The 57,671-nt window shown below is 37.2% G+C and carries 58 protein-coding genes, 2 tRNA genes and 1 rRNA gene (1 of these 61 running past the window's edge); 2 read left to right on the plus strand and 59 right to left on the minus strand.

The genetic code is table 11. The annotated features are described in order from the left end of the window. From T498_RS0108680 to T498_RS0108780, 20 genes are all read right to left on the minus strand, one after another. Nucleotides 1–74 (minus strand): 16S ribosomal RNA (locus T498_RS0108680); the annotation flags it as partial. Between the two features lie 485 nt (nucleotides 75–559). Further along, a tRNA-Ser gene (locus T498_RS0108685) sits at nucleotides 560–645 on the minus strand. A 123-nt stretch (nucleotides 646–768) separates the two neighbouring features. Beyond that, the gene (gene ispD / locus T498_RS0108690; protein WP_028235574.1) at nucleotides 769–1,458 is read right to left on the minus strand and encodes a 2-C-methyl-D-erythritol 4-phosphate cytidylyltransferase; all 690 of its coding nucleotides are present in this window, start codon (nucleotides 1,456–1,458) and stop codon (nucleotides 769–771) included. 1 nt (nucleotide 1,459) lies between these two features. Further along, entirely contained in the window at nucleotides 1,460–2,485 is a 1,026-nt protein-coding gene (gene tsaD, locus T498_RS0108695) for a tRNA (adenosine(37)-N6)-threonylcarbamoyltransferase complex transferase subunit TsaD (RefSeq protein ID WP_028235575.1), read from the minus strand. Beyond that, the gene (locus tag T498_RS0108700) at nucleotides 2,475–3,059 is read right to left on the minus strand and encodes a DUF6715 family protein (protein WP_028235576.1); all 585 of its coding nucleotides are present in this window, start codon (nucleotides 3,057–3,059) and stop codon (nucleotides 2,475–2,477) included. The genes tsaD and T498_RS0108700 overlap by 11 nt, the downstream gene beginning before the upstream one ends. Before the next feature lies 1 nt (nucleotide 3,060). Then, entirely contained in the window at nucleotides 3,061–3,972 is a 912-nt protein-coding gene (locus T498_RS0108705; protein WP_028235577.1) for a ribonuclease Z, read from the minus strand. 39 nt (nucleotides 3,973–4,011) lie between these two features. Then, on the minus strand, nucleotides 4,012–4,458 hold the full coding sequence (gene rimI / locus T498_RS0108710; RefSeq protein WP_028235578.1) for a ribosomal protein S18-alanine N-acetyltransferase: 447 nt from the start codon (nucleotides 4,456–4,458) through the stop codon (nucleotides 4,012–4,014). After that, nucleotides 4,458–5,168 (minus strand): tRNA (adenosine(37)-N6)-threonylcarbamoyltransferase complex dimerization subunit type 1 TsaB, encoded by a 711-nt coding sequence (gene tsaB, locus T498_RS0108715; RefSeq protein WP_028235579.1) that lies wholly within the window; start codon nucleotides 5,166–5,168, stop codon nucleotides 4,458–4,460. The genes rimI and tsaB overlap by 1 nt, the downstream gene beginning before the upstream one ends. Nucleotides 5,169–5,173: 5 nt before the next feature. After that, entirely contained in the window at nucleotides 5,174–5,605 is a 432-nt protein-coding gene (gene tsaE, locus T498_RS0108720; protein ID WP_028235580.1) for a tRNA (adenosine(37)-N6)-threonylcarbamoyltransferase complex ATPase subunit type 1 TsaE, read from the minus strand. Continuing rightward, nucleotides 5,602–6,108: a YcxB family protein gene (locus T498_RS0108725; RefSeq protein ID WP_028235581.1), complete on the minus strand. Its 507-nt coding sequence runs from the start codon at nucleotides 6,106–6,108 to the stop codon at nucleotides 5,602–5,604. Before T498_RS0108725 ends, tsaE begins: the two co-directional genes overlap by 4 nt. A 301-nt stretch (nucleotides 6,109–6,409) precedes the next feature. Next, on the minus strand, nucleotides 6,410–8,572 hold the full coding sequence (locus tag T498_RS0108730) for a Tex family protein (RefSeq protein WP_028235582.1): 2,163 nt from the start codon (nucleotides 8,570–8,572) through the stop codon (nucleotides 6,410–6,412). A 155-nt stretch (nucleotides 8,573–8,727) separates the two neighbouring features. Continuing rightward, nucleotides 8,728–9,093, minus strand: coding sequence for a DUF1667 domain-containing protein (locus tag T498_RS0108735; protein WP_028235583.1), 366 nt, complete (start codon nucleotides 9,091–9,093; stop codon nucleotides 8,728–8,730). A gap of 15 nt (nucleotides 9,094–9,108) precedes the next feature. Next, entirely contained in the window at nucleotides 9,109–10,374 is a 1,266-nt protein-coding gene (locus tag T498_RS0108740) for an NAD(P)/FAD-dependent oxidoreductase (RefSeq protein ID WP_028235584.1), read from the minus strand. After that, nucleotides 10,374–11,831, minus strand: a complete 1,458-nt coding sequence (locus T498_RS0108745; RefSeq protein WP_028235585.1) for an NAD(P)/FAD-dependent oxidoreductase — start codon at nucleotides 11,829–11,831, stop codon at nucleotides 10,374–10,376. Before T498_RS0108745 ends, T498_RS0108740 begins: the two co-directional genes overlap by 1 nt. Nucleotides 11,832–12,012: 181 nt before the next feature. Then, nucleotides 12,013–12,741: an MIP/aquaporin family protein gene (locus T498_RS0108750; RefSeq protein ID WP_028235586.1), complete on the minus strand. Its 729-nt coding sequence runs from the start codon at nucleotides 12,739–12,741 to the stop codon at nucleotides 12,013–12,015. 191 nt (nucleotides 12,742–12,932) lie between these two features. Further along, nucleotides 12,933–14,432 (minus strand): glycerol kinase GlpK, encoded by a 1,500-nt coding sequence (gene glpK, locus T498_RS0108760; protein ID WP_028235587.1) that lies wholly within the window; start codon nucleotides 14,430–14,432, stop codon nucleotides 12,933–12,935. A gap of 62 nt (nucleotides 14,433–14,494) precedes the next feature. Beyond that, nucleotides 14,495–15,073, minus strand: coding sequence for a glycerol-3-phosphate responsive antiterminator (locus T498_RS0108765; RefSeq protein ID WP_028235588.1), 579 nt, complete (start codon nucleotides 15,071–15,073; stop codon nucleotides 14,495–14,497). A gap of 352 nt (nucleotides 15,074–15,425) precedes the next feature. Beyond that, nucleotides 15,426–16,028: a bifunctional phosphoserine phosphatase/homoserine phosphotransferase ThrH gene (gene thrH / locus T498_RS0108770; RefSeq protein WP_028235589.1), complete on the minus strand. Its 603-nt coding sequence runs from the start codon at nucleotides 16,026–16,028 to the stop codon at nucleotides 15,426–15,428. Nucleotides 16,029–16,058: 30 nt separating this feature from the next. Further along, on the minus strand, nucleotides 16,059–17,255 hold the full coding sequence (locus tag T498_RS0108775; RefSeq protein WP_028235590.1) for a homoserine dehydrogenase: 1,197 nt from the start codon (nucleotides 17,253–17,255) through the stop codon (nucleotides 16,059–16,061). Between the two features lie 4 nt (nucleotides 17,256–17,259). Then, a complete protein-coding gene (locus tag T498_RS0108780; RefSeq protein WP_028235591.1) occupies nucleotides 17,260–17,703 on the minus strand; it encodes an ACT domain-containing protein in 444 nt (147 codons plus the stop codon). A 212-nt stretch (nucleotides 17,704–17,915) separates the two neighbouring features. On the opposite strand from T498_RS0108780, the gene T498_RS0108785 reads away from it, so the two are divergent. Further along, nucleotides 17,916–18,524, plus strand: coding sequence for a formate/nitrite transporter family protein (locus tag T498_RS0108785; protein WP_028235592.1), 609 nt, complete (start codon nucleotides 17,916–17,918; stop codon nucleotides 18,522–18,524). A 45-nt stretch (nucleotides 18,525–18,569) separates the two neighbouring features. On the opposite strand, the gene T498_RS0108790 is transcribed toward T498_RS0108785, so the two are convergent. From T498_RS0108790 to T498_RS0108860, 15 genes are all read right to left on the minus strand, one after another. After that, nucleotides 18,570–18,983 carry an acyl-CoA thioesterase gene (locus tag T498_RS0108790; RefSeq protein WP_028235593.1) on the minus strand — a complete coding sequence of 138 codons (414 nt, stop codon included), beginning with the start codon at nucleotides 18,981–18,983 and terminating at the stop codon, nucleotides 18,570–18,572. Between the two features lie 35 nt (nucleotides 18,984–19,018). Further along, on the minus strand, nucleotides 19,019–19,663 hold the full coding sequence (locus T498_RS0108795) for a potassium channel family protein (protein WP_028235594.1): 645 nt from the start codon (nucleotides 19,661–19,663) through the stop codon (nucleotides 19,019–19,021). Between the two features lie 8 nt (nucleotides 19,664–19,671). Beyond that, on the minus strand, nucleotides 19,672–20,955 hold the full coding sequence (locus T498_RS0108800) for a potassium transporter TrkG (protein WP_242839224.1): 1,284 nt from the start codon (nucleotides 20,953–20,955) through the stop codon (nucleotides 19,672–19,674). A 139-nt stretch (nucleotides 20,956–21,094) separates the two neighbouring features. Further along, nucleotides 21,095–22,232, minus strand: a protein-coding gene (prfB, locus tag T498_RS0108805) for a peptide chain release factor 2 (RefSeq protein ID WP_155951047.1) whose coding sequence is annotated in 2 segments (ribosomal slippage) — nucleotides 21,095–22,156 and nucleotides 22,158–22,232 — 1,137 coding nt in all. Because the reading frame shifts where the segments join, the coding sequence is not laid out codon by codon here. A 42-nt stretch (nucleotides 22,233–22,274) separates the two neighbouring features. After that, a complete protein-coding gene (locus T498_RS15400; protein ID WP_051524688.1) occupies nucleotides 22,275–23,558 on the minus strand; it encodes a S41 family peptidase in 1,284 nt (427 codons plus the stop codon). An 81-nt stretch (nucleotides 23,559–23,639) separates the two neighbouring features. Beyond that, complete coding sequence (gene ftsX, locus T498_RS0108815) at nucleotides 23,640–24,548, minus strand: permease-like cell division protein FtsX (RefSeq protein ID WP_028235597.1); 909 nt, start codon at nucleotides 24,546–24,548, stop codon at nucleotides 23,640–23,642. Further along, nucleotides 24,538–25,218 carry a cell division ATP-binding protein FtsE gene (gene ftsE, locus T498_RS0108820; protein WP_028235598.1) on the minus strand — a complete coding sequence of 227 codons (681 nt, stop codon included), beginning with the start codon at nucleotides 25,216–25,218 and terminating at the stop codon, nucleotides 24,538–24,540. The genes ftsX and ftsE overlap by 11 nt, the downstream gene beginning before the upstream one ends. Then, nucleotides 25,218–26,306, minus strand: a complete 1,089-nt coding sequence (locus T498_RS0108825) for a PucR family transcriptional regulator (RefSeq protein ID WP_028235599.1) — start codon at nucleotides 26,304–26,306, stop codon at nucleotides 25,218–25,220. The genes ftsE and T498_RS0108825 overlap by 1 nt, the downstream gene beginning before the upstream one ends. A 640-nt stretch (nucleotides 26,307–26,946) precedes the next feature. Further along, nucleotides 26,947–28,185: a C40 family peptidase gene (locus T498_RS0108830; RefSeq protein WP_028235600.1), complete on the minus strand. Its 1,239-nt coding sequence runs from the start codon at nucleotides 28,183–28,185 to the stop codon at nucleotides 26,947–26,949. 147 nt (nucleotides 28,186–28,332) lie between these two features. Next, complete coding sequence (gene trxB, locus T498_RS0108835; protein ID WP_155951048.1) at nucleotides 28,333–29,244, minus strand: thioredoxin-disulfide reductase; 912 nt, start codon at nucleotides 29,242–29,244, stop codon at nucleotides 28,333–28,335. A 20-nt stretch (nucleotides 29,245–29,264) separates the two neighbouring features. Beyond that, entirely contained in the window at nucleotides 29,265–29,639 is a 375-nt protein-coding gene (locus tag T498_RS0108840) for a RidA family protein (protein WP_028235602.1), read from the minus strand. A gap of 3 nt (nucleotides 29,640–29,642) precedes the next feature. After that, nucleotides 29,643–30,476, minus strand: a complete 834-nt coding sequence (locus T498_RS0108845) for a CvfB family protein (protein ID WP_028235603.1) — start codon at nucleotides 30,474–30,476, stop codon at nucleotides 29,643–29,645. Continuing rightward, nucleotides 30,476–31,174 (minus strand): acyl-[acyl-carrier-protein] thioesterase, encoded by a 699-nt coding sequence (locus tag T498_RS0108850; RefSeq protein ID WP_028235604.1) that lies wholly within the window; start codon nucleotides 31,172–31,174, stop codon nucleotides 30,476–30,478. Before T498_RS0108850 ends, T498_RS0108845 begins: the two co-directional genes overlap by 1 nt. Nucleotides 31,175–31,258: 84 nt before the next feature. Next, nucleotides 31,259–31,330 (minus strand) — tRNA-Gln (locus T498_RS0108855). Nucleotides 31,331–31,473: 143 nt separating this feature from the next. Continuing rightward, nucleotides 31,474–32,127 carry a YigZ family protein gene (locus T498_RS0108860; protein WP_028235605.1) on the minus strand — a complete coding sequence of 218 codons (654 nt, stop codon included), beginning with the start codon at nucleotides 32,125–32,127 and terminating at the stop codon, nucleotides 31,474–31,476. 54 nt (nucleotides 32,128–32,181) lie between these two features. Here T498_RS0108860 and T498_RS15405 point away from each other — a divergent pair, with 54 nt between their 5' ends. Then, on the plus strand, nucleotides 32,182–34,755 hold the full coding sequence (locus tag T498_RS15405; RefSeq protein WP_051524689.1) for a transglycosylase domain-containing protein: 2,574 nt from the start codon (nucleotides 32,182–32,184) through the stop codon (nucleotides 34,753–34,755). Nucleotides 34,756–35,019: 264 nt separating this feature from the next. Here the strand turns inward: T498_RS15405 and T498_RS0108875 are convergent, their stop codons facing one another. The 24 genes from T498_RS0108875 to murB form a co-directional block, all read right to left on the minus strand. Further along, nucleotides 35,020–35,565: a hypothetical protein gene (locus T498_RS0108875; RefSeq protein WP_028235606.1), complete on the minus strand. Its 546-nt coding sequence runs from the start codon at nucleotides 35,563–35,565 to the stop codon at nucleotides 35,020–35,022. Between the two features lie 108 nt (nucleotides 35,566–35,673). After that, nucleotides 35,674–36,150, minus strand: a complete 477-nt coding sequence (locus T498_RS0108880; RefSeq protein WP_036978251.1) for a hypothetical protein — start codon at nucleotides 36,148–36,150, stop codon at nucleotides 35,674–35,676. A gap of 31 nt (nucleotides 36,151–36,181) precedes the next feature. Further along, nucleotides 36,182–36,619, minus strand: a complete 438-nt coding sequence (locus tag T498_RS0108885; RefSeq protein WP_028235608.1) for a hypothetical protein — start codon at nucleotides 36,617–36,619, stop codon at nucleotides 36,182–36,184. Nucleotides 36,620–36,921: 302 nt separating this feature from the next. Next, nucleotides 36,922–37,506: a hypothetical protein gene (locus T498_RS0108890; RefSeq protein WP_028235609.1), complete on the minus strand. Its 585-nt coding sequence runs from the start codon at nucleotides 37,504–37,506 to the stop codon at nucleotides 36,922–36,924. A 105-nt stretch (nucleotides 37,507–37,611) separates the two neighbouring features. Continuing rightward, nucleotides 37,612–37,758 carry a hypothetical protein gene (locus T498_RS16770; protein WP_155951049.1) on the minus strand — a complete coding sequence of 49 codons (147 nt, stop codon included), beginning with the start codon at nucleotides 37,756–37,758 and terminating at the stop codon, nucleotides 37,612–37,614. Nucleotides 37,759–37,772: 14 nt separating this feature from the next. Further along, nucleotides 37,773–38,036 carry a hypothetical protein gene (locus T498_RS0108900; RefSeq protein WP_028235610.1) on the minus strand — a complete coding sequence of 88 codons (264 nt, stop codon included), beginning with the start codon at nucleotides 38,034–38,036 and terminating at the stop codon, nucleotides 37,773–37,775. Nucleotides 38,037–38,133: 97 nt separating this feature from the next. Next, nucleotides 38,134–38,751, minus strand: coding sequence for a hypothetical protein (locus T498_RS0108905; protein WP_028235611.1), 618 nt, complete (start codon nucleotides 38,749–38,751; stop codon nucleotides 38,134–38,136). Continuing rightward, nucleotides 38,741–39,298, minus strand: a complete 558-nt coding sequence (locus T498_RS0108910) for a hypothetical protein (RefSeq protein ID WP_028235612.1) — start codon at nucleotides 39,296–39,298, stop codon at nucleotides 38,741–38,743. Before T498_RS0108910 ends, T498_RS0108905 begins: the two co-directional genes overlap by 11 nt. A 231-nt stretch (nucleotides 39,299–39,529) precedes the next feature. Further along, a complete protein-coding gene (locus tag T498_RS0108915; RefSeq protein ID WP_028235613.1) occupies nucleotides 39,530–40,024 on the minus strand; it encodes a hypothetical protein in 495 nt (164 codons plus the stop codon). 161 nt (nucleotides 40,025–40,185) lie between these two features. Further along, a complete protein-coding gene (locus T498_RS0108920) occupies nucleotides 40,186–42,867 on the minus strand; it encodes a hypothetical protein (protein ID WP_028235614.1) in 2,682 nt (893 codons plus the stop codon). A gap of 66 nt (nucleotides 42,868–42,933) precedes the next feature. Beyond that, the gene (locus T498_RS0108925) at nucleotides 42,934–43,221 is read right to left on the minus strand and encodes a hypothetical protein (protein WP_028235615.1); all 288 of its coding nucleotides are present in this window, start codon (nucleotides 43,219–43,221) and stop codon (nucleotides 42,934–42,936) included. A gap of 39 nt (nucleotides 43,222–43,260) precedes the next feature. Then, nucleotides 43,261–44,310 carry a leucine-rich repeat protein gene (locus tag T498_RS0108930; protein WP_028235616.1) on the minus strand — a complete coding sequence of 350 codons (1,050 nt, stop codon included), beginning with the start codon at nucleotides 44,308–44,310 and terminating at the stop codon, nucleotides 43,261–43,263. Further along, nucleotides 44,303–45,310 carry a leucine-rich repeat domain-containing protein gene (locus T498_RS0108935; RefSeq protein WP_028235617.1) on the minus strand — a complete coding sequence of 336 codons (1,008 nt, stop codon included), beginning with the start codon at nucleotides 45,308–45,310 and terminating at the stop codon, nucleotides 44,303–44,305. Before T498_RS0108935 ends, T498_RS0108930 begins: the two co-directional genes overlap by 8 nt. A gap of 79 nt (nucleotides 45,311–45,389) precedes the next feature. Then, nucleotides 45,390–46,373, minus strand: a complete 984-nt coding sequence (locus tag T498_RS0108940) for a leucine-rich repeat domain-containing protein (protein WP_028235618.1) — start codon at nucleotides 46,371–46,373, stop codon at nucleotides 45,390–45,392. Between the two features lie 77 nt (nucleotides 46,374–46,450). After that, entirely contained in the window at nucleotides 46,451–47,440 is a 990-nt protein-coding gene (locus T498_RS0108945; RefSeq protein ID WP_028235619.1) for a leucine-rich repeat domain-containing protein, read from the minus strand. Continuing rightward, complete coding sequence (locus tag T498_RS0108950; protein ID WP_028235620.1) at nucleotides 47,440–50,280, minus strand: hypothetical protein; 2,841 nt, start codon at nucleotides 50,278–50,280, stop codon at nucleotides 47,440–47,442. The genes T498_RS0108945 and T498_RS0108950 overlap by 1 nt, the downstream gene beginning before the upstream one ends. Nucleotides 50,281–50,298: 18 nt before the next feature. Continuing rightward, nucleotides 50,299–50,631, minus strand: a complete 333-nt coding sequence (locus tag T498_RS0108955) for a hypothetical protein (protein WP_028235621.1) — start codon at nucleotides 50,629–50,631, stop codon at nucleotides 50,299–50,301. Between the two features lie 540 nt (nucleotides 50,632–51,171). Then, a complete protein-coding gene (locus T498_RS0108960) occupies nucleotides 51,172–53,292 on the minus strand; it encodes a glutamine synthetase III family protein (RefSeq protein ID WP_330372283.1) in 2,121 nt (706 codons plus the stop codon). Between the two features lie 105 nt (nucleotides 53,293–53,397). Then, nucleotides 53,398–54,261, minus strand: coding sequence for a class II fructose-1,6-bisphosphate aldolase (fba, locus tag T498_RS0108965; protein ID WP_028235623.1), 864 nt, complete (start codon nucleotides 54,259–54,261; stop codon nucleotides 53,398–53,400). Nucleotides 54,262–54,334: 73 nt separating this feature from the next. Then, nucleotides 54,335–55,228 (minus strand): diacylglycerol/lipid kinase family protein, encoded by an 894-nt coding sequence (locus T498_RS0108970; RefSeq protein WP_028235624.1) that lies wholly within the window; start codon nucleotides 55,226–55,228, stop codon nucleotides 54,335–54,337. Nucleotides 55,229–55,244: 16 nt separating this feature from the next. Continuing rightward, nucleotides 55,245–55,493 carry an HPr family phosphocarrier protein gene (locus T498_RS0108975; protein WP_028235625.1) on the minus strand — a complete coding sequence of 83 codons (249 nt, stop codon included), beginning with the start codon at nucleotides 55,491–55,493 and terminating at the stop codon, nucleotides 55,245–55,247. Nucleotides 55,494–55,530: 37 nt separating this feature from the next. Further along, entirely contained in the window at nucleotides 55,531–56,376 is an 846-nt protein-coding gene (whiA, locus tag T498_RS0108980; RefSeq protein WP_028235626.1) for a DNA-binding protein WhiA, read from the minus strand. Then, nucleotides 56,377–57,249 carry an RNase adapter RapZ gene (rapZ, locus tag T498_RS0108985; protein WP_028235627.1) on the minus strand — a complete coding sequence of 291 codons (873 nt, stop codon included), beginning with the start codon at nucleotides 57,247–57,249 and terminating at the stop codon, nucleotides 56,377–56,379. It abuts the gene before it with no gap. After that, a protein-coding gene (murB, locus tag T498_RS0108990) for a UDP-N-acetylmuramate dehydrogenase (RefSeq protein ID WP_036978242.1) crosses the window boundary here: on the minus strand, nucleotides 57,246–57,671 show its 3' portion. The gene runs 501 nt beyond the window's last position; the window shows 426 of its 927 coding nt (coding positions 502–927); the start codon falls outside the window, past its right edge; its stop codon occupies nucleotides 57,246–57,248. Before murB ends, rapZ begins: the two co-directional genes overlap by 4 nt.

Here is a 57,671-nt window from a genome sequence, read left to right on the forward strand (position 1 = left end):
TTGCTTCGTTCGACTTGCATGTGTTAAGCACGCCGCCAGCGTTCATCCTGAGCCAGGATCAAACTCTCATGTTAAAAAGTTTAATTCCGAATCAGTATAAAACTGACTTGTTTACTAATAAAGGTTTCGTTTCATTAAGAAACTTAAATGAATTTCAAGGATACATGTTTTAAAAACTTGTATTAATTCAAGGTTTGTTTCACTGTTCAGTTATCAATCTTCGCTTTGTTGTTGTCTTCAGCAGCAACTCGTTTATACTACCACGACGCCAGCTGTTTGTCAACAACTTTTTTTTGAATCTTCTTTCGAAAATTCATTGCTTTTCTCTTTCGAGTCAGCTTTAAAATAGTATCATCTAGAAGCTTGTTTGTCAAGCACTATTTACTATTTTTTATTGCTGTTTCAGTGAGCATCCCTCACGCGACAGCTTGTATATAATATCAAAAGCCACTGCTTCATGTCAACATCTTTTTCTTAATTTTTCCATCTATTTGCAATCACCTTTTATAGAGGCAATGTGGAAATAAAAAAGCCTTCAGGCTAAACCTGAAGGCTTTAACGGAGAGGGTGGGATTCGAACCCACGCGCCCTTGCGGACAAACGGTTTTCAAGACCGCCTCGTTATGACCACTTCGATACCTCTCCATGGAAGTTTAGTTCTCTCGAACACGAATAGTATAATATCATCTGAGCATTCGTATGTCAACAGAAATCCATAAGTTTTTTGTAAAAATCTAGAATTCAGAAAATTACGACGATAGCCTAATTTTAGCGACGACTTCTAAGGATAGCTTCGCCAAAAGCAGCGTCCTCTGGAGTGGTTACTTTTATGTTTGTATAAGAGCCTTGTATCATATGTACATCGTGATCTGTAGCAAGTTCCACAATCATTGCATCATCTGTAATTGTGGTATCAGCATTAGGAATCACTTTATCATATGCTCCACGAATAAGATTATATTCAAAGCATTGAGGAGTCTGCACAATCCACACATTGCTTCTATCAGGCGTATCCAACACTTTTCTATGGTCGTCAGTGAGCTTAACTGTATCTTTTGTAGGCATACCAACAACACAGGACTCATATAAAGCTACCGCAGACATGCATCTATGTATAATGTCTACAGAAACAAATGCTCTTGCACAATCATGAATAAGAACATAACCATCATTTATCGCCTTTAATCCAGCATATACAGAATCATATCGTTCTTCTCCACCTTCTACAATTGCAATGCACTTATCAATATGATATCTCTCGATAATTTCCTTACGACATTTTTCTACATCTCCAGGCGCAACCACAAGTACTATTTGAGTTACTTTGCTCTCCTGAAAAGTGCGCAGACAATGAGACATAAGAGGAGCGCCACCTATATTCATATATTGCTTTGGAATCTCCTGTTCCATTCTTTTGCCGCTGCCTGCTGCAAGTACAATCGCCGTGAATTTATTCATATTATCTTTCTCCTAATTTAAGGTTAGGTATTGCGTTTAAATCCCATCCATCAAACTTGCCTGCTAAATATTCATAATAAGCTGCTGCACCTATCATCGCCGCATTATCCGTGCAAAGAATTGGAGATGGATGATAAAACTTCACACCTTTGCCTTCGCACATCTTTTCCATTGCAGCTCTGAGAGTTTGATTAGATGCAACTCCACCTGCAATAGCAAATTTATCCATGCCAAATTCATCTATTGCCATAGCAGCATGTTCGCACAAAGTATCAATTACAGTTTGCTGGAAAGAAGCAGCTATATCTTTATCATTGATAGCCTCCCCTTTCATCTGCGCACCATTAATATAATTTAAAACCTGAGATTTTAAACCGCTAAATGAAAAATCATACACGCCATCAGACACTTTTGGTCTGGTAAATTGGATAGCAAATGGATCACCTTCGTGGGCAGCTTTTTCTATCTTAGGTCCACCTGGATAGCCCAAGCCTATAGCTCTGGCAACCTTATCAAAAGCTTCTCCAGCTGCATCATCTCTGGTACGTCCTAATATTTCGTATTTACCATAATCAACAACACGCACCAAATGTGTATGACCACCAGAAACAACGAGACATAAAAATGGCGGTTTTAATTCCTTATTTTCGATGTAATTAGCGCTAATATGACCTTCTATATGATGAACACCAATAAGAGGCTTGCCAGTAGCAAAAGCTATAGCCTTCGCCTCAGCAACCCCCACCAAAAGAGCACCAACTAATCCAGGACCATAAGTAACTGCTATGGCATCCATATCCTCTAATCCCATATCAGCTTCTTCCAATGCCTGTTCAATAACCTGATTGATTCGTTCTATATGCTTTCTAGAAGCAATTTCAGGTACTACTCCACCATACAGTGTATGTAAAGGTATCTGTGTAGATATAACATTGCTTCTAACATCTCTTCCATTTACAACAACAGCAGCAGCTGTTTCATCACAAGAGCTTTCTATTGCAAGTATTTTAATTTCTTTAGTATCCATTTATTTCATCCTCTGTGGATAATCTCCATGTAAGGATTTTCCAATTGCCATTAGCATCTTTTCTAAGGCAAAAATCCTCATAGGTTCTATCGTATGAGCTTCCCTCTCTGATAAAGTAATATGTAGAGAGAAAAGCACAATCATTTCCATTAACTTTCTTATATTGTACTTCGTTGGAATCGCTTACTGAACTAGAAACGATAGTTCTGGAGCGATTTCGATAATCTTCGATTTCTAATGAGAGCGAGGCAAGATAAGTGTCCTTTGGATTATATTGTAGCAGTTCATCATCCATAAGCATTCTAGCTTGATCAGCCATCTTCTCTAGCTCACCTTGAGTATATTCTTCTGAATAATACGCAGCAATAATACGATTGTACCATTTAACTACAGCTCGCGGTGTAGCTGGATAATCCTTCACAAAATTCTTTGAGATAATAGCCTGCACTTCAGACAACTCAACATTATCTTGCGATGAGGTGGCATCGTTTCGGCGTGACAAGTAAGTATAGTACCCCACAATCAGAGATACCATACAGATAATTGCTATTCCAATACGCAACACCTTTTTCATACTACTCCTCCGAAAAATCTAGCTCTAAAAACTTTCCGTCCTCTCCCAAATAGGCTTGCTGAAAAATATCGCAAACCGCTTTCATATACTTTTTATGCCCAGTCATTGATGGAGAAAAATGTGTAAGCCACAATTCGCCAACATTAGCATCCTTAGCCACTTTTGCAGCCTCATAAAAAGTCATATGCTTATTCTGTCTCGCCTTTGCAAGCTTTTCTTCTTCTGCGTACATGCCTTCGCATATTAGCAAGTCTGACTCGCTGGCAGCATCAACAAGAGATTTTGTAGGTCGTGTATCTGTACAATAAGTGACCTTAAGCCCCTTTCTTGCCTGCCCCATAACCATATCTGGCGTATAGGTTTTGCCTTCATGCTCTACCGTATTTCCCTTTTGAAGCGGATTCCATAGAGTAACAGGAAGCCCAAGACTCTTGGCTTTTTCTACATCAAACCTGCCCTTTCTTGGAATGCTAACCGAATATCCATAGCACAAAACATTATGGTTAACCTTAAATGCATGAACATGGTATCCCATTATTTCAAACTCTTCATCATCTGATGTAAGCTCGTGAAATTTAATTTCAAAAGGAAGCTCTGGCGCAATAACTCTAAGCGAATTAACCACTCGCGTCAGCCCCTTTGGACCGATTATTGTGATAGGTTCAGTCCTATCTGAATTGCCCATCGATAAAAGAAATCCAGGCAATCCACTAATGTGATCGGCATGATAATGAGTAAAGCAAATGATTGAAATAGGATTAGGCGAAAAGCCTGCCTCTCTCAGGGCAACCTGTGTGCCTTCACCACAATCTATTAGCAAACCCTCGCCATTAAATCTAAGTAGGCAAGAGGTAAGCCATCTATTAGGAAGCGGCATCATGCCTGCCGTTCCCAACAAACAAACATCTAACATCTATAAATCCTTTCAAGTATGACTCTCGCTTGTTATGTATTATTCTTCCAGATGAAGCGACATGCAAATTGCATCTTCTATCGGATCCGAATAAAAATACTTACGCTTTCCGATTTCTTCGAAGCCTATGCGAGAGTATAATGCCTGGGCCGCGGTATTGCTAACGCGAACCTCTAGAAATATGGTGTCTACTTTATGAGCCTTCAGCTGTCTGATAGCTTCGTTCATAAGGCTTTTTCCTACACCTCTTTTGCGATAACTTTCTGCAACAACAATATCCGGAAGCTCGCATTCAGGTGGAGTAAGATAAAACACTGCAAATCCAGCTATATTATCACCATCTGCCGCCACCATTATAAATGCATGGTCTGAGTTGATTGCTTCAAGATAATTATCTTTATTCCAAGGGCTGCTCATTGAAGCCACCTCTATGGCAACTATCGCATCAACATCAGCCTCTGTCGCAAACCTATATGTAAAAGCCATTAAGCCTTTCCTTCCTTTTCAAGACGTTCGCGTTCTGCCTGCGAAAGCCTTAAGTACTCTGGACGATGCTCTGCCGCTGTCTCACACTCACCATTCTTATAGTAAATGCTTCCTAAAGTTGCGACGCTTGCTGCATGCTGCTTATTAATATGAGCTGGTGCAAATCTGTATGGCACTTTAATCAAGTCTGAAATTAAATCCTTGAATACCGGAACACCATCGCCTAAAAATGTAACAGGCTGCCCATTTTTATTAATTTCATCAGCAATTTCATGAAAATCTACAGCGCACTGTTCTCTGATTGTATTAAATGAACCATCATCTAAAAATGAATATAATCCTGTGTAAACCTGGCCACGTCTAGCATCCATAATAGGACAAATTGTGCCAGCCTGTCCCCAAAGGTTGAATGCAAGGGCATCAACTGTTGGAACAGATATGATAGGACATCCTAATGAAAGTCCTAATCCTTTGGCTGTAGCTGAAGCAATTCTAAGGCCCGTAAAAGACCCTGGCCCTGCTGCAACTGCAATTGCATCTATGGTATTAAGATCCAAATCAATCATCTTGCCAAGAGCATCAAGCATTGGCAACAATGTCTGGGAATGAGTCTTTTTGTAACCTGTAGTGTATTCTCCTATTAAATTATCATCTTCAACAACGGCAACAGATGCTACAAGACCTGAACCGTCGATTCCTAATATCTTCATTATAGCTATATATGTTCTACCGTAATTTTACGGTAATCAAATCCTTTTTCTAAATTTTTCTCTATTGTAACTTTGGTGTAATGCTCCGGCAAAATCTCTTCGATTAGATTTGCCCACTCAATAAGTGATACACCATCGCCATAAACATAATCCTCATATCCTATTTCATCCATTTCTTCGATATCGCCTATACGATATACATCAAAATGATAAAATGGAAGCCGTCCGGTATCGTAGACCTGAACGATTGTAAATGTAGGGCTGCAAATTGGCTCGTCGATTTCTAGGCCCGTAGCAAAACCTTGCGTAAAAACAGTCTTGCCCACTCCAAGGTCGCCAATAAGCGTAAACACTTGCCCTGGATTTGCTGCACTTGCAAGCTTTTTGCCAAGTGCTTCTGTTTCTTCTGGTGAATTTGTTTCTATTATTTCTATCATTTTATCTGTAATTTAAAATCCTCTACATGTGATTTAATGAACTCTTTAATATTATCGTATTGTCCTGCTATATCTTCCATTGGAACAATATATGCATTAATTCTGTTGCTGTATATAAGCAGATATTCTTTCCAGGTTGAGACCTTATAGATGTACTCCCATGGCAATTCTGCTGCATCTTCTACAGCTGGCGATGAAATCTCGATTCCATCTTCCTTAAGCTCGTAATTGAGTGGATGCTGAAAAACCTCCTGCTGCATCTGAGCTTTAACCCTAAGTTTTAAACTCATAGGAATATACATGACGAAAATCATTGCCAATAATGGATACATAACTTTATAGATTGTAGATAAGGCTTCAAATCGCAATATCCAAACAACTATAAGTAGTACAAAAAGGACAATAGAAAAAATTCCCTGTGTTCCAGTGTAAGCATGATGTAAATTGAATCTATAGAGATCCTGTTCTTTGATTTTAGTGCTAAATTTAATATTTTGCTCCATGTTTCATAAATCTCCCAATTATTTATTATATTAACACATTTTCGCTGATAATAGAATTCCTATTGCCATTAACACAATAAAAAACCGCAAATACAAAAGGAGTGAGTCGAAACCCCTAACGACTCACTCCCTATTAATACATTTCTCCTAAAAAGCACATTCATGTTACTTTCTCTAACTGAATATGAGTATAGGAGAATTGTTCATAATTGTCAATGCAATAAGCATTCTATTGATACATTTTGTACAATTACTACAATTTTGATATTCCGTTTCTGTTGATGTTTACAACAAGACTGGGTTATTTTTTATCTTTATTGACGTTATGCTTCATAGTTAAAGCTATACGACCCTTTTTCTCATCTACAGAAAGAACCTCAACATCAACGATATCTCCAACCGAAACTACTTCGAGAGGATGCTTGATATATCTATCTGTCATCTGAGAAATATGGACAAGGCCATCCTGATGCACTCCGATATCTACAAATGCACCAAAATCGATAACATTTCTAACTGTACCTTTAAGCTGCATTCCAGGCTTTAAGTCCTTCATCTCAAGAACGTCGCTCTTAAGAATTGGACGTGGCATATCCTCACGTGGATCACGACCTGGCTTCTCAAGCTCCTTGATGATATCCTCAAGTGTCATCTCGCCAATACCAAGCTCTGTGGACAAGGCTTTGATATCCTGAATACTCTTGTGGATATCTTTTAAAGTGCCAGCCGCAATATCTTTTGTATCAAATCCAAGCTTTTCCAAAAGTGCTTTAGCTGCATCGTAGCTTTCTGGGTGAACAGCAGTAGCGTCTAATGGATTACGGCCTCCAATGATACGCATGAAACCTGCGCACTGTTCAAATGCTTTTGGTCCAAGCTTTGGCACTTTCTTAAGCTCTGCTCGAGAATTAAAACGACCATTTGATTCTCTGTATTCAACAATGTTCTTTGCAATAGTCTTATTGATACCAGAAACATATTCTAATAGAGATGCTGAGGCAGTATTAAGATCTACACCAACTGCATTAACGCAAGTCTCTACAACACCAGCAAGTGTCTCATCAAGCTTCTTTTGATTCATATCGTGCTGATACTGACCAACACCCACAGACTTTGGATCAATCTTTACAAGCTCAGCAAGCGGATCCTGAAGACGGCGTGCCATAGATGTAGCTGAACGCTGTCCTACATCAAAGTTAGGGAATTCCTCAGTAGCAAACTTACTAGCAGAGTACACTGATGCTCCAGCCTCATTTACAATGACATACTCTACCTTCTCAGGAATCTCCTTTAACATATCTACGATAATCTGCTCAGACTCACGGCTGGCAGTACCATTTCCAAGAGAGATTAATGATACATTGTATTTCTTAATAAGGGCTTTAATTACTTTTTTAGTTTCTTCAACCTTATTCTGTGGCGCAGTTGGATATACAACTGTTGTATCTAATACCTTTCCTGTGGCATCTACGATAGCGATTTTACATCCTGTACGGAAAGCTGGATCCCAGCCAAGTACGTTGCGGCCTGCGATTGGAGGCTGCATAAGAAGCTGTGTAAGGTTCTTGCCGAACACCTTGATAGCTCCATCTTCCGCTGTTTCTGTAAGGTTTCCTCTAATTTCATTTTCGATAGATGGTGCGATAAGTCTAGTGTAAGCATCCTCGATTGTTGTTGTTAATGCCTGATTCGTATTTACGTTATCACGGCTGATAACCTTCTTTTCAAGGTAGCGTAAAATATCTTCTACAGGTGCTTCGATGCTAACCTTAAGGATCTTTTCCTTTTCACCACGGTTAAGCGCAAGAATACGATGGCCTGGAAGCTTAGCAATTGCTTCATCATAATCGTAATAGTTTTCGTATACTGATTCAGCTTCAGCATCCTTTGCCTTTGAAATGATTCGACCGTTTTTAAATGTCTTTTCTCTAATCCAAGTACGATAATCAGCATCATCAGAGATAGCTTCGGCAATAATGTCGCAAGCGCCTGCAATAGCTTCCTCTGGAGTGTTAACTTCTTTTTCTGGATTGATAAATGCCTTGGCTTCTTCCTCAAGTGACTTATCTGTCATCTGAAGAATGATAATATTAGCTAGTGGCTCTAAGCCCTTTTCCTTTGCAATAGTTGCACGTGTACGTCTCTTTGGACGATAAGGACGATATAAATCATCAACAGCGACCTGTGTTGTCGCCTCAAGAATAGCCTTCTTAAGCTCTTCTGTGAGTTTTCCCTGCTCTTCAATAGAAGCAAGGCATGTTGCTTTTTTCTCTTCCAGATTACGTAAATACGTTAATCTCTCGGCAAGAGTACGAAGCTGCTCATCATTAAGCCCGCCAGTAGCTTCCTTTCTATATCTTGAAATAAAAGGAACTGTATTTCCTTCATCTAATAATTTAACTGCTGCATCTACCTGCGCAACGCGCACTTGTAATTCTGATGCAATCTGTTTTGTAATGTCCATGTTGTAACTCTCTTTCTTTATAATTGAACCCTTTGATAAGTATATTCAAATTATGTATATAATTGCAAGTACAAAGAAGCTCACGGACAAAATCCGTGAGCTTCTTGACCCTCATCAGTCACCTGCGGTGACAGCTTCTCCCATAGGGAGAAGCCTTAGATTGCTTCTACATTACGTGTTGCAACAACATCTACGCCTGTGCCGCAGACATTTTTTACAACAACATCACCGATATGAACTGGCGCGTTCATAACTGCTGCATCAATCTCTTTCATTACAGCATTAATTTTATCCTTTGGGATATTGCTTGCTGTCTTGACTGATACGCGAGGTTTATCTCCACCTAAAACAATTGATGTTGAGGTAACTGTTCTCTCTGGATGTGTAACCTCATTTTTAGCGTAGTTTTCGCCAATCTTACAAGTGTTTCCCGTTACAGATAAAACTTCGCCATTTTCTAATTCTACTGTTATCTGGCACCCCATTGGGCAGCCGATACAGGTTAATTCTCTCTTTTCCATTATCTTCGCCCTCCTTTATTCTGCTTCAATCTTTACTGTAATCTTTTTTAGGTCTGGCTTTTCCTCAAGCTTATTCTTAAGCAGAATTACTTGCTCCATTTCGCCAGGTGCCATGATTCTCTTTTTATTGTGCATGACCCTTTCGTCATCAAAATAAACGCTGACATAAGAATCTTTATATACAGCACCAACTCTAAATCTGACAGTAAGCTTATCGTCCATTCTTCCAATATCGATAGTAGATGGAACTGTGTAACGAGCTCCCTCTGTTGCAACGATTTCGATTTCGGCTCCAGAGTTCTCAGAAAGCTCGCCCTTTATAAACTTAGCTGCGTTTTGACCTGCTCTATCAGCTTCCTCTGATACATAGTCAACAAGGTCATGCACATGAAGAACATTTCCACAAGCAAATACACCAGGTATATTTGTTTCAAGTGATTCATTTACAACTGGGCCGCTTGTAATAGGGCTCATTTCAACACCGGCATTTCTTGAAAGCTCGTTCTCAGGAATAAGGCCGCAAGAAAGAAGCAATGTATCACATGTGTATCTTTCTTCTGTTCCTGGAATTGGCTTGCCATGATTATCAACCTCAGCAATAGTAACAGCTGAAAGATGCTCTTTGCCCTCAATATCCACTACAGTGTGACTAAGCTTAAGAGGAATACCAAAGTCATCTAAGCACTGTACAATATTTCTCTTTAATCCACCTGAGTAAGGCATAAGCTCTGCAACAACCTTAACCTTTGCGCCCTCAAGTGTCATACGGCGTGCCATGATAAGTCCAATGTCACCAGAACCAAGTATTACCACTTCACGGCCAGGCATATAGCCTTCAATGTTTACAAGACGCTGTGCTGTACCTGCTGAAAAGATTCCTGCTGGTCTGTAGCCAGGGATATTTAACGCTCCACGTGGACGCTCGCGACATCCCATTGCAAGAATAACAGCTCCTGCTTTAATCTGATACATTCCATCTTCACGGCTCATAGCGGTAACAACTCTATCTTCAGAGATATCCATTACCATTGTATTGAGCTTATATTCAATTTTTGCATCGAGGACTTTCTCGATAAAACGATATGCATATTCTGGTCCTGTGAGCTCTTCCTTGAAAGTGTGAAGACCAAAACCATTATGTATGCACTGATTTAAAATTCCACCTAACTCTTTATCTCTTTCAAGAATAAGAATTTTATCTACACCGGCATTTCTTGCTGAAACCGCAGCTGCAAGACCAGCAGGGCCTCCGCCTACAATTACAATATCATAATTAAGCATTACTGATTGCCTCCCTTCTGATTTTTGGTGCGCTCCATTACAATATTTGAATGGCCACCACTCTTTGTAATCTCCTCATAAGGAAGACCTAATTCTCTGTGTAATATTTCCATAGTCTTTGGTGAGCAGAAGCCGGCCTGGCATCTTCCCATTCCAGCACGAGTTCTTCTCTTAACTCCATCTAAAGAACGTGCCCCCAAAGGTCTATGAATTGCATCTAAAATTTCACCCTCTGATATAGATTCGCAGCGGCAAATAATGTTACCATAGGCTGGATTTTTCTTAATTAATTCATTTCTTTCTTCAACTGATAGATCTGATGGGTTCATTACATCTTTTCTAGTGCTAATCCAATTAGCTTTGTTTGTAAGACCCATCATATCCTTTAACATATTTCCTACCATCTCGCCAATAGCTGGGCTAGATGTTAGTCCCGGAGACTCGATAGCTGCACAATCGATAAAGTGTGGCGCACCATCTACTTCCCCAATGATAAACTCATGTCTTGCCTCGTGAGCACGAAGGCCTGCAAAGGATGTAATAACCTTTCTCATAGGAAGATTCTTTACGTGATCATTAGCCTTTGCAATTAAGTCGCCAATACCAGCTGCTGTTGTGTTTGTTCCTTCTTTATCATCAATATCAATAGCAGTTGGGCCGACGATAAGATTGCCATGGACAGTAGGTGATACAAGTACACCCTTACCAAGGTTTGTTGGCTGCGGGAATATTGTGTGACTTACATGGGTTCCAACTTCTTTATCTAAGAGGCAATAATCTCCACGTCTTGGGATGATTTCGATTTTATCGTCATCCTTGCTTACCATATTATGAATTACACCTGAATAAACACCTGCTGCATTGACAACATATCTTGTAACATACTCGCCATTATTTGTGCGAATATGCCATAATCCATCTTCATCCGAACAAATATCTTCTACCTTTGTATTAAATCTAAAATCTACTCCATTTACATTAGCATTCTCTGCCATTGCTATATTTAATTTGAATGGACAGATAATACCGCCAGTTGGTGCATATAATGCTCCTTCTACGTTATCTGAAAGATTTGGCTCCATCTCAAGAGCCTCCTCGCGGCTTAAAATCTTTAAGCCTTTAACTCCATTTTTAACGCCTCGATCATAAAGATCTTTAAGGCCATCTAAAGCTTCTTTGTGGATGCAAACAACCATGGAACCATTTCTCTTGAACGGAATGTCCAAATCTCGGCATAGGTCATCCATCATTTCATTTCCACGTACATTTAGTTTTGCCATCAGAGAACCAGCAGCTGCATCAAATCCTGCATGAACAATTGCAGAATTAGCTTTCGAAGTTCCTTCGCAAACATCCTCACATTTTTCTAAAACGCAGACATTTGTCTCATAACGTGAAAGCTCTCTCGCAATTGCGCTGCCAGAAACGCCTGCGCCTATGATTATGACATCATACAACATAGTTTTTTCTCCTACCTTTTACTTTTATTTACTGTTAAAAAAGGAGTCGGTAACTAAACGCATCTCATCATGCGTTCAATACCGACTCCAATCCTCAGTGTATACAATAGTTCAGTTTTAAATGGTTCCAGTATTGAATACTGAAATACGATTATTAAGATTGATTCCTTGAATCAAATTAGCCAAACATCTGAGCTGCTGCAAGAGCATTGTAAAGAAGGGCTGCAACTACACCACCACAAATAGGTGCAACTGCTGGAATCCATCCATAGCTCCAGTTGCCATCTTTCTTACCAAAGTTTGGTGCTAAAAGAAGGTATGCAATACGAGGAGCTGTATCTCTTGCTGCATTCATTGCGTATCCTGTAAGACCACCAAATGAAGCACCGCATGCAACGATTACACCATATACAAGTATCCATGAAACATTAGACTCGCCTGCTGCTCCAGGAATAAGTGAAAGTGTAAATACAAGAATAAATGTTGCTACAAACTCTGAAAGGAAGTTAAGGCACTGATTTGGAATAGAAGCTGATGTACAGAAGCATCCTCTTACTACTGCATCATCTGCTGTTTCCTTAATGTGGTCGTGATAAAGAACCAAAAGGATTGCAGCGCCTACAAAACCGCCAAGCATCTGAGCTACGATCTGGCCTGGTACTGTGCTCCAGTCACCAGTTCTGATAGCTGCACCAATTGTAACTGCAGGGTTAAATGCAGAACCGCAACCTGCAAATCTGCTCATTGCAAATGCAGGAACCATAACAGCCATTCCCCAACCAATAAGGATGTGAACTGCTCCGCCGCCCTTAAAGCCTGACTTATTCAAATTAACGTTACAGCAAACACCATCACCAAGTAGAACAAGAATAATCGTACCAATAAACTCGCCTAAATAAACTGACATAAAAATTTCCCCCTTACTTAAAATATAATATTTATAAGCACCCAATAAATATAACATGCTCCCGCAGGCCACCTTCCATACTCGGGCAAGGGAACTCCCCTAAAGGGGCACCCTCCTTCCCCGGCATGGAGCCTTCCTGCTCGCGCTTGCCAACTTTCCGAAGGGTGCTTATTGTTCAATTTTTTAACGACCTATTCCTTAGCCCATCCACGAGTAGATGCTACAGCCTTTGACCAGCCCTTAATAGCTGCTGTTCTGTCTGCATCTGTCATCTCTGGCTTGAACTCTCTATCAACTGCCCAGTTCTTAATAACATCTTCTTTGCTCTTCCAATATCCAACTGCAAGTCCTGCCAAATAAGCAGCACCCATAGCTGTTGTCTCAACACAGCTTGGACGAAGAACGTCAGTATTGATGATATCTGACTGGAACTGCATCAAGAAGTTGTTGTTTGATGCACCACCATCGACCTTTAATGCTGTAAGGTGCTTACCTGAATCAAGCTCCATAGCATGAAGAACGTCGTATGTCTGATAAGCAAGAGACTCAAGTGTTGCTCTGATGATGTGATATTTATTAACACCACGAGTAAGACCTGTGATTGCTCCTCTTGCGTATGGATCCCAGTATGGAGCTCCAAGTCCTGTAAATGCAGGTACAACGTAGCAACCATTTGTATCCTTAACACGAGTAGCAAAGTATTCTGAATCTGGTGAAGAATCAACAATCTTTAATTCATCACGGAGCCACTGAATAGCAGCACCAGCAACGTATACAGAACCTTCAAGTGCGTATGTAACCTTACCATCTAATCCCCAAGCGATGGTTGTAAGAAGATCGTTCTTAGAGAAGATTGGCTTCTCACCTGTGTTCATAAGCATGAAGCAACCTGTACCATATGTATTCTTTGCTTCGCCTTCGTTGTAGCATGTCTGTCCGAAAAGAGCTGCCTGCTGATCACCAGCAGCACCAGCGATACGGATAGGACCACCAAAGAACTCTGGATCTGTTTCGCCATAGATGCAGCTTGAAGGCTTAGCCTCTGGAAGCATGCTCTTTGGAATATCAAGAATCTGGCAAAGCTCATCATCCCATTCAAGAGTGTTGATATTGAATAATAATGTTCTAGATGCATTTGAGTAATCTGTAACATGTACTTTGCCCTTTGTGAGCTTGTAGATTAACCAAGAATCTACAGTACCGAAGCATAACTCGCCTTTTTCAGCTCTCTCTCTAGCACCCTCAACGTTATCAAGGATCCAACGGATCTTTGTACCTGAGAAATATGGATCGAACTTAAGACCTGTCTTCTGCTGGAACTTCTCAACAATTCCAGGAATCTTGCCCTTCATCTGCTCTGCAAAATCTGCAGTACGACGGCACTGCCATACGATAGCATGGTGAATTGGCTGGCCTGTAGCTCTGTCCCAAACAATAACTGTTTCACGCTGGTTAGTAATACCGATTGCCGCAATATCGTCCGCTGTAGCGCCAACCTTTTGCATTGCTAAACGTGCTACTGAAAGCTGTGTCTGCCAAATTTCGTTAGCATCATGCTCAACCCAACCTGGCTGTGGGAAATACTGTGTAAATTCCTTCTGTGCAACAGAGCACATCTCTCCTTTTTCATTAAAAAGGATACATCTGTTACTTGTTGTTCCGGCATCTAGAGCCATTACGTATTTTGCCATTATTACTCCTCCTTTTTCTTTGCCTTTGGCATTGGCTAGTTACTTAGGAGCAGGTAATGCAACTAAAGCTGCCATACATCCTCATTGGTGGTAGATACGGCAAGCACCCCATTATTTAGTGCATTCATAACATCATCTCTGTCCGTTATAAGACCTCCCGCTAAAACTGGAACTCGGCTCACATCATTTACTCTTTTAATAATTTTAGGAAGCACGATTCCTGGCAGAATTTCAATGACATCTGGCTGCGATACTCCATGGCGATCTTGTTTTTCAATATTGACAAGAGCCATACTGTCGATAACGAAGTATCTAAGCACTGTATATAAACCCAACTCCTTTGCCCTTCCGATGAGATTCCCCTTAGTAGTGATAATACCATCAGCCAAGGTATTATTCTTAATGAAGTCCACAGAGATTTCTTTTGTGTTATTCAGACCTGTAATCAAATCCAAATGAACCATAGCAACTTTGCCAACTGCTTTGATTTGGCTAACTATTTCTGGGATAGTACAAACATCTCCATATAAGATGAAGATAATTTCACAATCCGTTTCAATAGCATGCTGTAACCCCTGGTCATCCTTAATGGCTGCAATAACTGGATTAACCTCCAGCTTTTCGATGAATTCTCTGTGCATTATTTATACTCCTTCATTTTCTACCCTTTAGGCACAAAAAAAGAACATGCCTATAGAACAAAGAGCTCACCTCTTATAATCACAGCCACATTCTCATCTCTCACGGGCATTTATTAACTTTGTAATTACATACTACATCACTTTTGGGTAAATATCAACATATTTTTTTCACATTTCCACCACCATATGTACATAATTACTTATTAGTAAAGTTGTGCATATGTCACAGTGCTAGTAATATTAGACAATAGCGCAGTGTTTACAGCCTATTTTATCAAACAGTTTATGTAATATTTTCATAATAAAGAAAAAAGCGACATGCCACTAATGACATGTCGCATAATCTATTATTTTATTTCTGTGCTGAGATTATCGCATCATACAATTCATCGTACTCTTCGAAAGCTGGATACTGTGGATAATCTTTCTTTATTGAATCAGTTGTTCTGAAAAGGAATCCAGCAGCTGATGCTTCTATCATCGCAAGATCATTAAAGCTATCGCCACTTGCAATTGTCTCAAATCCGCATGACTGTAATGCTCTAACTGTTGTCAGCTTGCTCTTCTCACAGCGCATTTTATAACCTGTGATTTCACCAGACTCTGAAACTACTAATTCATTACAGAAGATGGTTGGCATCCCAAGCTTTTCCATAAGAGGACCTGCAAATTGAGAGAATGTGTCACTGATGATAATAACCTGTCCCTGTGCTCTAAGCTTATCCAAAAACTCTTTAGCCCCTGGCAATGGATCAATAGTTGCTATTGTGTCTTGAATCTCTTTCAATCCAAGTCCATGCTCCTTAAGAATGTTGATACGATAATTCATTAACTTATCGTAATCTGGTTCGTCTCTGGTAGTCTTTTTTAACTCTGGAATGCCTGATGCTTCAGCAAATGCAATCCAAATCTCTGGTACTAAAACGCCCTCTAAATCCAAGCAAGTAATATACATAACAATCTCCTTACAAAAACGCCAAACTAATTAGTAAAATCTGATAACAGAAATAACTCCGCCAAGTGCAGTCTTACGCTCGTTGAACTCTGATTCTGTCATTTCCGCTGTGATGAATCCTGTCTCGTCGTCTAAATCTAAGTCAGTGTACTTAACTTCTTCAAATTCATTCTCGATATTTGACTGAAGTGCTGATGTACGAACGAAATATTTATATTTCTGTTCAGATGGATTAGAAAGCTCAAGCTTTTCATTTGCCCATCCAATTCTTACATGCTTATCTACATTTCTAGCTAAAAATACTAAATCGCCTACTACTGCTGATGCTGTAGGAAGTGCACCTGCGCCAGCGCCGTAGTACATAGATTCTCCAAGCATATTTCCGCGAACTGATACAGCATTCATAACACCAGATACATGGTAAAGCATCTGATCAGGCTTTACTAAAAATGGAGCTACGCGGCATGAATATGTATCGCCAACCTTAGTGCTCTTGGCAATAAGCTTGATGCTATAGCCCATTGATTTTGCATATTTGAAATCTGTTGAAGAAATCTTGCTGATTCCTTCTGTAGGGATTTCTGTATAATCAACATTCTTTCCTGCAACAAGAGATGTAAGAATAGCAATCTTTCTGCAGCTGTCATGTCCCTCAACATCTGCTGTAGGATCTTTTTCTGCATAACCTAATGACTGAGCCTCTGCAAGAATCTGAGCATATTCGCTACCAAACTGCTCCATGTTTGTAAGCATATAGTTTGTTGTGCCATTACATATAGCAGCTATTTCTTCAATAACATCACCTGTAAGACAAGCTGTGAGTGTACGAATAATAGGAATACCGCCGCCAACAGCCGCTTCAAATACAAAGTTAACATCGTTATCCTTTGCAATTTTCATAAGTTCAGCGCCCTTGTCTGCAACAAGTGCTTTGTTAGATGTTGTGACAGATTTTCCTGCTTCCAACATCGCCTTAACAAAAGTAAATGCAGGCTCAACTCCACCCATTGTTTCAACAACGAGTTTTATCTCTTTATCTTTAGCAATCTCCTTATAATCCTTTACAAAACAATTTGCATGAGGATCATCAGGGAATTCTCTTAAATCAAGAATATACTTAATTTCTAAAGCTTCACCTAATCTCTCTTTGATTATGTCCTTATTTGTGTCAAGAACCTTTGCTACACCGGAACCGATTGTTCCATAGCCCATTATTGCTACTTTCATGCTGTCACTCCCTTGCTAATATTTTTACGTAATGGACACCTTCTACATTTTCAACTGCGGTAACTAACTCGGTGAAATCACCCGAATCTTCCAAAACATCTACAGAAAGTGTGAGTGTTGCAAAACCTCCAACAGGCACACTTTGGTGAATAGTCAAGATATTAACGCGGAAATGGGCAATCTCATCTAACACTCTTGATAAAATACCTGGCTCATCTTCAAGCTGGATAACCATATTTATAGTCTTTCCTTTAGTGTCCTCGTGGAAAGGGAATATGTCATCCTTATATTTATAGAAAGAACTGCGGCTAATCCCCACCTGTTCTGTAGCTTCCTGAACAGACGCGCACTTTCCTGTAGCAAGTAGCTTATTAGCTGCCACTACTTTAAGCAAAACTTCCGGTACGGCCTTTTCTTTAATTACAAAATAAGTAGTTTTCTCTGCCATAATTCCTCCATGAGTGTCTTTCCTGCAAATACATTTGTATTTGCTCAGAAGATAATATCATTTATTCTGCACTAATGCAAGCTATTAAATCAGGTTATTTTTATATTTGTGCAATAATTTTAAGTTTGTTAAGACTAAGTTGATTTAGATAGGGCTAATCATTATAATTATTATAAAACAACTAATAATAAATATCAGGAGAATTATTAATCATGAAATCTCTTTCAAAATCAATTTTAGCTGGATTCTCTATTGGGCTTGGTGGTCTTATTTTTCTTTCAGTTGATGACAAAGTGAATGGTTCCGCATTATTTAGCATTGGACTATTTCTAGTTCTCACTATGAGCCTAAACTTATTCACTGGAAAAGTGTGTTATACAATCGATAAAAATGGACCTTCTATTACAGACATGATTTCTATTTGGATAGGAAATTTTATCGGTACTTTTATTCTTGCTTTTATTATCAAAAATACACGTGCTTATCCAGCACTTTTCGAAAAAGCAAAAGGACTTTGCGATATTAAGAATAGCGACTCTTATCTAAGCCTTTTCTTGCTTGGAGTTCTTTGTAACATTTTTATCTACATTGCTGTGGATGAATTCAAAAATAATCAACATATGATTGGAAAATATATGTCGATTATTCTTGGGGTAATGGGATTTATATTAGCTGGAACAGAGCACTGCGTCGCAGACATGTTTTATTACAATTTAACATTCACTTACTCCAGCGATATGCTTATAAGGCTCCTTATTATTACTGCCGGAAACTCCGTAGGAGGCATTTGCATTAACTACGCTTTCAAATCAATTAAATAGCAAAATAAAAAAGAGTCATGGTGCCATGACTCTTTTTTAGAGAGTTTATTGAACTAATTCACTTAAAGACTTATAAAAATCAGGGTATTCTTTTTTCACCTTGATAGGCTTGCCTTCCTGATTTAAAAATGCATGGCTTGTAGTGCCAACACATACAACCTTCCCTTCCTCATTTCTCATTTCGTAAGAAAGGAAAAGCTTCACACCTTTGAATTCCTTAACACCTACAGTAATGTATATATCTTCTGCAAAACGGGTAGAAACTTTGTAGTCGCAGGTTACACTAAGCACAGGTGATACCATACCCATTTCCTCCAGTTTGTCAAAAGGCCATCCCGCTTGTGCCAAGAAATCGATTCTAGCCTCTTCCATCCATCTAATATAGTTGGAATGATGTGTAATCCCCATCTTATCAGTTTCATAATAGTGAACTGTATGTTTATATTCTTTGAATGCCATATTTTCTCCTATAGGTAACACCGTCACATCAATAATTACTTATTCAATCTCTTTAAATCATTTCTTTCAAGAACAATAAGAAGTAAATCATCTGCTTGTAATGCCTCTTCCGGATTAAGAATCTTCCAACTTGAACCACGCTTTAATGCAATTACATTAGCTTTATAATTCTTTCTGACGTTCAATTCCATCATGTTTTTGCCAACCCACTTAGCAAGAGGATTTATTTCAATCATACATAGATTTCCATCAACTTTAAAGTAATCCAAGAATGTATCTGATGAAAGAATTCTAGCTGATTGCTCTCCGCCGTACTCCTCTGGAACAATTACCTTATTTGCACCAATCTTTTTAAGAATCAGAGTCATTCTGTCTGATGAACTTTTAGCAACAATAAGTGGAACTCCGTGCTCTTTGGCTACAGCTACAGCCATGATACTAGCCGCAAGGTTACCAGCCATTGCAACAGCAACTATATCCATATTTTTTAAGCCAAGAGAAACAACTTCATCTTCATTTGTAATATCAGCGCAGATGGCAGTAGTGCAGTAGCCATTCATTTCTTTAAGTTTATCCTGGTCCTGGTCAACAACAAGTACATCAGCCCCCATATCGTACATATTCTTAGCTAAGCTGATTCCATATTTTCCAAGGCCTAATACCGCAATCGATTTTTTCATATTATCTCCTATCCTACAAAGAAGCTTCCTTCTAAATATCTACATTTATCATTTTTATGTCTTTTTCCTGCAAAAAAGATTGCAAGAGAAATAGGTCCTATTCTGCCTAAATACATGGCAACAATTATGATAATTCTTCCGATAGTATTAAGATTTCCAGTAAGACCTCTAGTAAGACCAACTGTTGCCGAAGCACTTATAACTTCGTACAATCCATCCTGCAAGCCGATTGTATTGGTAGATATAAGTGCAAGAGTAAGAACAACGATTGTAAATGCCGCAACAGATACAATTACAGTAGCCTTTCTCATACTTTCCTCGGTAACTCTTCGTTCAAATACAATAGTCTGATTATCATCACGAATATAAGAAATGATATTGAGCAATGATAAATATATTGTTACCGTTTTGACTCCACCTGCAGTACCTATTGGAGAACCTCCAATAAACATCAAAAGGTACGAAGTTACACAAGAAACATCCGTCATTTTTTCCTGAGCAAAAGACGAAAATCCTGCGGTTCTAAATGTAATTGATTCAAACAAGCTATTTATTATTTTATCATATAGAGAATACTCGCCTATTGTGTTTGGATTTTTGTATTCAGCCAAAAATACCATAATTGCACCAATCATTATCAATGCAAGGGTTACGCTCAATACCAGCTTAGTATGTTCATTAAATCTTTTTATTATCACCCATGGGTTATACCGCTTTTTGATTCCGTATTTTATCTTTTCAGACATATCGAACCAAACAACGTATCCTAAGCCACCCATAACAATAAGAAACATGGTTGTAGCCATCACTAATGTGTTTGACGAATAATCACTTAAGCTTGTATCTCCAAACACATCTATTCCTGCGTTACAAAAAGCTGAAATAGATGTAAAAATCGAATACCATACACCTTTTATTGCTCCGTATTCTGGTACGAATACTATAGAGTAAAGAACTGCGCCAAAGGTTTCCACTTTAGCCACATCTTTAAAAATCCTGATAAGCAGCCTCAGTACACCAACATCAGTTTGAAGATTCAATGAATCCTGCAGCATTTTTCTATCTGCAATAGAGAACTTCTTTTGAGTGATAAGCATAATCATTGATACTACAGTGATTACACCTAATCCACCTATTTGTATTAATAACAGGATGATAATCTGTCCAAATAAGCTGTACTCCGTAGAAATGTTTACAACGGTCAATCCTGTAACGCAGGTAGACGTTGTTGAAGTAAATAAAGATGTAATGAAACCAGACCAACTACCATCATATGATGATACTGGTAACATCAAAATAAGCCCTCCTACCACAATCGTAATAAGAAAGCTTAATGGTATTAAGTGAATCGATGAAAGCTTTAACGATTTCATTAATATATATTCTCCCGATAAATCAGTTTTTCATCATAACTCCCACATTACATCAATGCTAATCAGCATCCATTGCCCCTCTATCTGGGCATCCCAGTGAAAGCCATTTTAAATATGCATTCATAAATGGAGTAAGTTTGCCATCTAATACCGCATCTGCATTGCCAGATTCCTCGCCTGTTCGCAAATCCTTAACCATTTTATATGGTTGCAATACATAAGAACGGATTTGATTGCCCCATCCGATATCAGAGACTTCGCCTCTAATGCCACTTGCCTTAGCAGCATTTTCTTCTTGCTTTAACAGAAGAAGTTTGGTCTTCAACATCTGCATGGCTTTATCTTTATTCTGATGCTGGCTTCGTTCGTTCTGACAAGTAACTACAATTCCTGTAGGGAAATGTGTGATTCGAATAGCTGAACTTGTCTTATTGATATGCTGACCACCAGCGCCTGAAGAACGATATGTATCTATACGGATATCTTCATCCCTAATTTCAACATCTACATCTTCTTCTATATCTGGCATAACATCGCAAGATGCAAATGATGTCTGTCTCTTGCCTTGGGCATTAAATGGAGAAATACGTACCAAGCGATGTATACCTTTTTCAGACTTCATATATCCGTAGGCATTCTCACCCACAACTTCGAAGGTAACAGACTGAATTCCAGCCTCATCGCCTTCCTGATAATCAAGCTCTTCAACTGTGAATCCTGCATCCGATGCCCAACGGCTGTACATTCGATATAGCATAGCCGCCCAATCGCAGGCTTCTACACCACCTGCTCCAGAATGCAATGTAACAATCGCACTATCGGCATCATACTCACCTGAAAGCAGTGTCTTCATTCGAAGAGTTTCTAAATCGTTTTCAAATTCTTCAATGAGAAGAGCAACAGTATCTACAATTTCCTGGTCCTCTTCTTCATTGCCAAGCTCAATATAATCTTCTATTTCTTTGTAGAGATCCTCAAGCTTATCTATTACAGCAACATCATCTTTCATAGATTTCAGTTCTTTCATTTTTGCTGATGATTGTGCTGCATCTGTCCAGAAATCTGGAGCTTCCATCTCGCGCTCCAATTCCTCTATACGCGCCTTTTTAGCTGCGACGTCAAAGTGAATCCCTCACTTCCGTCATAGAATTTTTCTGCGACACAAGTCGCTGTTTGAACTGATCAAGTTCTATCACGAAATCACCTCTTTTCTTATTTCACACATGCTTGTAGAAAGTTTATTCCTTAGATAATACCTCTAAAGCCTTTTGAATCTGATTATCTAAATCTACACTATACTCATCATCTTCGCCACCTAAAAACTCGAACTCGAGCTCAATATCTGGTGTGATTCCCTTACCGTGGATGCACTCTCCACTAGGTGTATAGTATGTTTGAGTTGTAAGCTTAATTGCAGAACCATCTTTAAGTGGGATAGTAGATTGAACTACGCCCTTTCCGTAAGTGGTTGTTCCAATTATAGTACCATAATCAAAATCTCTCAATGCTCCTGTAAAGATTTCAGCCGCTGAAGCTGTGTTCTCATTTACAAGCACAACCATTGGAATATCTTTATGAGTATCGGCATCTGATGTGAAATCTTCTCTTGTGCCTTCCTTATCCATGGTATACACTACTGTTCCTTCAGGAAGCAAATAATCAAGCATCTTTACTACTGAATCAACAAGTCCACCGCCATCATTTCTCATATCAAAAATAACCGAAGTCATTCCCTGCTTTTCCAAATCCTCGTATGCTTTTACGAAATCGTCATATGTATGTTCTGCAAACTGAGATACCTGGATATAACCAACATTACCATCAAGCATCTGGTAAGCTACAGTTGGTGCAGATATTGTGTCTCTAGTGCATGTGACATCAAACTTCTCACCATCACGCTCAATCACAAGGGCAACATCTGTACCTTCCTCACCTCTTACGTGCTGAACAAATTCATCAAGATTTTCGTCTATTGCAAGATTACCATCTGCAGAAACAATACTATCGCCTTCTTTCAAGCCAGCCTTTTCTGCAGGACTGTCTTCGTACACCTTTGTAATAGTAACTGCACCTGTGTCGGTGTTCTTCTGAAGCATAGCTCCGATACCTGCATAGTTGCCAGTAAGTGTGCTCATCAAATCCTCATACTCTTCTGGTGTATAGTATTCAGAATATGGATCATTCAAGCCTTCAACCAAACCGGCATATATGCCGTCAATCATATCCTGATCTTCTACATCCTTATAATAATAGTTTTCAATAATGTAGATTAAAAGCTCAAGCTTACTGCTTGAATCCCCCTTTAATAAATCCTTATCATCAATATCTTTATTGATAGCCTGCATTATGTCCTGAGAAGATTCTTCTATAGCCTTTTGCTCGCTGTTTTTTACAAATAGCATTCCAGCCACCGCAAGACCAGCGCCCACCATAGCGCCTAGAACTACGCCTAGAACTACAGGCCACTTTTTTGATTTAGGCTTAATTTCAGGTGAATAAAAGTTTTCCATTTCAGTGTTCATTATTCTGCCTTTCTAATTATCTCTAATACTGATGAAAGTGCCAAAGCTTTCGCTAAGGCACTCCCCAATCAATCATATTAACTACACTCTAAGATGCTTGTGTAATGTCACCCTAGAACCAATCCAACCAATTCCAATACCAAGCACTAATGAAATAGGTACTAAGGTTCTAAAAATTGTTTCAACTGGAATAAAGTTTACCATGTTGCTAAGGAAGTTAAATTCGTTAGCTGCATAGCTAATAACTTTTCCGTAGATAAAATATAACAATATAAGTGGAATAGCCGAACCGATAAGACCAATAAATACACCTTCGACAACAAATGGCTGTCTTACGAATGCATCCTTAGCTCCTATAAGCTTCATAATAGCTATCTCTTCTCGTCTAACAGAAATACCAACCATAACTGTGTTGCTAATCAAGAAAACTGATACCGCAAGAAGTATGATGACAATAGCCATAGATACAATTGTGATTGCTCTATTTATATCTGTAAGTGTCTTTGCAGCAACTTCTGATTTATTAACCTGGCGAACACCATCCAATCCTTCAAGGAATGACACTAAAGTGGATTGCATCGCTACATCAGAAAGATAAATCTCGTAGTTCGCTGAATTTGCAAGTGGATTATCATCTGCAAATCCTGCTGCTAAAGCTTCGTTGCCTCCAAAGTATTCCTCCTGATATTCTGCCCAAGCGTCTTCTGCCGATACAAAATCATAGCTGGCAACTTCAGGTCTTTTTGATATTTCACCACCGATTTCTTCGATGCGAGCTTGCGATATTCCCTCATCAAAAAATACTGTAACTGCAACGCCTTCCTCTGCAGTCTTAACCATAGCCTGGAAGTTGGTTCCTAACGAATAAAATATACCAAACAAGAAAATACAAGCTGTCATTGTGGCAATTGATGCAAGAGAAAACATCTTGTTTCTCCACACATTTTTTAATCCCTGGCCGATGTTGTAGATGTGGGTACTAATCTTCATATTCTTCACCTCCAACATCACTCACTACCACGCCATTTTTAATAGTGATTACTCTCTTATTCATGGCTCTAACTATTTCCATGTTATGAGTAACAACAAGGACAGTAGTACCACGCTGATTGATTTCATCTAACAGCTTCATGATTTCCCATGTATTATCGCTATCAAGGTTTCCAGTAGGCTCATCAGCTAAAATGATTTTAGGATCATTTACTAGAGCCCTTGCAATAGCTACACGCTGTTGCTCACCACCTGAAAGCTGGCTAGGTCTTGATTTATATTTAGCAGCAAGTCCTACTAGCGAAAGCATCATAGGAACTTTTTTCTTTATTTCGCGATTAGGTGCTTCAACTACCTTCATAGCAAAAGCTATATTTTCATAAACATTACGGTCTGGCAATAAGCGGAAATTTTGGAAAACGACACCAACATTTCTTCTGTATTTAGGCACCTTTTTGTGGGTAACCTTTTTAAGGTCCTGACCATTAATATATATTTTTCCTTTTGTAGGCTCTAATTCTTTAAGTAATAATCGGATGAGAGTAGACTTACCAGAACCACTATCACCAACTATAAACACGAACTCGCCTGGATCAATATGAATAGTCACATCTTCCAAGGCTGGCTTGCCAACCTCATATGACTTACTAACGTGATCTAATCGTATCATTAAAACTTCTCGTCCTCCATATACTTCATGTACTTAACAACCATCAACGCTATTTTAAATGTTATAGCATCCTCAAAAACTCTCAAATCTAGGCCTGTACTCTTCTCTAATTTGTCTAATCTGTACACAAGTGTATTTCTATGAATATACAACTGTCGAGATGTTTCAGATACGTTCAAACTATTTTCGAAGAATTTAGCTATAGTTGTAAGTGTTTCCTCGTCAAAATCATCTGGTGATTTGTTATCAAAAATCTCAGAGATAAACATCTTGCAAAGTGGAATTGGAAGCTGATAAATAAGACGACCAATACCAAGAGCTGAATAGGCAATAATCTTCTTATCGCTAAAGAAAATCTTGCCAACATCCATAGCCATATTAGCTTCCTTGTAAGAACGAGATACTTCTTTAATTTCGCCAACAACTGTACCGTATGATACACGTATGTTTTTTGAATCCTTATCATGGAATGCATCAATAATAACAGCTGCAATCTTTTCTATATCATCGTATGTATCATTCTCGCCAAGCTCTTTGACAACGATTATATTGTGCTCATCAACAGCTGTAACAAAATCCTTTGTCTTGCCGCCAAATACCGAACGAACTCTATCAAGCTCATCGCCATCCTTTTCTGGGCCCACTTCAACAATCATTACCACACGTCTAGCGTTAGTATCAACATGAAGCTTCTTAGAGCGATTGTAGATATCTACAAGAAGAAGATTGTCTAGCAATAAGTTCTTAATGAAGTTATCTTTATCGAATCTTTCCTTGTAAGCAATCATGAGCTCCTGAATATGGAAAGCTGCTATCTTTCCAACAGTAGTAGCCTGCTCATCATCGCCATGAGCTAAAATCACAAACTCCAACTGGGAATCATCAAAGACTTTAAAGAAATGATATCCCAAAGCAACCTGACTATCCGCCTCAGATGCAGCGAAACCTGAAACAGCATCTGAAAGCTGTGCAGTATCAGAAAATGTAGACGCACATACAACTCCGTCAGCGTCAGTAATTGCTAAATCAACCTTTGTAAGCTGATGGAGCCCCTCAATTGTATTCTGCATGATTTGGTTAGAAATCATATGGATTACCTCCTAGATTTATAGTCAATATGAACAATATCAAATGACTTTTTTGCATACAAATTCACATAACCTATGCCCATTTTAATATAAATAACCAAAAATTGGAATACTTATCTCTCTTTTATTTATGCAAATTCACAAATGAAACATATGAATTCTTTTAGATTGAACACCCTATGTTCGTTCAATTTGAATAGTTGTCAGATAATATACAGAATTTTTCACAGATGATTTAACCTTTTAAAGTCAAGTTTTTTTGTCAATTTTGCAAGTTTTGTAGATATAATCCAAAACCTATGTTCACGGTTTTTGTGGATAACTTTTCGATTTTACTCAATTTTTCTGTGGATAAAGTGGATAAACGGTTTACAAGTCCGATTTTACGTGATAATTCTGTGAAATCCTGTTGAAAAAATATTTCATATCCACAATTCCTTTAATTATATTTCATTTTAACTTATAGATTTTTTGTGCACTTTTTAAATTTTTCGCCCATAAACGATTTGAGTAGTTTTCTGACAATTGTTCATATATTAATGAAATATTATCGTTATCCTCTTCACTTCTACTATGTCGTTTTACATAACGTTTTTAGGGCATAAAAATAGCGCCGCATAACACGGCGCTTTTATAGTCTTTAGAAAATTCTTCTGATTGCAAGAATGTTCTTGTAGTTAACATTTGAATATGTGATACCAGTCTTGTATGTAGACGCATGTAAAAGCTGTCCATTACCAGCGTAAATACCTACGTGACCTGAGTAGCAAACGATATCACCTGGCTGCATCTCATCATAAGATACGCCATAACCAACACTACGAAGTGCGCTAGATGAATGAGGTAAGCTAACACCAAATGCTGAATAGCAGCTCATTACGAATCCTGAACAGTCTGTTCCGTTTGTAAGTGATGTACCACCATATACATATGGATTACCAACAAACTGTGAACCATATGATACTACAGCGCTTCCGTCAGATCCTGATGGAGCTGAGTAGCTCTTGCTTGATGAAGAAGATGATGATGACTCGCTTGAGCTTGATGAAGACTCTGATGACTTAGAGTTCTTAGCTGCTGCAGTAGCTTTTTCTGCTGCTTCCTTAGCTGCAATTCTGTCTGCCTCTTCCTTAGCAAGACGAGCTTCTTCGTGCTCTCTAGATTCAGCTACTGTAAATTCTGTAGAAATATCAACGTAATCTGTGCTGATATAACCATCTCCAGCGTTACATGTAACCTTTACCCAACCTGAATCTTCCATAGACTCATCTATAATAGTAAGATCATCTCCAAGTGGAAGTAAATCGATTACATCTGAATCTGTAGTAGCTTCCTCTCTAACGTAAAGAGTTGTGGTAGTAACTGTAGCAACTCGTCTAGACATTTCCTTTGCAAGTTCTTCGTTACCCTGAACTACATACTCGCTCTTTACATAACCTGTAACATCACCTGATGTAATGCAAAGCCATGTACCATCCTCTGCTTCAACTGTCTCAGAAACAGTAGCTGCAGACTTGTTATAAAGCTTACCTACGTAATCGCTATCCGATGAAGCACTTTCACGGATATATACGTAATTATCAACCTGAGCGATTGCTATATTTGCGTATGGATTTTCTGCTGTAGCAACCCACTCTGTCTCATTCTCAGCAAGCTGAGTCTCAGTAGAGATAGATGTTGCACTAGCAAGCATATCGTTAACTGAAAGCTGTGCACCTGCAAATGCTGTATAGTTAGTAGTCTCTAAAACACCAGTAGTGCTAGAAATTGCGCTGGCACCAGATGTGGCGCTTGCTGCATCTGAGCAAAGTGAAATGCTAGATGCGACTACACATGCAGCTATTGTATAACTGACAGCTTTTGTTAGTTTTAAATTCATTATGTAAAAAAACCTCCAAATTTGTTACAAACTTATTACAACTGTTGACATTATATAATCTAATAGCATTGATGTCAAGCATGACTTTAGCCGCCTTTTCTCAGGCTTTTATATATCTAAATTTGTAACATTTTAGTAATTACTGATTTATAGTTGTTTTTGTATAGAGAAAATTGCATTGGCCCCATCTGCTGTAGCCGTAATAACCTGCCTTAATTGCTTTGTCCTGACATCTCCTGCTGCATAAATGCCAGCCTTAGATGTCTCGCAGTTTTCGCCTGCAATAATATATCCTCTTGAGTCTAGCTCAGGAAGCCCTTCAATCTTTGCTGTGTTAGGCTCTGTGCCGACAGCTATGAAAACTCCCTCAACTGCAAGATCTCGTTCTTCGCCCGTTTTTACATTCTTAATATGAAGAGAATTTACTGAATCTTCTCCATTAATTGATTCAACAACAGTGTCATAGATAATATCAATATTATCAACTGCCTTGACATGATTCTGCAAAACCATAGCTCCACGGAACTCATCTCTTCTGTGAATCAAGTGAACTTTTGTGCAAAAGCGCGACAAGTATAATGCATCTTCCAAGGCAACATCTCCGCCACCTACAACAGCAACCTCTTTTTCCTTAAAGAAAGCCCCATCACATGTAGCGCAATAAGATACTCCTACACCAGAAAGCTCTTCCTCACCTGGACATCCAAGCTTTTTATTGGAAGCTCCAGTGGCAATAATTACAGACTTTGCTGTAAACGTAGCTTTTTTGGTGACAAGCTCTTTTGTATCACCTTTATCTATAATAGAAGAAACTTTTCCTCTGGCAAACTCAACACCTAATTTCTCACAGTGATTCTTCATCGCCTCTGCAAGCCCTTCGCCTGAAGCCCCAGGAAAGCCCGGATAATTATCTATTTCATAGGTGTTAAGGATCTGGCCACCACTAATAGAACTTGTATCTAATATGAGAGTAGAAAGTCCTGCACGTTTGCCATAGATACCTGCTGTAAGTCCAGCTGGCCCTGCCCCTATTATTATTACATCATAAATCATAATTATTCTCCGATTTATATTCCTAATTATTTGATGGCGATAGCCTCAGCCTCAAGTAAAACATCCTTTGGAATACGTGCTACTTCGATGCAAGAGCGAGCTGGGAATGGCTCTGGGAAGTACTTTGCATATACTTCATTGATTGCAGCAAAATCATCCATATTCTTGATGAATACTGTTGTCTTAACTACGTTAGCCATAGATGAGCCAGCCTCCTCTAAAAGGGCGCTCATGCTCTTAAATACTCTATCTGCCTGGGCTGCTGCACCTTCTGGGATTTCGCCTGTAGCTGGATCAACAGGAATAATTCCTGATGTGTAAACCATTCCATTTACTTCAATAGCCTGTGAATAAGGTCCGATTGCTGCTGGTGCTGATGTTGTTGAAATTACTTTTTTCATAAATTATTCCTCCTGAATTTTTCTAATCTTTCCACCTTCCAAGGAAATCTTTCTTTCCTTGTAAAGTCTACCTACAGCTCGTTTAAAAGCTGCCTTTGATAGACCAGTTTCTCTTTTTATAACTTCTGGAGATGCCTTCTCTGTAAATGGAAGAACTCCAGCATAGCTATCAATTAAATCTAATAATGCTTCAGCATCATTATCCATCTGAATATAGGCCTTATCTCTGATTGTAACATCACATTTTCCATCCTCTTTGATTCCTGTGATACGAACCATGATTATATCGCCTATACGATATTTGCTTGTATCTTCGTGTCTTGGAATCATCGCAGAATACTTATCCTCAAGTGCTACAAATGTTCCAAAATCATGACCAAATTCATATATTCTAGCTTCTACTTCGTCTCCTACCTGATATGGTGGCTTAGTAGATAAAAGCTCGTAAATACCCTTCATGCTAGCGCAGAGTCTTTCACTTTTATCAATATATACTCTGACTAATATTTCATCATCCTCAGATGGCTGTCTTGTCATTTCCTTAAAAGGAAGGAATAAATCTTTTTCAAGACCCCAATCTAAGAAAGCACCTACTTTATTTAACTGGCTTACTCTAAGGACACCCATCTGGCCCAATGTAAGCTTTGGTGTAGCTGTAGTCGCAATTAATCGATCCTTTGAATCCTTGTAGACAAAAACATTGATTTCATCACCAATGGATGTATTCTCAGGAACCTGTTTCTTAGGTAGAAGAACACGCTGTGCACCATCAGAAAGGTATACACCAAATTCTACTCTTTTTTCTATTTTAAGTGTTTGCATTTCGCCTAAATTCATTATTTGTACTCCACTATCGTATAAATCTCGTCTTCTTTTTTTAGAACTACCTGATAGCCTGTCTCTAATTCTACCAAATAGACATCTAATTCATCAAATAACAATGCCGCCTTTTTATAATTAACATCAATCTCTGAAAAATCTTCTTTAGGAAGATAGCTTCTCGTTAAATCAATATAGAAGGAATTGTTCATGTGGCCATTTGTATCTATCAGATGTTCATTAACCACAAACTTACCAACCTTTTTTCCTGGATTAGTATAACGTAGTTTTGGACGTCTAAAATCATATTCTGGACGATTACCATCATCAGGATATGCATTTTCTATTTCCTCATTGATTCTGGCAGGCTTAGTGTGAATCAAATCCATAAGCACCCACAAAGAATCAGCATATATAAGAAGCTCACCAGATTCTGTTGATATAGTGTACACTCGCCTAGCCATCATTCCACGCACCTGATATGGGTATGTAGAAATAACAATCTTTTCCATATATTTAGGAAGGCGATTAATGTGAATCTCGTAGCTAGTAACAAACCAGCCCAGATTAAGAGCTGATAAATAACTAACTCCTACTCCTACTTCATCTGAATGAAAACAACTGCAGTCCTGCATATAATTAACAAGACTATAATATGTAAGATTAAGATTTGCATCAACTTCGCTATAACTCACCCTATCGATATATTGATACATAAAATCCCTCACCTTCTAAATAACCAACTAAAGAATATTCTAATAAAAGAAAAAGACCTAAGCAAGTGTTTTGCTTAGGTCTAGCTGGCCCACAAGGATTCGAACCTTGAAATGACGGAGTCAGAGTCCGTTGCCTTACCATTTGGCGATGGGCCATCGTGTTGATTTATCGCGTCAACGAATGCTATTATAGGGCATGATTTTGAAAAACGCAAGTACTTTTTTGAAATTTTTTTCGATTTTTTTCAAATTATTTTTCGGACAGCCATTTTCCCTAGAAAATAAGGGCTTTTCAGCCCTTAAAACTTTAATAATTTTCCTTCTAAAATGTCATATTTGATTGGATCGTCCCAAATAACCGTTGCTCTACCTGCTGTTTTATCTGCAAGATTTTTATTGAAATCATCAACCATATCAAGTGGCACTACACTTTCTATAGTAACATTGGCTTCAAAAACTGTATTAAGTATGGGAAGATTTTTTTCTCTAAGAACATATTCAATCTTTCCATAGTCATTGTAGTCGGTAGATATGTTGCAGCATTTTCCCTCTTTTGGTTCTAAAAGCTGACAAGCTTTCAAGCCTTCTTGAACAGCTCCCTGATATGCCCTAACAAGGCCACCGGTTCCAAGTAATACTCCTCCAAAATATCTGGTTACTACAACAACGCAATTGTGAATGTTCTCACGAAGCAATACATCAAGCATAGGACGTCCTGCTGTCTGTGCAGGCTCTCCATCATCATTGCATCGTGTTATTTCATTATTGTTTCCAATGACAAATGCCGAGCAGTTATGTCTGGCATCCCAGTATTCCTTTTTCTTGGCGTTAATAAAATTAACCGCCTCTTCTTCTGTGTTAACGGGGTGGATACTAGCAATAAATCGCGATTTTTTCTCTTCTATTTCGCCAATTCCGCCCTTATAAACTATTTTAAAGCTCTTATTTTCCATAGGTTTATTATAATTGATAATTTTGGTATAATGAAGTCTAAATTGGAGGTTATTATGAATTACGGAAAAGAAAATGCAGCTAAGCAATCCGCTCAGCTACAGGGGAAGCGAAAGCGAAAGCACCGCAGCGCCGGGCTTGCTATCATTCGTCTTTCACTTATTTGTATCATCTCTGTAGTGCTTGCTGGCGGAATATTTGCTTACCTCTATGCAAAGAATTTGATTGACCAGCTTCCGGATGTTTCAACAATAGATATTTCGCCTACCGGTTATATGAGTACGGTATACGACTCCGACGGAAACGAAATAGAAACACTGGCGTCTACTGGAGCCAACAGAACTTACGTTACACTAGACAATATTCCACTAGATTTACAACATGCGTTTGTTGCAATCGAAGATGCTCGTTTTTACGAACACAACGGTATTGATCCACAAGGTATTGTAAGAGCAGGTATGACTGGTATCTTAAATGGTTTTCATTTTTCACAGGGTGCCAGTACACTTACCCAACAGTTATTAAAGAATAACTACTTCACCACCTGGACATCTGAACACACAAAGATGGACAGTATCAATCGAAAGATTCAAGAGCAGTACCTAGCTGTACAATTAGAGAAAATCGTTTCAAAGGATACTATCCTGGAAAACTATCTAAACAGTATTAACTTAGGTCAGAATACACTTGGTGTTGAGGCTGCCGCAGAAAGATATTTCAATAAATCAGTTTCAGATTTATCACTTTCTGAATGTGCAGTTATTGCAGGAATTACACAGAATCCTACAAAATACAATCCAATATCTCATCCTGAAGATAATGCTAAGCGTAGAAAAAAAGTGCTAAACAACATGCTTGAACAAGGTTACATCACTCAAAGCGCTTACGAAGAAGCTCTTGCAGATGATGTTTATGATCGAATTCAGGTACTTAACACTGAACAAACTACAACATCTACTTCTTATTTTGTAGATGCACTTACAGATGAGATTATCACTGATTTGCAGGATAGATTAGGTTATACAGAAACAGAAGCATATTCGCTCTTATATTCTGGTGGCTTATCAATTTATTCAACACAAGACACTGCTATTCAGGATATTGTTCAAGAAGAAATTAATAACACAGATAATTACAACGGTATTGAAAAAGTATCATTTTCTTACAGACTAACAATCAATAAGTCAGATGGTTCTACAGCTAATTATTCTGACACAACAATGCTTTCTTATTATCAGGCAAGCAACAAGAGCTACACTCTTGAGTTTGATAGTCAGGAAGAGGCTGAAGCAGCCATTGAAGCTTATAAAGAAGCTGTTATGGAGCCTGGCGATGAAGTTGGTGGCGAATCAGTCACATTCACCTTACAGCCACAGGCAGCCATGACTATCATAGATCAATCTACTGGTCATGTTGTTGCAATGGTTGGTGGACGAGGCGACAAGACAGCAGCCAAAACTCTTAATAGAGCTACCGGTATTACTCGTCAGCCTGGTTCAACATTCAAGGTAATCGCTTGTTATGCTGCAGCGTTAGATGCAGGCGGTATGACACTTGCTTCAGTTGAAAACGATCATCCTACTACTTATTCGGATGGTACATCGCTTAAGAACTACAATAATAAATATCTTGGTTGGACAAACATAAGAACTGCCATCACCAACTCAATCAACGTAGTTACAGTTGAGGTTATGGCTGATATTGGCACAGGCTTAGGTTTCCAATATGCCAAGGATTTAGGAATAACAACTTTGACAGATGGCGATAACAACCAGGCCCTTGCACTTGGTGGTATCACAAATGGTGTAACAAACTTAGACTTAACTGCAGCCTATGCAACTATTGCAAACGGTGGTGAGTATAACACTCCTATCTTCTACACAACAGTTGTAGATCATCAGGGAAATATCATTCTCGACAACAGAGAGAACTCTTCAAGAAGAGTATTAAAAGAAACTACTGCATGGCTTCTTACAAGTGCCATGGAAGATGTTATGACAAAGGGTACTGGTACAGCAGCTAATTTTGATGGCATGGCTGTAGCCGGCAAATCAGGTACTACAACAAAGAATCGTGACACAGTCTTTGCAGGATTCACACCTTACTATACAGGCGTTATTTGGGGTGGATATGACGATAATACACCTCAAAACTATACAACTTACTCTAAAGTAATTTGGAAGGCTGTAATGAGCAGAATTCACGAGAATTTGGCATACAAGGATTTTGTTAAGCCAGCCGATATTGTAGCTGTTCAAGTTTGTAGTAAATCTGGAAAATTAGCAGTTAACGGAGTATGTGACCACGATCCAAGAGGCTCGATGGTATACACCGAATACTTCGAAAAAGGCACAGAGCCAACAGAATATTGCGATAAGCATTATTTAGGCTATGTATGTACAGAAACTCATATGTTTGCCAATTCTGAGTGCCCTCAATACGGAGGTGTATTTATAGTTGGCGGCGCTGCAGGTTCTGCTGATGAACCATATTCAGTCAATGCTTCAACTTTCGGACAGTATTGTCCAATTCATGGTGGCACACCGATGCCTAACTCAGGCGCTGTCGGTGGTGGAGGTACATCAACCGTAACCGAAGGAACAGTCGAAGTTATTGGCGGAACGCCTTAAATAAAAAAAGACTAGCAAAATCTGCTGGCCTCAGAATGTAGAATAAAGGATGCTGCAAAACCAAGTTTTGCAGCATCCTTTCCTTTTTTCTTAAAGCCAAGTTTTGCGAGAAGATTCTGCATTACTTTATTATCAGTATGAGTGTCTACTCTTAAATGATTGCACTGGCGCTCTACTAAATACCTTAATTTGTTCTCCTCATTATCTTGTGAGTCGATACAATTAACTCGATTCATTAAAAGGGATAAAGTAGAATCTTATATGCTAAAAATCAATTACTTCAAATAAAAATCTTATATTATTATCTGTATATTCTATTAATCCTGAAAAATACCAGATATAACAGCACCACTGTATCATTAAAAACAACGCATCACTGTATGTTTCACACTGATTCTCCAGAACTATACTTCCATTGTTTATTAGTATTAATTTCGATGCATCTAATTTAATTTTCACCCCTGAAGGAATAGTTATATTATCATATTTCAAAATCTTTTTAATATCTTTTAGTTCACAGTTATCTTCATACAAAATATCATTTTCTTCCAATATCTTACTGATAATTCTGTTAAAACACTCAGTCTTATGAATATATATATATGAACACAAATAGAAATCATCATATTCATTGTCTGAAAACAGTACTTTCTCATTCCCCATTTCTTTTATATGAAATGTCTTATCTTCCTTTAAAATTTCCCAATATGAATTATTGTCCTTTGTTTGCTCTCTTATGCTCTCGTTATCACTGATAAATTTTATTCCGTCAGTTGTAATTTTCTCTATAAATCCTTTTTCGCTTAGCATTTTATTCACCTAATTTAATAATTCTTACATTCCAAAGACCCATTTATTGTCTCTATTAGCTAGTATATTCGGGGTTACTATATTTCTTAGCTAAAATCATGAATTCTATTACTGTTCAGCGAGCCATTCATCTATATTTTTTCCTCTCACAATTTCTTGTGTCTGCACACTTTTTTTTGACTGCGATATTTCATTTTTTACGATTTTAATCTCTTCTATTTCTTTTCTCGAAATAGTTTTTACATATAAGAATTGTTCTTTTTTCTCAAAGCCATGCAAGTAGGCCAGTTGCTCTGAATCCGTGCAAATCACGTAGGCATTATCCGCCACTGCTTTTTTTGAAATCTTATCAGCAAATATTTCAAAATACACATTCTTAAATTTTAAAAATATATCTTCGCTATATATTGAATCTATTTCATCTTCCGTAACCTTTTTCATAAATAAATCATTATGTTCTTTTCCAAGTATATCTATATAATTAACAAAACCCTTCTTTTTTTCTTGTGATGTAATAATTAATTCATTATTTTTCTTTTTAACTCTGTATTTTGTTCCTTTAAACTCACAATATACAATACTCATATATGGTCCCCATTTCTTAATATAACATTTTTTATCGCAATACTTCTTTGTACTTTTTGACAACATATTCAGTTACATCTCTTTCAGGTATGTACAATATAAATTCTTTATATTTGCTTATCCAATCTTTCCCTCCTTGAAGCAAATCACTCCACTTTTCATCTAATGTTTGTGATAACAATGCTATACTTAATTGAATATTTGATTCCTCTTTAATTCTATTTTTAGTAGTATTCCTATCTTCAGCACTAATTGAATATGCAATAAAAGAATTGATAATATATTCAACTATTATTTTGTCTTGTTTCTCATAATAATATAGTTCAACTTCACTCGAATGAAGCATTAACGATAGAAAATATTTGTCTGTATAGAGTACAATTTCATTCTCTGAAATTTCTGCCAAATGCATATTATATTTTTCAATTATATTTTTAAACTCATAAATAATTATTTCTTTGAAATTCATTTGTAATACTCATCCTCTTTCTAGTTGGCTGAGTCCTGATAATGCCGCAACTTTCACACCTTCTTCTGTTCCTTTTAGGGCTCCATAGGTTGCTTCCTGGTTTTGGGTGTATCCGGCTCTTTCAAACTCTGCCTTGGCATTTCCTCCTGCACTGACTCCATATAATGTTGCACTAGCGCTTAATGATGCCAGCTAATAAAAAGCCAGCTATCCAAATTGAAAAAGTGCACGTATGTAGTTTTTATTTATCAACATACCTGCACTTAAAGATAATCAGTTTTACCCCTAATTAACACACTTTATTATATACTATCCACATTAAGAGAAATATCCTTGTTCCTTTTTTTTAGAACTATAAAATTACCAAAATTAACTTTTTCATATTTTTGCATAACCGTATCTATAAGTTCTATATTTAAATTAACCCAAATATCTATTCCATGAGATTTATTGAAAAGATTTACATTATCATTTTGAAACTCAAAAATAACCTCTTTCCCAATCGCACATAATAAAAAATTGCCGCTTAAGTCTTGGTTTAGAAATATCAAAAACTGATTAATCAAGTTATTATATTCGGTTAAATTATCATATTTTTTTTGATTAAACCATACTGTATAGCATATCCCACTCTCTAGCCTTTCAATATTTATTCCAACAGCACCATCTTCTATTTTTTCTTCTATACAAATTATTTTGTTTCTTAGGAAATAATTTCTAATATCTTCCAAATGAATCTCTATAGAATTCTCATATTCCCAATTATCCATTGCTTCAATAACTTCATATCCATACCTATTTTCTGTTTCTTTATGAATAAACTCTCGTAAAATATCAGGACTCACTTCATCCTTACAAATAATATTTATTTCTACTACTTCGGCCATACCAATCCCCAGAATAAATCATCAGATACACTTAACTAATTGTCTTAATAGTACATCATCACTGTATAAATCCGTGTATGCAGTTTTTCATTTTGCCAATCTAACTCAACGTTTCCTTCCTATAGCAATATCTGCCTCTCTTTGCAATTTCATTGTAAGTGGTCCCATATACCATTTTGCATTTTCTAAAATATTATCCTCATTTCCTAAAATTTCCAAAACTGTTACCGAAAAAATGTTTTTAAATGCCATTTAAAAATATTCTTTTACTTCATTCCATAAATACTCATGAATATCCCCAAATGGTTTATTAAGCTTAATTCTCTCATTATAATCATCAACCCATATATTATAATCTGAAAGGGACCATATCTTGTGTTCAATAATTTCTGATTATTAATCTGTTTATAATATATATTTCCATCCTTTCTAAATCCATCCATAATACTTCTTACATCATTTGAGATTATTTCCCATTCATCTCCATCTCGGACAAGTTTATATGTTTTATTTCTATAATCTAAATACACATTAATTCCTCTAAATAGTTTAAACTCAATCTAAATGATTTCTCCTTTAACATTTGCTATCTTCAAAGGAAATTCACGATAATTAATTTCTATTAATTCACGTATATTTTTTATTCAGTTCTTTTATTATTTCTTCTTTTTGGTTATGCTCTTTTATACAATATGTTTTCAATAATTCTATTTTTTCAGGTTTATTTAATAGCTCATCAGTCGAAACAATAACTCCTACCATCAATAGCATTCCTTCAGCTGCAACCATCACATCAATATCATCATTTACTTTCAAATAAATCTGTTCAAACATGTCGAAACTTTCTTTTGTTCTCTTTATGTCTAGCATGGTTGATATCAGTTGATATTTATTTGAGTCAGTTTTTTCAATATTTTTTAGTATAATATCAATATATTTTGTTTCCCCCGTATTGTTAAAAAGAATTTTTGCAGTTATTATACTTGCATAACTTGGAATTTGATATTTATTAAGATTTTCATCAAGCTTTTCAATCCCTTTATATTCCCTAAGATATGGTAAAAAACCTGACAAAAGATAATTACCATGCTGTCCACCATAATTGTTCCAAATACGCTCCTCAATATATGAACGTTCCGAATCATAGACTTCATTTATAGTACTATAATCATATATAAAATCTCTTTCTTTACCTTTAGAATTTAATATTTGGAGAATATATTTATAAGCGCTACTATTTTCCATTTATCTCTACCTCATTTATTTTTGTAACATACCCCATTATTTTCCTATACAACAGAACTGGTTCTTCTGTGTTTTTCCATACATTACCATAATAATCATTAGGATGAACATAGGTAACTTCGCCTGTCGCACCATGAGCATATTTTCTTGACATTGCTTCCCATATCGGTTTTTGGTCAAAAACATCACCTGTCCCCCATTTATATGGTGGATAAACATCATTTAGTGTTTCCCAACCATTAAGAACTTTACCACCAGGCGTTATTTCCATAACCACTCCATCTATTGATTCAGCATAATTAATTGCAGCATTTAAATCTCCACTCCAAAATACAGCTTTATCCCTTCTTGAAAATGTAGTAAATCCAGATGTTATACCTGCGTTTATTGCCACTTGTTCCAAGTCTACATTTTTGTATGCATTTTCATCATTTAGCACGTTATATCTGATTGTTGGGTCTACTAACGCTTCATCTACAAATTCTATTCCGTATGCAGCTGTTCCAGCTCCCAATGCGCCTACTGGAAGAGAAACACTACTTGTCACCGAGCTAACTCTTCCTAGTGAACTGACTCCTGAAAGTGCAACAACTTTTACTCCTTCTTCTGTTCCTTTTAGCGCTCCATAGGTAGCTGACTGACTTGGTGTATATCCAGCTCTTTCGGACTTTGCTTTGGCATTTCCACCTGCGCTGGTTCCATATAATGAGGCTCTTTGCCCATATTTATCAAAGCTAACAAATCAATATTTATATATGAAATATCGTCTATATGCTATTCATTTTTTTATGTAACCCTGTCTAACTAGTTCTGCTTGGACCTTAGACTTACGTTCTTCTATGTTTAGTTTACTCCATGTGTCATGGGTCACTTCTGATAACTCAAGACTAATCAATCGCTCACCATACTCAGGCATTTCTTCCATGGTTCTCTGACCGCAATTCGGGCATTTTGTGTTTGGAATAGTATCTATTATATCTCCATCAATTTCATCGCAAGTTATTCCATATATGTTTGATACAATTCTTGATATTTTATTCTTATATGTATCATTACTTTCATTTAAGATTAATTCAGTACAAATAACTTTTAATTCATCAGTTATGCCTTCATTTATTAAATCTGCATACGCACATTTGCTACCATCTTTTGTTGAAACTATCCTTTCTCCATATATTGCATCATTCGTAAAATACATAATTCGTTGTGTTCCACATCTTGTACATCTTCCATGTACAACAAAAAGTTTAAATTTCCTAATTTTATTTTTCATAATTAATTTCCTTTCGGCACAACCATTTGTGGTTTCAAAATCTCATCAAAATTATCATATATAACATAATTAATACCTGAGTCTCTGTACGAATTTACTTTTATTACTGTATATCCCTCTTCCAATGCGTTTTCTGCTATTCTTTGACATTCAAGTAGTGTTTATTGCCCTTTGATAAATCCTCTTTCATTCGCAATGTTTATGTCCGTCAAATCTAATACCTTCTGTCCTTCTAAATTCATGTCATATCTTATTGAATATTTAACCTCTGTACCATGATAAGCAAGTTCCGCTACAGTTGTATCTCCATCAGCTGCAACATAGAACCCTTGCCCAAATCTACTTTCTGGACTTGTATAACTAATATCAATTCCATCTAGTACACTTTGTATTTTCTTTGCGCTATTGTCTCCTCCTACAGAATGATATGCTACTGAATCTGTATTATTATAGTTATCCGCATACTCTCTTCCCCTCATCGCATCAACCACATAACTAAATGTGGTAAACCCAGATGTTATACCTGCGTTTATTGCCACTTGTTCCAAGTCTACATTTTTGTATGCATTTTCATCATTTAGAACATTGTATCTGATAGTTGGGTCTATTAATGCTTCATCTACGAACTCTAATCCATATGATGCAGTTGCAACTCCTGCAGCTCCGACAGGTAATGAAACTGAACTTGTCACCGCACCAACTCTTCCTAATGAGCTTATACCAGATAATGCCGCAACTTTAACACCTTCTTCTGTTCCTTTTAGGGCTCCATAAGTAGCCGCCTGGCTAGGAGTGTATCCGGCTCTTTCTGCCTCTGCCTTGGCATTTCCTCCTGCGCTGGTTCCATATAATGTTGCACTAGCGCCTACGGATGCTAACCATACTGGCGCTCCTTGTCCGTATGTTCCAACTGTCATTGCCATTCCAGGTATTGATGCGCCTGTAGCCTTTGCTACATTATATAATGTGGCTTCACCAGTTGATTTTGCACTTTCCATTACATAATAGTCCACGTAATCTTCTATGCCCGTCATTGCTACGCCATCTCTATCATCATTTAAGTTAAAAGCATTTTGTAGTCCTGTTCCTACTTTTTCAAATCCTACACCTACTTCCACTGTGGTTTTTAGTACAATTTTTCCTCCTTCCGAAAAATCACCATCTTCTATGCTTGAAACTAATTCTTTCCCTGCCTGATTTTTAAGTGATGGCGCTAGAAGTTCTATATATTCATCTGCTTTGTCTGTTCCATTTAGACTGTCCTGATAGTATAAATAGTTATATATCTTTTTTTGCTCATCAGTCATGAGAGTCACGCAATACTCTATGCATGGATAAGCTTGATATGTACATCCTTCTGCTGCTTCCAAATCTATCTGGGCCCTGTAAACATTATCATTTATGTATTGGTACATCTGCCTATCATCGGCTTCAGCATTTACATCTTTTTCATATTCATTATGCTTGTTGAAATCACTTTTACTTGTAACCTCTTCAAGCTCACTTTTTCTTACAGCATCTTTTGTCGCTTTTAAATCTGATCTGTATTTTTCAGATACTTCTTCATCTTCTTTTATCAGGTCATACTTTTGTTGTAAGGTTAATCCTTCCTTGTTAAAGATTATGACTTCGTTATAGTCTTTTATTCCACTTTCATGAAATGCATTCCATCTTACTGATATTCCGGCATTTACCTTTTTTGTCGTGATTGAAAATGAAGGTGGCGTCTTACCTGTTTCAACAGCCAAAACCATACTGTTTTGAGACATTTGCAGTAGACTTGTATATGCTTCTTTATCGCCTTTTCCTTTTGCCGATGCAACAAGAAACATTATGCTGGTTTTAGCTGGATCGAGATATGATGCATATAAATCATAGTTTTTGCCTTCACAGTATTTTACTTCACCATTATCTTCTATATTTTTACCCTGACATTCATTTATAAGAAGTATGTCGTAAAGTCTGGATATACTATCCTGATCTTCATTCTTAACAGCTGTTTCATACCACTCACAAACAAGATATGCATCATTAACAGTCCAAAGCGACGCGTTTTTACATAGAATGGTTTTCGCTTTTTCTTCTTTGTATTTACTTTCAAATTCATCTATGTCATCTACATAGGATTCTAGATGATACTCTGGGTGTGTTTCTATGATGAATGATGTCATTCTTTGATTAAGGTCGTCTATCCTACTATCAAGATCTGCTTCCTCTATCAATATTTGAGTCTCAGTGTCAAACTGCACAAGCTTTTGTCTACACTCTTCCAAGTATCCTACTGTCTCATCATCACCACACAGATTCGTAAATGCGGTTCTGCCTGCTGAAAAATCTTGTGTGTTTATAGTTCCATACTTACTGTATTTTTCTTGCAAATCCAGTATCATGTCTTCTACTGCCTTTGCCTGTGTATCATAAGCTTCTGATTTTTCTTTAAAATCATTGTCTATTTTCATTAAATCATCGTAACTGATGTAAGCATCTACTGCACTATCTACTGTAAGGTTAAAATTATCAAGTATTGTTGCATGTAAGCTATCTATGTCATCATGCAGCTTTAAAATATCATTTAAAAGTGTTGTTTCAGTATCACTTAGCATAGTTTTTGCTGCATCTGCATCTTCGCCCATCCATGTGTCCGTAGTTGCTACTGTGTCCATTGCAGTAAAATGCTCATTTGCGTATGTTTCATAAGTTGTAAATGCATCAGACCAATCGCCAAAATACTTATTCGTCGCTGGCACATCAAAAAACTTGCCTGCGTTAAAATCGGTGCATCTGTATATCGTATAATCGATAATACCTGATGCTCTTATTATAGCCGCTGCTATAGCTCCCATTTATTGTCTCCTCTTTATGCTAGTTTCCTACACCTATTACATCACTGACGCCCTGTTTGTATATTGTTAAGCATTTTCTGCATTACAACTTCCGGCGTTTACTGTTTTCCTAGTAATAATCAGTAATATAGATACAACAAAAATAAAAATAGTAGCTCCTGACGAAATCGTATCTACGTATCCGGTCTTTAGATTTCCTACAAAAGATAATCCATATACACCTGCTGCAATGCCCATAATAACAAAAGCTGCAATTTTACTTCCTTTTGCTGCCATAACTGCTAAAACAGCCATAATAATTAAAATGATATTTGCTCCTAATGCTCTAGCTAATGAATATATAATGATTTCCATAATTTGTCCTTTCTTTGTTTATCACTTAATCAGTTTAGTTTAATCTTGATATGTAATCTCAGATGCCGCAGCCTCAGTCTTTTCACGCCAGATAGCTTCTTCCTCTTCCGTCATCACACGGAAGTTTAAGCCATTTTCCTCGCAATACTCCTGTATGTAAGAGCCTTCTGGAGCTACTAGGGTGCCCTCTATAGTACATTTATCTAATCCCTCAACTTCATTCGTTCCAAAAAATGCTTCAACATTTTCTGGGATTCGTACATTTAATCTACATAGCGACTTAGATAAATACATTTTTTTCTCTAAAACATCATTATCTATATCAAATAAGTGGTAATTATATAGATACTTTATCCCTTCTGGAATGATTATTTCATCTATTGAACCATTGTAAAATAGAAGAACATTATCCCCAACTACATAATATTTTTCATCTTCGTGATTTTTAACAAAGTTGGTCCAATTAAAGCTTGAGCCCGATACATACACAACGGATTTAGGAAAGTAGACTTCTTCAAGTCCATTACTAGCATAAGCTCCATGAATTTCCTTCACACCTTCTGGAAATTTAATAGTTTTTAGTTTGGGAGAATGACATATATCTGTATATATAACTTTTGTACCCTCTTCAAAAGCTACGGATTCTATATTTTGACAATATCTTAGATTCACACCCCAACGTTTATCATCTGCATTGTTTTCTATGTAAACACTTGTAATATTATCATTATTCTCTATTCGATCCACGTAATAGACATCTCTACCGAGTAGTTTTGCCGGTAAAACAAACTCACCTTTGCCCTCAAATGAGTCTATGTATATCTTATTAGGTTTGATATTAAAACTACATTTGTAATTACCTACCATACAGGTAAAATCTGTCATTTCGACATTGAATCCTTTTATTTCATACGGCAATACATCAGTGCCATCGCCTCGATAATCTATAAAATAAGCTTTTTTTGTTGTTGGATCAAAATAGTATTTGAAATTTCCTATCCATACTCCAATACCGCAGAACATAATCATTGTTACTAATACTGCTAAACATAGTAAACTAATTATTATCACTAGTACTTTCTTAGTCATTGTCATCTTCACTCACATTAGTTTCTGGATACTCAATCTCATCCACTATCTCATAATCTATATTAAATTCCTTAGCATATTGTTCAGCATAGCTTCCTTTTGTAGTAACTATAGTTGGATGTGACCCAAAGCATCCTTCATCCTTACCTGTAGCAAGTACTTTCATTTCATGCACACTTTCCGGTATATATACTTTTGTATCGCACAATGTCCAGAAAGAAAACAATCCTATCTTTTCAACGGAATCTGGCACATATATCTCAACATAATCCATGTCTTCACCATAACCATCAAAGGCCCCCATTACTGCCGTCACTTGATCTGGTATGACAATTGTAGTGCTATTACCATTGTATTCCTGTAAACTATTATCCGGGTATATTACAAATTCTCCCATTTCTTTTTCAAATGGATTCTTTCTGAATACCTGCGCCCCCAATTTAACGTTGTTTAAATCTGCATCTAGCTTCTCAATTTGATTATTTGCAAATGCTCTATCATCTATTTCTTTTATCGTTTGAGGTAACTTTAAATATCTAATATTACAGTCAGTAAATGCATCTTCTTCTATCAGTTCAACATTTTCAAAATATGGTATTTCACTTAAGCTATCATCTAACTGGAATGCTGAATTGCAAACAGTTCTAACATTTTTTCCTCCCGAAACTCTTTTCAATTTATGATACCCATTAAATGAACAAACATTTATCAAAGTAACAGTATCGGGGATTTCTATTTCTTCTACTATGTCACACCCCTTACATCTTGCTCCTTTTGAATCTGTCTCTGTCACTGGCATAAATAGAAATCTTTCTGGTATTTTAATAATTGCCTTATCATAATCTACCGCCACTGCATAGGTGCCATGGACTTCAAAATATATCCCTTGTGAGGGGCTGTATATCTCTATCGGATGAATAAATGGTAATAAGACAAAGCCAACAATAAGTATAATTATTATTACCGGAATATATTTAATTATTTTCTTTACTTTTTGCATTAGTAGGCTCCTAGTTGATTCGTCTTTTCGAAAATGTTTGTTCCAAGTGTTACACTTTCGTTATCTAAACACATTAGATTTATTCAGCATTTTCAGGATACTCAATCTCATCCACTATCTCGTGGTCAATGTTATATTTTTTAGCAAACGCTTCTGCATAGCTTCCTTTAGTTGTTACAATTGAAGCATTATAGAATGAATACTGCTCTTCATCATCGTAGTAATCGATTTCGATTACGCTATCTGGAATATATACAGTCCCATGATTTGAAAACCATAAGGAACTTGTTGTTATCTTTGTTACTGTACTTGGAACATATATTTTTATATTTTCACTGTCATCGTCAAAATCAAAAAAAGCTCCACTTATCACCGTCACTCCGTTGGGAATAACAATTGTTGTATCATTCCCATTATATTCCTGTAAACTACCGTCGGGATATATTGCAAAGTCGCCCATTTGTTTTTGGAATGGATTATGAAAAAATACCTGTATTCCTAATGTCACATCATTTAAATCTGCATCTAATTTAGAAATATTATTGTATGCAAATGCTTCATCTCCTATTTCTTTTATTGTCTCAGGTAACTTCAAATAAGAAAGACTACAGTCAGTAAATGCATTTTGCTCTATCACCTCGACTTTTTCAAAATTAGGTATTTCTGTTAGAAGTTCATCTGACCGAAAAGCTGAATCACATATTACTCTAATATTCTTCCCACCTGTAACCTTTGTTAATTTGTCACACCCATTGAATGAACATACATCTATCATAGTAACAGTATCTGGTATTTCTATTTCTTCAACTATATCACGCCCTTTACTTCTTACCCCTTTCGTATGTGTTTGTGTTACAGGTCTAAAAAAGAAGCTTTCTGGTATTTTTATAATCGCCTTATCATAATCTACCGCTACTGCATATGTGCCATGTACTTCAAAATAAATCCCTTGTACAGGGCTATATATCTCTATCGGATGAATAAATGGTAATAAGACAAAACCGATAATAAGTACAATTATTATTGCCGGAATATATTTAATTATTTTCTTTACTTTTTGCATTAATAGGCCTCCCAATTAACTAGCCCTATTGAACAGTATTATCCCCTGCGCTGCGCTATAGCCATCTACACATTGGTTCACTCAGCATTTTCTGGATACTCAATCTCATCCACTATCTCATAATCTATATTAAATTCCTTAGCATATTGCTCAGCATAGCTTCCTTTAGTAGTAACTATAGTTGTATGGGGGCCAAAGCATCCATCATCCTTACCCGTAGCAAGTACTTTCATTTCTTGCACACTTTCTGGTATATATACTTTTGTATCGCACAATGTCCAGAAAGAAAGCAATCCTATCTTTTCAACGGATTCTGGCACATATATCTCGACATAATCCATGTCTTCACCATAATCATGAAACGCCCCCATTACCGCTGTTACTTCATCTGGGATGACAATTGTTGAGCTATTACCATTGTATTCCTGTAAACTATTATCTGGGTATATTACAAATTCACCCATTTCTTTTTCAAATGGATTCTTTCTAAATACCTGCGCACCTAATTTAACGTTGTTTAAATCTGCATCTATCTCCTCAATTTGATTATATGCAAATGCTCTATCATCTATTTCTTTTATCGTTTGAGGTAACTTTAAATATCTAATATTACAGTCAGTAAATGCATCTTCTTCTATCAGTTCAACTTTTTCAAAATAAGGTATTTCTGTTAATAGATCATCGGATAGAAAAGCTCTATCACGTATAATTATAACATTTTCGCCTCCTGTAACCTTCTTTAACTTGTTATAGCCCAAAAATGAACATACATCTATCATTGTAACAGAATCGGGTATTTCCACCTCTTCAACTATGTCACACCCTTTACTGCTTACGCCTTTTGTGCTTATTTGCTCTACTGGTCTAAAGAAAAAATGCGTTGGTATTTTTATAATCGCCTTATCATAATCAACTGCAACTGCATAGGTTCCATGGACTTTAAAATAAATTCCTTCGAAAGGATTATAAAGCTCAATCGGATGAATAAATGGTAATAGGACGAATCCAATAATAAGTACAATTATTATTGCCGGAATATATTTTATTATTTTCTTAACTTTTTGCATTAATAGGCCTCCCAATTACTTAATTTTTCCGAAAACGTTTTTCCTACCGCTGCTGTATTATCATATTTTATGTCTATTGATAAGTTATTTTGCAAGAATTTTACAGCATCATCAAATTGGACGTTTGATAAATCATCTATACTTACTTTTCCTGTTTCTCCAGTCCATATACATGTTAGTATTTCTTTCTTTTCTTCTACTGAATATCTATTCCATTCTTTTCCTGACATAAAATTTTTAAAATCATCTTCTGATAATCTATTTATGTATAATGTTACTTCTTTTACATCATCACTATCCACACACATAACCGATAATCCATCTCTTTGCACTATATTCCACTTATAAATAGTTTCTGGATCATAACATCCTATTTTTAATTCATTCCCCCCTGGGAGTCCCTCAACTGAAATACCATCTTGATTCCATTCACACATTAATCTTTCATACTTTTCTTCTACTTCCTTATGCGAACTTACTATGTTTTCACCATCACTACCAATACCAATAATTGTATTCCCTACATCAACAATGTTTTGAAGCTCACCAAATACTGGTACGCAGCCAACAATATCTAATCCTAGTGATGTAATAGAATTGTTATATTCTTTTACAGCTTTATCGTACTCTTCTTTTCTGTATTCATTATCTATTTCTTCTCCACAATATTGTATAGCATAATATTTATATGAGTCTGATTCTTTATTTGTAAGATTAGTATTATTTATCTCGAAATCAATATGAATTCTACCATTAGTTACCGTATATAATGAAATTGAATCTAATTGTGTGTCGTATACATTGACTGTTTTTCTGCGTTCTGATGCTGTAGTTTGCTCAACTAAGTTTTTATACTTTATTTGAACACCTGCTCTTATACCTTCTAGATATGTCATGTAATCATAGTTTTGCTTTTGAGCTGTAAAAAATTTATTTTTTTGTTCTAAATCTTCCTTATCTAAATCGACATATTTTTCAAACAATGTCTGTGAATTTTCTAAAGAATAATTTGTCATAGAATATGCCATTTTAAAGTAATTATTACAATATACCCACTCTCCTTCTATTTTACATTGTGCCCCTACTTCATAATTATTTCTCTCTTCCGCAGATAATGTACAATCATTTCCTAAAAACATTCCATTTGAAAAAGCTAGTAGTTTATTAATGCCATCTTTATTCTCTTTTACAATTTGGTTACCATCAGAATCGATTTCATAATCATAACAATTATCAAACACTTGTAACCCATATATTGAGAATGCCACATTTCCACTATCTGAAAGTTTCTCAGGATTAATTTGCGCCACCTTATAATATTCCTCTTCTGTAGTAGCTTGGCTTAATCCTTGAACCAATTGAATATCTTCGTCTGTGAAAACTGAGTTTGCAAACTCGCATATATCCTCATCTGTCATTCCTATTGCTTTAAGATTCTGATAGCCTTCTTCACCAATTTTCTTATACATATTTACTGACATAAAATCATATGAATTATTATTAGTAGTTATTGTAATTTTAAGCTTTTCATCTACAAGACTAGAGCCTAATCTTATATATGGTTTTTCATAGCCTTTACGCACTTCACCATTATCATAGTATGCTGTCTTAAAGGTCTCTGAAGGCATATTCGCTATTCTTGATAATGTAGAGTATGTTCTTCCTTGAGTTTTCCAATCCACATGTTCAAGTACCTTCGACATTAGCTCCTTATTTACACCAATTTCATATGTAACATTATCTCCACCCCCTGCCTCGGACCTATCTATTTCTTTTGTATAGGTAAATTCTGTCAATGCATGATTCAGCAATTCAGTGTCCTTATTTTTTATTGCTAAATGCATTATCATGCTGATTGATTCACAATCCTCATCACTCCAATTCCCACTTCCTATGTTATTTAGATATGTCATATATCCATAGAAAAATGCTCTATTAACAGTATAATTTGAGCTATCTTTTATGACCTTACTATATATTTCACGCACTTGCTTTGCATCAATAAGCGACCAGGAATATGTATCATTTAATAAAATACTATCTCCACTTACAAATTTACCTACATTGTTTAAATAGGTAAGCTGAAGATATTCAGGATGTTTTTCAACGATGAATGATGCCATTCTTTTATTCAAGTCATCTACTCTGCTGTCTATATTCGCTTCCTCTATCAATATTTGCGTTTCGTTATCGAACTTTATGAGCTTTTGTCTACAGTATGCTAGATATCCTTCTGGCTCATCATCACTGCAAAATTTCGAAAATGCAATTTCGACTGCTAAAGATCCTAATGACTCATCAGGACCACAAAAATTCGCAAATGCAGTTTTACCTGCTGAAAAATCTTGCGTCCTTATATCTCCGTATTTACTGTATTTCTCCTGTAAATCCAGTATCATATCTTCTACTGTCTTTACCTGCGCATTATATGCTTCCGATTTTTCTTTAAAATCATTCTCTATTTTAGTTAAATCGTCGTAACTTATGTATGCCTCTGGGTCACTATCTACAGTGAGTTTAAAGTTTTCAAGTATTGTTGCATGCAAGCTATCTATGTCATCATGCAGCTTTAAAATATCATTTAAAAGTGTTGTTTCAGTATCACTCAGCATAGTTTTTGCTGCATCTGCATCCACGCCCATCCAAGTGTCTGTAGTTGCCACTGCATCCATTGCTACAAAATGCTCATTTGCATAATTCTCAAAATCTGTGAACGAATCAGACCAATCTCCAAAATACTTTCTTGTCGCCGGAACATTAAAAAACTTGCCTGCGTTAATAAAGCTATGTATCGTATAATCGACAATATTGTTGACTATTAAATTACCTAATACACCCATTTGTGTCTCCTCTTTATCCTAATTTGCTACGTCTATCGCATCACCTGATATACTGTCTGCCGTTTGTACGTTGGTTGTGCAATCCGTTATTAATCCTGACACATCAACTGTCATGAAAGTTTTGTATCTGTTTGTCATCTGCTGTACTTGATCTAGTTTTTGATTAAGTAATTCCATTGCATTTGTGCCTTCAGCTGCAGCCTTGCTAATAAAGACTGCATCTTCTATTGTCATAATAGAGGCTGTTTCATTTAAATCATCCAAAAGAAGGTTGAACTCTTCTGGATTGTAGTATTCACCCTGACTACTATCACTATTTACTAAACCTAAATATACATCTGCTTCTGCCATAATTCATATTCTCCATATCTATAAATATTGTTTATTTACCTACTTTTTTATTATGTTATTTGTTTTAATCATCTTCATCATCATCGTCGTCTAGTAAATCGTCAATTTCGTCTTGCAGCTCATCTATTTTAAGTTATTCGCTAACAGATAAGTAAACATACATTTTAGGAATTTAGCGCCCCTTTTACTACTTCTATATTTTTATGTAAATTTCACAAAACACCATCAAATTTTAACAGTTTCTAAATGCTCTTACAATATTTTACGGACATTTTTGGTATTTTTAGTCTCTGTTATGGCAAGTATGGCTTGTCACTATATCTGTAAATGGCTCGACATAGATGATTCTGGCAATGAGCCTACGGATTAAGTCACCGTGACCAAACGGAATAGAAAAAGCTAGGAGATTGTGCAACTCCTAGCTTTTTTAATTCAGCCCATATTCTATTAGTATGATATGTTTATACTATAAAAAATCGTCGCCATTTACTAGGCTTGAAAATAGGCGATAGCTTTCGCTATCGCCTATTTTTTTATTTATTAAACTTCGAATATCATATCTCCATAGCTTGGCATTGGCCATGATTCTTTATCTACAATCATCTCTAATGCATCTACAGGAGCTCTAAGAGCTTCCATAGCTGTAACTACTTCATCATGATAGCAGTTAGCTTTTTCGCAGCTAGAAGCTTTCATAGAGTATACCTTTTCATTTGTTTCTCTAAGTTTTACTAAAGCATCCTTTGCTTCTTTTAAGTAATTAGATACCTTAATGAGAAGCTCCTTCTGAGTGCTTACATCAGCCTCTGGGCATGCGTCTGTAATAGTTCCAATAGAAAGTCCAAGCTCTGTCGCATAGCTTATTACAGCTGGAATTATCTGCTTAGAAGCCATATCAATCATTGTTCTGGCTTCGATATTGATTGACTTAATATACTGCTCATATTCGATTTCTGCTCTTGATTCAAGCTCTACGCGTGAGAATACGCCAAACTTTTCAAACATAGATACTGTTGCATCTGTTGTAAGAGCTGGAATAGCTTCAACAAGTGAATTGATACTTGGCAAGCCACGCTTCTTAGCTTCCTCAATCCACTCATCACCATATCCATTACCATTGAACACGATGCGCTGATGTTCTGTAGCAAGCTTCTTAATCATATCATGGACAGCAATATCAAAATCTGCTGCCTTTTCAAGCTCATCACAAGCTTCGCATAAAGCTTCAGCCATAATTGTATTTAAAACTACATTTGGCTCTCCAACTGAATCCTGAGAACCAACCATTCTGAACTCGAATTTATTTCCAGTAAAGGCAAATGGCGATGTACGGTTTCTGTCTGTAGCATCTTTTCTAAAATCAGGAAGAGTCTTAACACCTGTATCAAGTCTTTCACCCTTCTTAGATTTAGTAGCTGTACCTGTAGAAATAAGCTGAGTCAATACATCCTCAAGCTGCTCTCCAAGATAAACAGAGATGATAACAGGAGGTGCCTCATTTCCACCAAGTCTGTGATCGTTGCCTACGTCTGATGCCGATTCACGAAGCAAATCCGCATGCAAATCTACTGCCTTAAGAACAAGGCACAGTACTAATAAGAACTGAATATTCTCGTGTGGAGAACGTCCTGGCTCAAATAAATTGATGCCATCGTCTGTTACGAGGGACCAGTTATCATGCTTTCCGGAACCATTTACGCCTGCAAATGGCTTCTCATGCAATAAGCACTGAAGGCCATGACGGTTAGCAACCTTTCTAAGTGTCTCCATAATAATCTGATTATGGTCAACAGCAACATTACACTGTGCATAGATAGGAGCAAGCTCGTGCTGAGCTGGCGCTACCTCGTTGTGCTGTGTCTTTGACGAAACACCAAGCTTCCAAAGCTCGATATTTACATCACGCATATATGCTTCGATACGCTCTGGAATAGAACCAAAATAGTGGTCGTCCATTTCCTGACCCTTTGGTGGCATTGCGCCAAAAAGTGTACGGCCAGTGTACATTAAATCCTTACGGGCAAGATACATTTCACGGTCGATAAGGAAGTATTCCTGCTCAGCACCGACAGATGGAATAACTCTCTTTGAAGTAGTATTTCCAAATAATCTAAGTAATCTGATAGCCTGCTCAGAGAGAATCTCCATTGAACGTAAAAGTGGTGTTTTCTGATCCAATGCTTCACCTGTGTATGAGCAAAATGCTGTAGGTATGCAAAGTGTTGCACCTGCTGCGTCCTGTCTTACAAATGCAGGAGATGTTGGATCCCAAGCAGTATATCCTCTTGCTTCAAATGTGGCACGGAGTCCACCTGATGGGAATGAAGAGGCATCTGGTTCGCCCTTAATTAATTCCTTACCAGAAAAGCTCATAAGCACCTTTCCTGATGGCAATGGTGCTGAAATAAATGAATCATGCTTTTCAGCAGTTATGCCTGTAAGAGGCTGGAACCAGTGTGTGTAATGAGTTGCGCCTTTTTCGATAGCCCATTCCTTCATTTCGTGAGCAATAACATCAGCAGTCTCAAGATCAAGCTCCTTGCCCTCTGAAATGGTTTGCTTTAGCTTTTGGTATGTCTTTTTTGGTAGTCGCTCCTGCATTACAGTGTCATTAAAAACATTCTCGCCAAAGATGTCTGCCACATTAAAATATTGTTCCATTATCATGTATCCTTTCCCTTAACATATATAAAGAAAGACAATCAGCAAGCTTCCCCACCGATTGTCTTTCAATAGTTCAACTAAAAGCTAAACCGACATATCGGTTTAGGCCTTTCCAACTGAACCAAAAAGTTCCATTTTCTCTTTTACTGTAGCCTTGATAGCCTCAGCACCTGGAGCAAGAAGCTTACGAGGATCAAATCCCTTACCCTCAAGATCCTTACCTGCTTCAATGTACTTACGTGTAGCATCAGCAAATGAAAGCTGGCACTCTGTATTAACATTGATCTTAGATACGCCAAGCTCGATAGCTTTCTTAATCATATCAGCTGGGATACCTGTACCACCGTGAAGAACGAGTGGCATAGCACCTGTCTTCTGCTGAATAGCATCAAGAACATCAAACTGAAGACCAGCCCAGTTCTCTGGGTACTTTCCGTGGATGTTACCAATACCAGCTGCAAGCATATCTACGCCAAGATCAGCGATGATCTTGCACTCTTCTGGATCAGCGCACTCGCCCATACCAACAACGCCGTCTTCTTCACCACCGATAGAACCAACTTCGCACTCGATTGAAAGACCAAGCTGATGAGCTGCGTTAACAAGCTCAGAAGACTTTGCAAGGTTCTCCTCGAATGGATAGTGTGAACCGTCGAACATGATTGAAGTGAAGCCAGCCTTAATGCACTTATAGCATCCTTCGTATGTACCGTGATCAAGGTGAAGTGCTACAGGAACTGTGATTCCGAGCTCCTCATCCATTGCCTTTACCATAGCAGCTACTGTGCCGAAACCTGTCATGTACTTACCAGCGCCCTCAGATACACCAAGGATAACTGGTGAATTGAGCTCCTGAGCTGTAAGAAGAACAGCCTTTGTCCACTCAAGGTTGTTGATATTGAACTGACCAACAGCATAGTGACCTGCTTTTGCCTTATCAAGCATTTCTTTTGCAGAAACTAACATAATGATTCCTCCATATAAATCGTTTTTGGGCTTCCAAACCCATCTAAGGCAAATTTTAACATAACGTTAATGCCTATTCAATAGCTATTTCTAGTGCGCCGCGTTCATCTTCAATGTAAACTGCGCTATGCTTTCCACCAAATTCACCGTCAAGTGTCCATGGCACTTCCTCACTACAAGTAAGCTTGATAGCCTTAGTCTGGAAAGAATAAACCATAGAAGAATCGGGAATAAGACCTGTCATAAATCCAAGTATTTCGTTTAACTCAATTGGATTTCTTGGCATTTTAATAAGTGTAACCTCAAAAACACCGTCATTTAATCCAATATCACCTCGAATAATACCTTGGAAACCACCTACTGATTTGGAATTGGTAATCATTCCATAGATAAACTCGTCGTATACCACATTACCTTCGTACTCAACCTGCATTCTAAAGGATGGAATATCCCTCAGCTGCTTTGCGCCTTCAATAATGTATGCTGCATGTCCTAGAACATTTTTTAAATCCTGCGATGTCGCATATGAAACTTCTGTAAAAAGACCAAATGCAGCCACATAAACAAATGAATCTGAATTGAAACGACCTATATCACAAGGAAATAGATGCTCAGATACACTAATACGAGCTGCATTTAACATATTCTTATCTATACCAAGTGAATTACCAAAATCATTTGTAGAGCCTGCAGGCAAATACCCTATAGGCTTTCTATCTGATGGATCTAGCTGCATCATACCTGTGACAACTTCATCAAGTGTACCATCTCCACCAGAGCAAATGATTCTATCAAAATCCTTGGCCTGTTCAACTGTTTGTTTTGTAGCATCGCCACCAGCCTGTGTCACATGTACACTAACCTGATAGCCCGCCTTAATCATAATGTCTAGGATGTCAGCAAGATGTTCTTTTATTTGTCCTTTGCCTGAGCGTGGATTTATTATAAATAATAATCTCTTTGACATATATCCCTCTAATATTTTATTTTGTAAGGAAATCTGAAAGTTCAGCTACTGCTTTTTCTTCATCATCTCCAATAGCATCAATAGTAACCTTAGAACCTGATGACAATACCAAACTCATCATCCCCATAATGCTCTTTGCATTAACCTTCTTCTCGTCCATCTCAAAATAGATTGAGCTTCCGAACTGGTTTGCGAGCTGTACTAGGTGTGCTATTGGTGTTGCCTCCATTGAATTTGACATCTGAATAGTAACTTCTTTTTGCATGACGTCCTCCTGAATAACTAAAAAACCTATTGCTGGCTTATCTTAATTCCTCTGCTATCTTTGCCAGCTTTTTCAATCTGTGATTAACACCAGATTTTCCTAAAGGCGGATCCAAGTATTGCCCCAAAGAACCAAGTGGCAAATCAGGATAATCCAACCTAACTTGTGCGATATCTTGCAGCTGAGCAGGAAGGTTATCTAACCCTAACTTCTCATCTATGAGCTTGATGTCTTCAATCTGACGAACTGCTGTGTTGACAGTCTTGCTAATATTAGCTGTCTCGCAATTGACCTTACGATTGATAGTGCCTCTAACTTCTTTGACAACACGTATATTCTCAAGCTCCATGACAGAATGTGCTGCTTCCATAACCCTAAGGATTTCTACTATTTGTGCTCCCTCTTTAAGATATACTACATACTTGCCATTGCGAGTGACCATTTTAGCCCCTACATCAAAAGTATTCATAACTTTGGCAACCTGTGTACCCTGTTCTTTTGTAGCACAAACGATTTCGAAGTGATATCCTTTGTTTGGGTCAGAAAGAGAACCTGCGGCTAAAAACACGCCTCTTATAAATGAACGTTTACAGCAAGTCTGCTGTAGAACTATATCATCTATCTGAGTATCTCCTTCGGACAGCTTTAACATCTGCCTGATATCCTTATAGTCCTCTACTGATAGTAAAGTGACACCTTTTCCTATATTAAGTGTTTTATCTAATAAAGTAAAGACTTTTCTGCTTAATGCATCATCTGAAATGGTTTTGAATTCATCCAACCCCTGCATTAGAAAAATCCCTGCAAGCTCTGCAACCATGCAATGTCTGCTCTTAGGAATCAAAGAAAAAAGCTCTTCTTTTACATTTTTTGAAAATGACAATTATTTCCCTCTCAAAGCATCCTTACCTATATCACGATGCTCAATTTTAAGTCCATAAGACTCATCACCATTTAATGCTTCGAATATTTCATCTGCAAGACACACACTTCTGTGCTTGCCACCTGTACATCCCACAGCAATAACCAGCTGATTCTTTCCTTCTTTAATATAATTAGGAATCAGAAACTTTATAAGATCTACTGTCTTGCTTAAAAACTCCTGAGCCTCATCATATTTAAGAACGAAGTCCTTGATAGGCTGGTCGTTACCCGTGAATGGGCGTAACTCTGTATCATAGTATGGATTCGGCAAAAACCTGACATCAAATACCAAATCTGCATCCTCTGGAATCCCATACTTAAAACCGAAGGAAACAATGGTTACAAACAGACTTTTATAGTCTGCATCATCTACAAATATTTTTTCAAGCTCTTCTTTTAGCTCTCTTGTAAGCAAATGTGTTGTATCGATTACATAATCAGCTTCATCTCGAAGGAAGCCAATTGATTCTCTTTCTTGAACAATTCCTGCAGCAATTCTCTCACGTCCAGACAATGGATGGTTTCTTCTTGTTTCTTTGTATCTTTTTATAAGAACATCATCCTCTGCATCAAGGAAAAGTATGGAAAATTGCTTCGAATCATTGTCTAATTCTTGCAGAATATCCGGCAAAAGCTTCATAGCCCTGCCATTTCTCACATCAATACCAACTACAATTTTTTGGTCGAAGGTGCCGTTTTCAGCTAATTCCACTACACTCTTAAGTAATTGTATAGGCAAATTATCCATGCAGTAATAACCCATATCTTCCAGCATTTTAAATGCTGTACTTTTTCCTGCACCCGACATTCCTGTGAGAATTAATAGCTTCAATTGATGTTCCTCCCGATTATTCTAACCTCTGGAGATAAATGTACTCCAAATTTATCAAATACTTTTGCATCTACATCCTTCATAAGTTGTAATACGTCTGATGCTGTAGCATCTCCTTTATTTACAACAAAGCCACAATGCTTTTCTGAAACCTGAGCACCGCCAACAGCGTATCCTCTCAGGCCAGCATCATCAATTAGCTTACCTGCAAAATATCCTTCCGGTCTTTTGAATGTAGAACCGGCACTAGGGAAATTTAGTGGCTGTTTATCAACACGTTTCTGTCTGTTTTCATCCATAATCTGCCTAATAGCAGCCTTATCTCCCTTTGATAGGTGTAGCTTAGCAGATAATACCAATCCACCATTTTCCATCAAAGCTGAATGACGATATGATAAATCAAGCTCTGCAACCAGCACTTC

It is taken from the genome of Pseudobutyrivibrio sp. MD2005 (assembly GCF_000621865.1).
Classification (GTDB): domain Bacteria; phylum Bacillota; class Clostridia; order Lachnospirales; family Lachnospiraceae; genus Pseudobutyrivibrio.

What these genes read in the sequence shown, in the direction of transcription:
- T498_RS0108940 (WP_028235618.1), bottom strand. Translation starts at nt 46,373, where the DNA reads ATGCAAAAAGTAAAGAAAATAATTAAATATATTCCGGCAATAATAATT.
- T498_RS0108890 (WP_028235609.1), bottom strand. Translation starts at nt 37,506, where the DNA reads ATGGCCGAAGTAGTAGAAATAAATATTATTTGTAAGGATGAAGTGAGT.
- T498_RS0108705 (WP_028235577.1), bottom strand. Translation starts at nt 3,972, where the DNA reads ATGTTAGATGTTTGTTTGTTGGGAACGGCAGGCATGATGCCGCTTCCT.
- rimI (WP_028235578.1), bottom strand. Translation starts at nt 4,458, where the DNA reads ATGGCTTTTACATATAGGTTTGCGACAGAGGCTGATGTTGATGCGATA.
- T498_RS0108740 (WP_028235584.1), bottom strand. Translation starts at nt 10,374, where the DNA reads ATGCTTAATTATGATATTGTAATTGTAGGCGGAGGCCCTGCTGGTCTT.
- T498_RS0108880 (WP_036978251.1), bottom strand. Translation starts at nt 36,150, where the DNA reads ATGAGTATTGTATATTGTGAGTTTAAAGGAACAAAATACAGAGTTAAA.
- ftsX (WP_028235597.1), bottom strand. Translation starts at nt 24,548, where the DNA reads ATGAAGATTAGTACCCACATCTACAACATCGGCCAGGGATTAAAAAAT.
- T498_RS0108920 (WP_028235614.1), bottom strand. Translation starts at nt 42,867, where the DNA reads ATGGGAGCTATAGCAGCGGCTATAATAAGAGCATCAGGTATTATCGAT.
- T498_RS0108875 (WP_028235606.1), bottom strand. Translation starts at nt 35,565, where the DNA reads ATGCTAAGCGAAAAAGGATTTATAGAGAAAATTACAACTGACGGAATA.
- T498_RS0108850 (WP_028235604.1), bottom strand. Translation starts at nt 31,174, where the DNA reads ATGTATCAATATATCGATAGGGTGAGTTATAGCGAAGTTGATGCAAAT.
- T498_RS0108945 (WP_028235619.1), bottom strand. Translation starts at nt 47,440, where the DNA reads ATGCAAAAAGTTAAGAAAATAATAAAATATATTCCGGCAATAATAATT.
- T498_RS0108800 (WP_242839224.1), bottom strand. Translation starts at nt 20,955, where the DNA reads ATGTTACCAGTATCATCATATGATGGTAGTTGGTCTGGTTTCATTACA.
- glpK (WP_028235587.1), bottom strand. Translation starts at nt 14,432, where the DNA reads ATGGCAAAATACGTAATGGCTCTAGATGCCGGAACAACAAGTAACAGA.
- T498_RS0108915 (WP_028235613.1), bottom strand. Translation starts at nt 40,024, where the DNA reads ATGAAAAATAAAATTAGGAAATTTAAACTTTTTGTTGTACATGGAAGA.
- T498_RS0108935 (WP_028235617.1), bottom strand. Translation starts at nt 45,310, where the DNA reads ATGCAAAAAGTAAAGAAAATAATTAAATATATTCCGGTAATAATAATT.
- T498_RS0108830 (WP_028235600.1), bottom strand. Translation starts at nt 28,185, where the DNA reads ATGAATTTAAAACTAACAAAAGCTGTCAGTTATACAATAGCTGCATGT.
- T498_RS15405 (WP_051524689.1), top strand. Translation starts at nt 32,182, where the DNA reads ATGAATTACGGAAAAGAAAATGCAGCTAAGCAATCCGCTCAGCTACAG.
- T498_RS0108905 (WP_028235611.1), bottom strand. Translation starts at nt 38,751, where the DNA reads ATGGAAAATAGTAGCGCTTATAAATATATTCTCCAAATATTAAATTCT.
- tsaE (WP_028235580.1), bottom strand. Translation starts at nt 5,605, where the DNA reads ATGATAGAAATAATAGAAACAAATTCACCAGAAGAAACAGAAGCACTT.
- T498_RS0108825 (WP_028235599.1), bottom strand. Translation starts at nt 26,306, where the DNA reads ATGATTTCTAACCAAATCATGCAGAATACAATTGAGGGGCTCCATCAG.
- T498_RS0108930 (WP_028235616.1), bottom strand. Translation starts at nt 44,310, where the DNA reads ATGACTAAGAAAGTACTAGTGATAATAATTAGTTTACTATGTTTAGCA.
- T498_RS0108785 (WP_028235592.1), top strand. Translation starts at nt 17,916, where the DNA reads ATGAAATCTCTTTCAAAATCAATTTTAGCTGGATTCTCTATTGGGCTT.
- T498_RS0108845 (WP_028235603.1), bottom strand. Translation starts at nt 30,476, where the DNA reads ATGAATTTAGGCGAAATGCAAACACTTAAAATAGAAAAAAGAGTAGAA.
- T498_RS15400 (WP_051524688.1), bottom strand. Translation starts at nt 23,558, where the DNA reads ATGAACACTGAAATGGAAAACTTTTATTCACCTGAAATTAAGCCTAAA.
- tsaB (WP_028235579.1), bottom strand. Translation starts at nt 5,168, where the DNA reads ATGAAGATATTAGGAATCGACGGTTCAGGTCTTGTAGCATCTGTTGCC.
- T498_RS0108725 (WP_028235581.1), bottom strand. Translation starts at nt 6,108, where the DNA reads ATGGAGCAAAATATTAAATTTAGCACTAAAATCAAAGAACAGGATCTC.
- T498_RS0108780 (WP_028235591.1), bottom strand. Translation starts at nt 17,703, where the DNA reads ATGGCAGAGAAAACTACTTATTTTGTAATTAAAGAAAAGGCCGTACCG.
- T498_RS0108925 (WP_028235615.1), bottom strand. Translation starts at nt 43,221, where the DNA reads ATGGAAATCATTATATATTCATTAGCTAGAGCATTAGGAGCAAATATC.
- T498_RS0108975 (WP_028235625.1), bottom strand. Translation starts at nt 55,493, where the DNA reads ATGCAAAAAGAAGTTACTATTCAGATGTCAAATTCAATGGAGGCAACA.
- tsaD (WP_028235575.1), bottom strand. Translation starts at nt 2,485, where the DNA reads ATGGATACTAAAGAAATTAAAATACTTGCAATAGAAAGCTCTTGTGAT.
- T498_RS0108840 (WP_028235602.1), bottom strand. Translation starts at nt 29,639, where the DNA reads ATGAAAAAAGTAATTTCAACAACATCAGCACCAGCAGCAATCGGACCT.
- T498_RS0108730 (WP_028235582.1), bottom strand. Translation starts at nt 8,572, where the DNA reads ATGGACATTACAAAACAGATTGCATCAGAATTACAAGTGCGCGTTGCG.
- T498_RS0108765 (WP_028235588.1), bottom strand. Translation starts at nt 15,073, where the DNA reads ATGCACAGAGAATTCATCGAAAAGCTGGAGGTTAATCCAGTTATTGCA.
- T498_RS0108790 (WP_028235593.1), bottom strand. Translation starts at nt 18,983, where the DNA reads ATGGCATTCAAAGAATATAAACATACAGTTCACTATTATGAAACTGAT.
- T498_RS0108970 (WP_028235624.1), bottom strand. Translation starts at nt 55,228, where the DNA reads ATGTCAAAGAGATTATTATTTATAATAAATCCACGCTCAGGCAAAGGA.
- T498_RS0108860 (WP_028235605.1), bottom strand. Translation starts at nt 32,127, where the DNA reads ATGGAAAATAAGAGCTTTAAAATAGTTTATAAGGGCGGAATTGGCGAA.
- ftsE (WP_028235598.1), bottom strand. Translation starts at nt 25,218, where the DNA reads ATGATACGATTAGATCACGTTAGTAAGTCATATGAGGTTGGCAAGCCA.
- T498_RS0108950 (WP_028235620.1), bottom strand. Translation starts at nt 50,280, where the DNA reads ATGGGTGTATTAGGTAATTTAATAGTCAACAATATTGTCGATTATACG.
- ispD (WP_028235574.1), bottom strand. Translation starts at nt 1,458, where the DNA reads ATGAATAAATTCACGGCGATTGTACTTGCAGCAGGCAGCGGCAAAAGA.
- T498_RS0108735 (WP_028235583.1), bottom strand. Translation starts at nt 9,093, where the DNA reads ATGGAAAAGAGAGAATTAACCTGTATCGGCTGCCCAATGGGGTGCCAG.
- T498_RS0108775 (WP_028235590.1), bottom strand. Translation starts at nt 17,255, where the DNA reads ATGAAAGTAGCAATAATGGGCTATGGAACAATCGGTTCCGGTGTAGCA.
- T498_RS0108885 (WP_028235608.1), bottom strand. Translation starts at nt 36,619, where the DNA reads ATGAATTTCAAAGAAATAATTATTTATGAGTTTAAAAATATAATTGAA.
- T498_RS16770 (WP_155951049.1), bottom strand. Translation starts at nt 37,758, where the DNA reads ATGGCATTTAAAAACATTTTTTCGGTAACAGTTTTGGAAATTTTAGGA.
- T498_RS0108700 (WP_028235576.1), bottom strand. Translation starts at nt 3,059, where the DNA reads ATGAAAAAGGTGTTGCGTATTGGAATAGCAATTATCTGTATGGTATCT.
- thrH (WP_028235589.1), bottom strand. Translation starts at nt 16,028, where the DNA reads ATGTATATTACTTGCTTGGATTTAGAGGGCGTTTTAGTACCAGAGATT.
- fba (WP_028235623.1), bottom strand. Translation starts at nt 54,261, where the DNA reads ATGTTAGTTTCTGCAAAAGAAATGCTTGATAAGGCAAAAGCAGGTCAC.
- T498_RS0108955 (WP_028235621.1), bottom strand. Translation starts at nt 50,631, where the DNA reads ATGGCAGAAGCAGATGTATATTTAGGTTTAGTAAATAGTGATAGTAGT.
- T498_RS0108795 (WP_028235594.1), bottom strand. Translation starts at nt 19,663, where the DNA reads ATGAAAAAATCGATTGCGGTATTAGGCCTTGGAAAATATGGAATCAGC.
- T498_RS0108750 (WP_028235586.1), bottom strand. Translation starts at nt 12,741, where the DNA reads ATGTCAGTTTATTTAGGCGAGTTTATTGGTACGATTATTCTTGTTCTA.
- T498_RS0108960 (WP_330372283.1), bottom strand. Translation starts at nt 53,292, where the DNA reads ATGGAACAATATTTTAATGTGGCAGACATCTTTGGCGAGAATGTTTTT.